The organism is Citrobacter sp. CK202 (assembly GCF_030333225.1).
Classification (GTDB): domain Bacteria; phylum Pseudomonadota; class Gammaproteobacteria; order Enterobacterales; family Enterobacteriaceae; genus Citrobacter_B; species Citrobacter_B koseri.
Genome location: NZ_JAOWGI010000027.1, coordinates 1,718 through 50,944, shown reverse-complemented (window position 1 = coordinate 50,944; position 49,227 = coordinate 1,718). Strand labels below are relative to the sequence as shown.

The 49,227-nt window shown below is 55.3% G+C and carries 40 protein-coding genes and 1 riboswitch; of the genes, 20 read left to right on the top strand and 20 right to left on the bottom strand.

The window, feature by feature from the left end; all coding sequences use genetic code 11:
• Positions 1-54 precede the first annotated feature (54 nt).
• Positions 55-1,563 (bottom strand): glycerol kinase GlpK, encoded by a 1,509-nt coding sequence (gene glpK, locus OGX84_RS15705; protein ID WP_012133870.1) that lies wholly within the window; start codon positions 1,561-1,563, stop codon positions 55-57.
• 23 nt (positions 1,564-1,586) lie between these two features.
• Complete coding sequence (locus OGX84_RS15700) at positions 1,587-2,432, bottom strand: MIP/aquaporin family protein (protein WP_012133869.1); 846 nt, start codon at positions 2,430-2,432, stop codon at positions 1,587-1,589.
• Between the two features lie 390 nt (positions 2,433-2,822).
• Between OGX84_RS15700 and zapB the strand changes: the two genes are divergently transcribed.
• Positions 2,823-3,068 (top strand): septal ring assembly protein ZapB, encoded by a 246-nt coding sequence (gene zapB, locus OGX84_RS15695; RefSeq protein WP_012133867.1) that lies wholly within the window; start codon positions 2,823-2,825, stop codon positions 3,066-3,068.
• Positions 3,069-3,233: 165 nt separating this feature from the next.
• On the opposite strand, the gene rraA is transcribed toward zapB, so the two are convergent.
• The 7 genes from rraA to priA all read right to left on the bottom strand — a co-directional run bounded on the left by rraA (position 3,234) and on the right by priA (position 11,241).
• Complete coding sequence (rraA, locus tag OGX84_RS15690; protein ID WP_012133864.1) at positions 3,234-3,719, bottom strand: ribonuclease E activity regulator RraA; 486 nt, start codon at positions 3,717-3,719, stop codon at positions 3,234-3,236.
• Between the two features lie 92 nt (positions 3,720-3,811).
• A complete protein-coding gene (gene menA / locus OGX84_RS15685; protein ID WP_047459819.1) occupies positions 3,812-4,741 on the bottom strand; it encodes a 1,4-dihydroxy-2-naphthoate polyprenyltransferase in 930 nt (309 codons plus the stop codon).
• Positions 4,742-4,807: 66 nt separating this feature from the next.
• Positions 4,808-6,139, bottom strand: a complete 1,332-nt coding sequence (hslU, locus tag OGX84_RS15680; RefSeq protein ID WP_012133861.1) for an ATP-dependent protease ATPase subunit HslU — start codon at positions 6,137-6,139, stop codon at positions 4,808-4,810.
• Positions 6,140-6,148: 9 nt separating this feature from the next.
• Complete coding sequence (gene hslV, locus OGX84_RS15675; RefSeq protein ID WP_012133860.1) at positions 6,149-6,679, bottom strand: ATP-dependent protease subunit HslV; 531 nt, start codon at positions 6,677-6,679, stop codon at positions 6,149-6,151.
• Positions 6,680-6,770: 91 nt separating this feature from the next.
• Complete coding sequence (gene ftsN, locus OGX84_RS15670) at positions 6,771-7,775, bottom strand: cell division protein FtsN (protein WP_024130660.1); 1,005 nt, start codon at positions 7,773-7,775, stop codon at positions 6,771-6,773.
• A gap of 86 nt (positions 7,776-7,861) precedes the next feature.
• Positions 7,862-8,887: a DNA-binding transcriptional regulator CytR gene (gene cytR / locus OGX84_RS15665; RefSeq protein WP_012133858.1), complete on the bottom strand. Its 1,026-nt coding sequence runs from the start codon at positions 8,885-8,887 to the stop codon at positions 7,862-7,864.
• A 155-nt stretch (positions 8,888-9,042) separates the two neighbouring features.
• Positions 9,043-11,241, bottom strand: coding sequence for a primosomal protein N' (gene priA, locus OGX84_RS15660; protein WP_047459815.1), 2,199 nt, complete (start codon positions 11,239-11,241; stop codon positions 9,043-9,045).
• Between the two features lie 206 nt (positions 11,242-11,447).
• On the opposite strand from priA, the gene rpmE reads away from it, so the two are divergent.
• Positions 11,448-11,660 carry a 50S ribosomal protein L31 gene (gene rpmE, locus OGX84_RS15655; protein ID WP_024130659.1) on the top strand — a complete coding sequence of 71 codons (213 nt, stop codon included), beginning with the start codon at positions 11,448-11,450 and terminating at the stop codon, positions 11,658-11,660.
• A 117-nt stretch (positions 11,661-11,777) separates the two neighbouring features.
• On the opposite strand, the gene metJ is transcribed toward rpmE, so the two are convergent.
• Positions 11,778-12,095: a met regulon transcriptional regulator MetJ gene (metJ, locus tag OGX84_RS15650; RefSeq protein ID WP_012133855.1), complete on the bottom strand. Its 318-nt coding sequence runs from the start codon at positions 12,093-12,095 to the stop codon at positions 11,778-11,780.
• 267 nt (positions 12,096-12,362) lie between these two features.
• On the opposite strand from metJ, the gene metB reads away from it, so the two are divergent.
• Both metB and metL read left to right on the top strand, forming a co-directional pair.
• The gene (gene metB, locus OGX84_RS15645) at positions 12,363-13,523 is read left to right on the top strand and encodes a cystathionine gamma-synthase (RefSeq protein WP_047459810.1); all 1,161 of its coding nucleotides are present in this window, start codon (positions 12,363-12,365) and stop codon (positions 13,521-13,523) included.
• 2 nt (positions 13,524-13,525) lie between these two features.
• Complete coding sequence (gene metL / locus OGX84_RS15640; protein ID WP_047459806.1) at positions 13,526-15,958, top strand: bifunctional aspartate kinase/homoserine dehydrogenase II; 2,433 nt, start codon at positions 13,526-13,528, stop codon at positions 15,956-15,958.
• Between the two features lie 80 nt (positions 15,959-16,038).
• Here the strand turns inward: metL and OGX84_RS15635 are convergent, their stop codons facing one another.
• Positions 16,039-16,410 carry a carboxymuconolactone decarboxylase family protein gene (locus OGX84_RS15635; protein ID WP_012133851.1) on the bottom strand — a complete coding sequence of 124 codons (372 nt, stop codon included), beginning with the start codon at positions 16,408-16,410 and terminating at the stop codon, positions 16,039-16,041.
• 91 nt (positions 16,411-16,501) lie between these two features.
• Here OGX84_RS15635 and OGX84_RS15630 point away from each other — a divergent pair, with 91 nt between their 5' ends.
• The 3 genes from OGX84_RS15630 to katG all read left to right on the top strand — a co-directional run bounded on the left by OGX84_RS15630 (position 16,502) and on the right by katG (position 20,801).
• Positions 16,502-17,410 carry a LysR family transcriptional regulator gene (locus OGX84_RS15630; RefSeq protein ID WP_112001493.1) on the top strand — a complete coding sequence of 303 codons (909 nt, stop codon included), beginning with the start codon at positions 16,502-16,504 and terminating at the stop codon, positions 17,408-17,410.
• 157 nt (positions 17,411-17,567) lie between these two features.
• Positions 17,568-18,458, top strand: coding sequence for a methylenetetrahydrofolate reductase (gene metF / locus OGX84_RS15625; RefSeq protein ID WP_012133849.1), 891 nt, complete (start codon positions 17,568-17,570; stop codon positions 18,456-18,458).
• A gap of 162 nt (positions 18,459-18,620) precedes the next feature.
• Positions 18,621-20,801 (top strand): catalase/peroxidase HPI, encoded by a 2,181-nt coding sequence (gene katG / locus OGX84_RS15620; RefSeq protein WP_112001494.1) that lies wholly within the window; start codon positions 18,621-18,623, stop codon positions 20,799-20,801.
• A gap of 98 nt (positions 20,802-20,899) precedes the next feature.
• Here the strand turns inward: katG and gldA are convergent, their stop codons facing one another.
• Genes gldA through ptsP form a run of 3 tightly spaced genes read right to left on the bottom strand, consistent with a single transcriptional unit; the run spans position 20,900 to position 25,191 of the window.
• Positions 20,900-22,003, bottom strand: a complete 1,104-nt coding sequence (gene gldA, locus OGX84_RS15615; protein WP_012133847.1) for a bifunctional L-1,2-propanediol dehydrogenase/glycerol dehydrogenase — start codon at positions 22,001-22,003, stop codon at positions 20,900-20,902.
• Positions 22,004-22,015: 12 nt separating this feature from the next.
• A complete protein-coding gene (gene fsa / locus OGX84_RS15610) occupies positions 22,016-22,678 on the bottom strand; it encodes a fructose-6-phosphate aldolase (protein WP_049008133.1) in 663 nt (220 codons plus the stop codon).
• An 11-nt stretch (positions 22,679-22,689) separates the two neighbouring features.
• Complete coding sequence (gene ptsP, locus OGX84_RS15605; RefSeq protein WP_200097330.1) at positions 22,690-25,191, bottom strand: phosphoenolpyruvate--protein phosphotransferase; 2,502 nt, start codon at positions 25,189-25,191, stop codon at positions 22,690-22,692.
• 308 nt (positions 25,192-25,499) lie between these two features.
• On the opposite strand from ptsP, the gene OGX84_RS15600 reads away from it, so the two are divergent.
• The 5 genes from OGX84_RS15600 (at position 25,500) to OGX84_RS15580 (ending at position 30,526) form a co-directional block, all read left to right on the top strand.
• Positions 25,500-26,579 carry a PTS fructose transporter subunit EIIC gene (locus tag OGX84_RS15600; RefSeq protein ID WP_012133843.1) on the top strand — a complete coding sequence of 360 codons (1,080 nt, stop codon included), beginning with the start codon at positions 25,500-25,502 and terminating at the stop codon, positions 26,577-26,579.
• A gap of 14 nt (positions 26,580-26,593) precedes the next feature.
• Positions 26,594-26,914 (top strand): PTS fructose-like transporter subunit IIB, encoded by a 321-nt coding sequence (locus OGX84_RS15595; RefSeq protein ID WP_024130658.1) that lies wholly within the window; start codon positions 26,594-26,596, stop codon positions 26,912-26,914.
• A gap of 112 nt (positions 26,915-27,026) precedes the next feature.
• Entirely contained in the window at positions 27,027-29,324 is a 2,298-nt protein-coding gene (locus tag OGX84_RS15590) for a formate C-acetyltransferase (protein ID WP_112001497.1), read from the top strand.
• A complete protein-coding gene (locus OGX84_RS15585; protein ID WP_112001498.1) occupies positions 29,290-30,168 on the top strand; it encodes a [formate-C-acetyltransferase]-activating enzyme in 879 nt (292 codons plus the stop codon). Before OGX84_RS15590 ends, OGX84_RS15585 begins: the two co-directional genes overlap by 35 nt.
• A gap of 1 nt (position 30,169) precedes the next feature.
• The gene (locus OGX84_RS15580; RefSeq protein ID WP_112001499.1) at positions 30,170-30,526 is read left to right on the top strand and encodes a PTS fructose-like transporter subunit IIB; all 357 of its coding nucleotides are present in this window, start codon (positions 30,170-30,172) and stop codon (positions 30,524-30,526) included.
• Here OGX84_RS15580 and OGX84_RS15575 read toward each other — a convergent pair.
• The 4 genes from OGX84_RS15575 to argE all read right to left on the bottom strand — a co-directional run bounded on the left by OGX84_RS15575 (position 30,513) and on the right by argE (position 37,554).
• Positions 30,513-31,373, bottom strand: coding sequence for an AraC family transcriptional regulator (locus tag OGX84_RS15575; RefSeq protein WP_049008124.1), 861 nt, complete (start codon positions 31,371-31,373; stop codon positions 30,513-30,515). The two genes, OGX84_RS15580 and OGX84_RS15575, sit on opposite strands and share 14 nt — an antisense overlap.
• A gap of 138 nt (positions 31,374-31,511) precedes the next feature.
• Complete coding sequence (locus tag OGX84_RS15570) at positions 31,512-33,245, bottom strand: phosphoethanolamine transferase CptA (RefSeq protein ID WP_112001500.1); 1,734 nt, start codon at positions 33,243-33,245, stop codon at positions 31,512-31,514.
• 218 nt (positions 33,246-33,463) lie between these two features.
• Complete coding sequence (ppc, locus tag OGX84_RS15565; RefSeq protein ID WP_012133836.1) at positions 33,464-36,115, bottom strand: phosphoenolpyruvate carboxylase; 2,652 nt, start codon at positions 36,113-36,115, stop codon at positions 33,464-33,466.
• 287 nt (positions 36,116-36,402) lie between these two features.
• Positions 36,403-37,554 (bottom strand): acetylornithine deacetylase, encoded by a 1,152-nt coding sequence (gene argE / locus OGX84_RS15560; protein WP_024130656.1) that lies wholly within the window; start codon positions 37,552-37,554, stop codon positions 36,403-36,405.
• Between the two features lie 154 nt (positions 37,555-37,708).
• Between argE and argC the strand changes: the two genes are divergently transcribed.
• The 4 genes from argC (at position 37,709) to oxyR (ending at position 42,224) form a co-directional block, all read left to right on the top strand.
• Positions 37,709-38,713: an N-acetyl-gamma-glutamyl-phosphate reductase gene (argC, locus tag OGX84_RS15555; protein WP_112001501.1), complete on the top strand. Its 1,005-nt coding sequence runs from the start codon at positions 37,709-37,711 to the stop codon at positions 38,711-38,713.
• 7 nt (positions 38,714-38,720) lie between these two features.
• Entirely contained in the window at positions 38,721-39,497 is a 777-nt protein-coding gene (argB, locus tag OGX84_RS15550) for an acetylglutamate kinase (RefSeq protein WP_012133833.1), read from the top strand.
• A 116-nt stretch (positions 39,498-39,613) separates the two neighbouring features.
• Positions 39,614-40,987, top strand: a complete 1,374-nt coding sequence (gene argH / locus OGX84_RS15545; RefSeq protein ID WP_112001502.1) for an argininosuccinate lyase — start codon at positions 39,614-39,616, stop codon at positions 40,985-40,987.
• A 319-nt stretch (positions 40,988-41,306) separates the two neighbouring features.
• Positions 41,307-42,224: a DNA-binding transcriptional regulator OxyR gene (gene oxyR, locus OGX84_RS15540; RefSeq protein WP_012133831.1), complete on the top strand. Its 918-nt coding sequence runs from the start codon at positions 41,307-41,309 to the stop codon at positions 42,222-42,224.
• Here oxyR and sthA read toward each other — a convergent pair.
• Entirely contained in the window at positions 42,207-43,607 is a 1,401-nt protein-coding gene (gene sthA, locus OGX84_RS15535; protein ID WP_012133830.1) for a Si-specific NAD(P)(+) transhydrogenase, read from the bottom strand. The genes oxyR and sthA overlap by 18 nt on opposite strands.
• Positions 43,608-43,805: 198 nt before the next feature.
• On the opposite strand from sthA, the gene fabR reads away from it, so the two are divergent.
• Together fabR and OGX84_RS15525 are read left to right on the top strand one after the other, a co-directional pair.
• A complete protein-coding gene (fabR, locus tag OGX84_RS15530) occupies positions 43,806-44,441 on the top strand; it encodes an HTH-type transcriptional repressor FabR (protein WP_047459767.1) in 636 nt (211 codons plus the stop codon).
• A gap of 15 nt (positions 44,442-44,456) precedes the next feature.
• On the top strand, positions 44,457-44,816 hold the full coding sequence (locus tag OGX84_RS15525) for a YijD family membrane protein (protein ID WP_012133827.1): 360 nt from the start codon (positions 44,457-44,459) through the stop codon (positions 44,814-44,816).
• A 195-nt stretch (positions 44,817-45,011) separates the two neighbouring features.
• Here OGX84_RS15525 and trmA read toward each other — a convergent pair whose 3' ends face one another.
• A complete protein-coding gene (gene trmA, locus OGX84_RS15520; protein ID WP_047459762.1) occupies positions 45,012-46,112 on the bottom strand; it encodes a tRNA (uridine(54)-C5)-methyltransferase TrmA in 1,101 nt (366 codons plus the stop codon).
• A gap of 114 nt (positions 46,113-46,226) precedes the next feature.
• Positions 46,227-46,416, top strand: a riboswitch (cobalamin riboswitch).
• 65 nt (positions 46,417-46,481) lie between these two features.
• On the opposite strand from trmA, the gene btuB reads away from it, so the two are divergent.
• Positions 46,482-48,350: a TonB-dependent vitamin B12 receptor BtuB gene (gene btuB, locus OGX84_RS15515; protein WP_104867922.1), complete on the top strand. Its 1,869-nt coding sequence runs from the start codon at positions 46,482-46,484 to the stop codon at positions 48,348-48,350.
• Positions 48,295-49,146, top strand: coding sequence for a glutamate racemase (gene murI, locus OGX84_RS15510; RefSeq protein WP_024130654.1), 852 nt, complete (start codon positions 48,295-48,297; stop codon positions 49,144-49,146). The genes btuB and murI overlap by 56 nt, the downstream gene beginning before the upstream one ends.
• The last annotated feature ends 81 nt before the right edge of the window (positions 49,147-49,227 follow it).

The following is a 49,227-nucleotide window of genomic DNA, read 5'->3' as shown; positions in this document are numbered from 1 at the left end:
CAAGCATGTAGCATGTAGGCCGGATAAGCGAAGCCGCCATCCGGCAGATCAGTATTACTCTTCGTGGTCTTCCCACGCCAGGGCGCGTTTGACCGCTTTTTTCCAGCCGCTGTAACGGAAGTTACGCTCGGTGGTTTCGATGCCAGGACGGAATTCACGCTCGATGACCGCTTTTTCCTGCAACTCATCCAGGTTCTGCCAGTAACCCACCGCCAGACCTGCCAGATACGCCGCACCCAGTGCCGTCACTTCGCGCACTTCCGGGCGCTCAACGCGCGTACCAAGAATGTCTGACTGGAACTGCATCAGGAAGTTGTTGGCAACCGCGCCGCCGTCAACGCGCAGGGCGTGCAGGCGAATACCGGAGTCTGCCTGCATCGCTTCCAGCACGTCGCGCGTCTGGTAAGCGATCGATTCCAGCGTTGCACGGATGATGTGGTTGGAGTTTACGCCACGGGTCAGACCGAAGATGGCGCCGCGCGCATACGGGTCCCAGTACGGCGCGCCCAGACCGGTAAAGGCCGGAACAACGTATACGCCGTTGGTGTCTTTCACTTTGGTGGCGAAATATTCAGAGTCGAATGCGTCGCTGATTAGTTTCATCTCATCACGCAGCCACTGAATGGATGCGCCAGCCATAAACACCGCCCCTTCCAGCGCATAGTTCACTTCGCCGGTCGGGCCACAGGCGATGGTGGTCAAAAGTCCGTTTTCGGACTTAACCGCTTTCTCGCCGGTGTTCATCAGCATAAAGCAGCCGGTGCCGTAAGTGTTTTTCGCCATCCCCTCTTTGACGCACAGCTGGCCGAACAGCGCCGCCTGCTGGTCACCGGCGATCCCGGCGATTGGAATACGCGTGCCGCCTTTACCCCCGATGTTCGTCTGGCCGTACACTTCAGAAGAACGACGCACTTCCGGCAGCATGGCGCGCGGGATATCCAGCGCATCCAGCATTTTGTCATCCCAGTCCAGGGTATGGATGTTGAACAGCATGGTACGTGAAGCGTTGGTGTAATCCGTGACGTGTACGCGTCCCTGCGTCATTTTCCAGATAAGCCAGGTATCCACCGTACCGAACAGCAGTTCACCGCGACGTGCGCGCTCACGGGAGCCTTCTACGTGATCGAGAATCCACTTCACTTTGGTGCCGGAGAAGTACGGGTCAATCACCAGACCGGTGTTGTTGCGGATGTAATCTTCCATGCCGTCACGCTTCAGGCGTTCGCAGATTTCGGCGGTACGGCGGCACTGCCAGACAATCGCGTTATAAATCGGTTTGCCGGTTTCACGTTCCCAGACGATGGTGGTTTCACGCTGGTTAGTAATACCGATTGCTGCGATCTGATCGGAACTGATGTCTGCTTTCGCCAGCACTTCAACCAGCGTTGAGCTTTGGGTGGCCCAGATTTCCATTGGGTCGTGTTCTACCCAGCCTGCTTTCGGGTAGATTTGCTCAAATTCACGTTGCGACACGCTAACGATATTCGCATCGTGATCCATCACGACGGCGCGGGAGCTGGTGGTGCCCTGGTCGAGCGCAACGATATATTTTTTCTCAGTCATAATTTTTTTGTCCCGTAGTCACATTACAGCGAAGCTTTTTGTTGTGCGGTAGTGGTGGTGTCCTTCTCTTCAACCACGCAAGTATCACACGGCAAATGGCGGCCAATCAGTTTACGATAGGCGAATGCGCCCAGAATGGCGCCCGCAATCGGGCCGAACATCGGCACCAGGAAGTAAGGAATATCCTTACCGCCAGTCAAGGCAACGTTCCCCCAGCCAGCGAGCCAGGCGAACAGTTTCGGGCCGAAGTCACGCGCCGGGTTCATCGCAAACCCGGTCAGTGGCCCCATAGAGGCGCCAATTACTGCGATCAGTAAACCAATGAGCAGAGGAGCCAGTGGGCCGCGCGGCACGCCGTTACCATCATCGGTCAGCGCCAGAATAAGCCCCATCAGAATAGCGGTAATTACCATCTCAACCGCGAAGGCTTGCACAAAATTGATATGTGGATTTGGATATGTTGAGAAAGTGCCAGCCAGATCAACACTTTCGATACTGCCACGGACGATGTGGTGCGTTTGTTCAAAATCAGCGAAAAGATTGTAGTAAAGCCCGTAAACTAATGCCGCTGCGCAAAACGCGCCGGCAACTTGAGAAATGATAAAAGGAACAACTTTGCGTTTGTCGAAACAGGCAAACAGCCACAGTGCGATTGTTACGGCTGGATTTAAATGTGCGCCGGAGACACCTGCTGTCAGGTAGATAGCCATCGCCACCCCCAGACCCCAGATGATACTGATTTCCCACTGACCGAAAGTAGCACCTGCTACTTTAAGAGCAGCGACACAACCCACACCGAAGAAAATCAACAACCCAGTACCGAGAAATTCAGCAATGCACTGGCCTTTTAAGGTTGATGTTTGACTCATAATCGGATCCTGAAGAGAGTTTAATGTTTATTGTTTGCGAAGAGGTCACTGACGCCTTCGATGCCTGTAGGCATACTGTTAATTTATCGTTAACGAGCAAAAACGAGAAATATCGAAATCAAAATGTGTGTACTGCGTCAATAAAATGAGCGTTATCGCGCCATGAAGCGCGTTTTACGACAAACCAGGAGTGTGAGCTGAATCATTTCATTAACCAATATGTTAACACTTTAGAGTTATGTGAGTTATGTCACCAGGACAAGGATGAAAAGTGTTGCAAACCGCAATCTACGCGGTATGTCGCTGGACAGGGATGGCGCGGCTTCATACAATCGGCACTATATATTGTGCGCGTTTACGTGAAGCGTCGCCTTGCAATTCAGGAGAGGTATGGCCATGTCATTAGAAGTGTTTGAGAAACTGGAAGCAAAAGTACAGCAGGCGATTGATACCATTACGCTTTTGCAGATGGAAATCGAAGAGCTGAAAGAAAAGAACAACAGCCTGGCGCAGGATGTACAGTCTGCTCAGCATCAGCGTGAAGAGCTGGAGCGTGAGAACAACCATCTGAAAGAACAGCAGAGCGGGTGGCAGGATCGTTTGCAGGCGCTGCTGGGTCGTATGGAAGAAGTCTGAGCCGTAGCGGTGTTGGCTGCGCTCAGCGTTGTAGGCCGGATAAGGCGTAAGCCGCCATCCGGCACTGCAATATCGCCTGATGGCGCTACGCTTATCAGGCCTACAGTCGGCATCGTTTATGAGCGGCAACGCAATAAAAAAGGCACCTTACGGTGCCTTTTTTGATCACTCGATATCAAGTGGGTCTTCGGAGAGGATTATCCCTGTATTGTCGGCGTAGAGATGATCGCCGGAGAAGAAGGTCACGCCGCCAAAATTGACGCGGACGTCGCTTTCCCCGATTCCTTCACCTGCGGCGCCTACCGGAATCGCGGCAAGCGCCTGGATGCCGATATCCAGCTCTTCCAGGTCGTCTACCTGACGCACCGCGCCGTAGATGACCAGCCCTTCCCATTCATTTTGCGTAGCCAGACGCGCCAGTTCGGCGTCGACCAGCGCGCGACGGACAGAACCACCGCCATCGACCAGCAGAATGCGACCACGGCCATTCTGTTCGAGCAGATCGTAGAGCAACCCGTTGTCCTCGAAACATTTTACCGTGATGATTTGTCCGCCAAACGACGACCGTCCTCCAAAGTTAGAGAACAGTGGTTCCACGACGTTGACATCTTCCTGGTAGATGTCACAAAGCTCGGAAGTATCGTATTTCATAGGCTTAACGTTCAGTTGCTGCGAGAATTTTTAGTATATCGCGCTATGCGTACTGTTTGCAAAATCATCAATTGTTCATTGATATTTGTCAGTTAAACCGCCCACTGGCTTAAGAAAATCCCGACGACAAACAGCAGGTTAGTCAACAGCGCGGCTTTAACGGTACGTTCCAGCATCGGGCGCATCGCAGCGGGTTCCATTTCGCGCATCACATAACGCGCCTGTTTAATCAGTAACGGTGCGGCCAGGATGAACAGCCATCCCCACAGGCTTTGCAGTGAAATCAGGTTAAACAGCGCCAGGCAGACCAGTGAACCCATCAACAGGCAGGCGTGATAACGACGTGCGTTAACCGCGCCTAAACGTACCACCAGCGTGTTTTTACCGTTTTCTTTATCGCTGTTGATATCGCGCAGATTGTTGATGTTGAGCACGGCGGTCGCCAGCAGTCCGCAGGCGGTAGCAGGTAAGATAAGCGCAGGAATGAGCGTATGCGCCTGTAGATACCAGCTGCCCATTACGCTGAGCCAGCCAAAGAACACCAGCACGGAAATGTCGCCCAGACCAATATAGCCGTAAGGACGGTTCCCGACGGTGTAGGTAATCGCGGCGATAATCGACAGGCCGCCCAGCACCAGGAATCCGACAAAATCCGCCAGCGTATGACATGCGACAGCCACCAGCGCCAGACCGGAGAGGCAAATCAGCGCCACGGTAATGATCAGCGCCCGCTTCATCTCCTGCCGGGTGATCACCCCTTTTTGCATCCCGCGCAGCGGCCCGATGCGGTCAGGCTTATCACTGCCTTTGACGGCGTCGCCATAATCGTTGGCAAGGTTCGATAAGATTTGCAGCAGCCCGGCGGTGATCAACGCCAGCAGCGCAACCAGGGGATCGAAGTACCCTTGCCACCATGCCAGCGCTGTACCGACGATGATTGCCGCAAACGCGAGCGGCAGCGTTTTCGGTCGTAAACTTTCCAGCCAGGCCTGGGAGCGGCTAATTTGTTGTTGTTCAGTCATATTTAGCGCCAATAAAAATGGGGCTTTTCAGCCCCATCAACAGTGATGAAAATGCATTGAACGCGATTATAGGATAAAACGACTCAGATCTTCATCTGCGACCAGCGCATCCAGATGTTTGCTCACATATTCCGCATCAATTGTTATGCTCTGACCATTCAGATCGCTGGCGTCATAGGAGATATCTTCCATCAGACGTTCCAGAACGGTATGCAGACGACGCGCACCGATGTTTTCGGTGGTTTCGTTTACCTGCCATGCCGCTTCGGCAATGCGTTTGATGCCGGATTCGGTAAACTCGATGTCCACGCCTTCAGTCGCCATCAGCGCTTTGTACTGAACGGTAACGGACGCGTTCGGCTCGGTGAGAATGCGTTCGAAATCTTCAGTTGTCAGCGCTTTCAGCTCAACGCGAATCGGCAGACGCCCCTGCAACTCAGGGATCAGATCAGACGGTTTCGCCACCTGGAACGCGCCGGAGGCGATAAACAGGATGTGGTCGGTTTTCACCATACCGTGCTTGGTAGAGACGGTGCAGCCTTCTACCAGCGGCAGCAGATCGCGCTGTACGCCTTCGCGGGAAACGTCCGGGCCAGAGGATTCGCCGCGTTTACAGATTTTGTCGATTTCGTCGATAAACACGATTCCGTGCTGTTCAACGGCGTCGATGGCTTCCTGTTTCAGCTCTTCCGGGTTCACCAGTTTGGCCGCTTCTTCTTCAATCAGCAGCTTCATCGCGTCTTTGATTTTCAGCTTACGCGGTTTTTGTTTCTGGCCGCCTAGGTTCTGGAACATGGACTGCAACTGGCTGGTCATCTCTTCCATTCCCGGAGGCGCCATAATTTCAACGCCCATCGGTGCGGCTGCGAGATTGATCTCAATTTCTTTATCGTCGAGCTGGCCTTCACGCAGTTTTTTGCGGAATGCCTGGCGCGCAGCGGACGGCTCTTGCTGTTGCTCAGCCTGACCCCAGTTATTTTTCGCCGGAGGGATCAGCGCGTCGAGAATACGCTCTTCCGCCATTTCTTCTGCGCGGTAGCGGTTTTTCTCAATAGACTGAACGCGCACCATTTTGATCGCGGAGTCGGTCAGGTCGCGGATAATGGAATCCACTTCTTTACCCACATAACCGACTTCGGTGAATTTTGTCGCTTCAACTTTGATGAACGGCGCGTTGGCCAGTTTTGCCAGGCGACGCGCGATTTCGGTTTTACCTACACCGGTCGGGCCGATCATCAGAATATTTTTTGGCGTCACTTCATGGCGCAGCTCTTCGTTGAGCTGCATGCGGCGCCAGCGGTTACGCAGTGCAATCGCCACGGAACGCTTGGCGTTGTCCTGGCCAATGATGTGCTTGTTCAGTTCGCTGACGATTTCGCGTGGGGTCATTTCAGACATGGGAGATCCTTACGCTTTAGACGGTAATTCTTCAATGGTGTGGAAGTGGTTGGTGTAAATGCAGATATCGCCTGCAATATCCAACGCCTTTTCAGCAATTTCGCGGGCGCCCAGTTCGGTATTTTCTAGCAGTGCGCGTGCCGCAGCCTGGGCGTAGGGACCACCGGAGCCGATAGCAATCAGATCATTTTCCGGCTGTATGACATCGCCATTACCCGTGATGATCAGTGAAGCGGTTTCATCTGCGACGGCCAGCAGCGCTTCGAGCTTGCGTAGCATACGGTCAGTACGCCAGTCTTTCGCCAGTTCAACGGCGGCTTTGACCAGGTGGCCCTGATGCATTTCCAGTTTACGCTCAAACAGTTCGAACAGCGTGAATGCGTCTGCCGTTCCCCCTGCAAAGCCCGCAATGACTTTATCGTTGTACAGACGGCGAACTTTCTTCACGTTGCCTTTCATTACGGTATTGCCCAGTGTGGCCTGACCATCACCGGCGATTACCACATGGCCGTTACGGCGTACGCTTACTATTGTTGTCACGAGCAGACCCCTTGGTTACAAATGCAGAATACAGGCCCCGCACGCGGTACGGGGCATAATGCAAATATAAATGGGGGGGATTTTGGGGGTTTCAACCCCCGGAGGCGAGTCGAATGCAGTTTGTGTGACCCGCCATCTTCAGGCGGTTAAGGGTGCTGTCTGCATTCTCTTTGCCTTTGACTGGGCCGATGACCACACGATTCCACCCGTTGTTGGTGGTGATTTTGGAGTCAAAGCCTTCAAAAGCCAACTGGGCGCGCACGGTTTCCGCTTGCTCGGCGCCTTTGAAGGAGCCGCATTGCACCATCCAGCGACGTTCATCTTTCTTCTCTGCCGTCTGTTTTGGCGCTTCAGGTTCACGCGCGATCGGCGCGGCCTGCTGCGTTTTAGGCTGAGAAGTCGTGGTGTGCGCAGGCGTCTGCAACAGGTCCTGATAAGGCTGCTGGGATGTCGTCTGTTTCGGCTGCTGCGTCTGGCGTGGCTGCTGTGCAGGTGCAGTCTGCGCCGTACGCGGTTGCTGCTGTGGCTGTTGGTACGGTTGCTCCGTCACGCGTGGCTGCGTACGCGGCTGTTGAACCGGCTGGGTGTTAGCCCACTGCTGCTGTTGTACCTGCTGCTGTGCCTGACGCTGGCGCTGCAATGTCTGCTGACGCTGTTCAGGCGTCTGTTCGTTCCACGGCACTTCGTTAAGTTGGGTCGGCTGCTGGCGCATATCCGCCTGCATTTGCGCCAGTAGCTGACGCTGCTCGCTGGTGAGCTGCTCCGGGTTCATCACTTCGCCGCCCGCAGAAGGCTCGGTTGGCGCACGCACGCCCGGCTGGCGGCTTTCCAGTTCTTTAATGTAGCGCCAGCGCTCTTCCGGCTTCGGCGGCAGCCCGTTGCCGGTCACTTTCTGGCTTTGCAGCGTTTCGGACTCTTCTTTTTTGTGATGAGTAATGAAGTACAGACCCCCGATAAAGGCCACAAGGACAGCCGCCGCAATAGCGACCATTGCGGGTGAAACCGCAGGCGTGTTGCGTTGCTTTTTCCGTGAGGTGCTCTTTTTGCGCCGCGAAGGTGCCGGTTGACCGCGACGTACATAATCTCGTTGTGCCACTATCGTTTCGCTGTATTTATTCGTTCGTCAGCCCGCCATGTTACTTAAGCGGCGGGCTTTTGACCAGATACGTGAGTCTTAAAGGTTTAAGTTAAGGCTCGCGTCGAACCACGAATAATTAACTCGCAGTCCAGCAAGCGCGAGCCGCTGCTGACATTTTGCCCCTGTAACTGGTCGAGCAAGAGCAGCATTGCTTCGCGCCCGATATCGAAGCGCGGCTGTGAAACCGTCGTCAGAGGCGGGTCGCAAAATTCCGCCAGCGCAATGTTATCAAAGCCAATGATGGACAGATCGTCAGGGACTTTCAGACCATGACGCTTGGCCCAGGAGAGCGCGCCGAGCGCCATAACGTCGCTGTGACAGAACACGGCGGTCGGAGGCTGCGGAAGCGCAAGCAGCTGTTGCAGCGCGTGGCCGCCCGCCTCGTAGGTGAAATCGCCCCGGGCGATATAATGCGGGTCGACGGTAATGCCGCAGCGACGCAGCGCCTGCACATAGCCTTGCAGACGGTAGTGGCACAGCGGCATCTCCTCCGGCCCGGCAATGCATCCGATACGCTGGTGCCCCTGTTCATGCAGATAATTTACGGCGTTAAAGGCCGCAGTCAGGTTATCAATATGAACGGTAGGCAGCTCCAGCTCCGGCGCGAATTCGTTGGCCATCACCATCGGCGGCAGATTTCGTTGCTCTTCAATGCTGGCGTCGAACGGCAGGCGTGAACCGAGCAATAACATGCCATCAATTTGTTTGGTGATGATCAAATTGATAAAGGTCTTCTCTTGCTGATTCTGGTGCGCGCAGTCACCAATCAACACCAGATATCCGTGGCTTGCGGCGGTAACCTCAATGCCCCGGATGATTTCACTGAAAAAGGGATCACAAATATCCGGGACGATCACCAGGATGGTGCGTGATTCATTCCGTTTGCTATTTCGCCCCATTGATTGCGGTAAATATCCCACCTCCATCGCCGCCTGTTCAACCCGGTTACGGGTCGACTGGGAGACTTTATCCGGGTTCATTAACGCACGGGACACGGTTGCTGTTGAGACTTTCGCCTTCATAGCAACATCTTTCATTGTAGCGGCAGCAACCTGTTTCTTCGGTTTCACACTCTCTCCTCGCCTGGGAAATCAGGCGCAGAACTATCCTTGTTTAACTCACATCGAAAACATTTTTATCAGATAGTTAATGGAAGCGGTTACAGAATTTTCATAAAAAGTGTGATGGATATTTAATTTTACGATCCGCCTCGCATCGTGACCCGTTATCCCTCAATGGGATCGACATCCAGCACCCATTTAACCTTGCGGGATTCGGGTAGCGTATTGATGAGCGCCAGCGTGCCGCTGACGATGTGTTGCAGACGAATTCGCGACGGATGCTGCAACAAAATTTGCCAACGGTAGCGGCCGCCGCGTTTTGGCGCGAGCGCAGGCACCGGGCCTAATACCCAGAGCTTGTCATCCGCAAGCGGGCTGGCCTGAATCAGATTACGCAGCTGTTGCAGGAACACCGGCGCCTGCTGGTTGTTATGATCTTCCGCCCGCACAATCACATGGCTGGTCCACGGCGGAAGTTGCAGCGTTTGCCGCTCGGCCAGCGCCTGTTCAGCAAAAGCGTCATAGCCTTTGTGCAGCAAGGTTTGCAGCAAAGGGTGCTCTGGATGGTGGGTTTGCAATACCACCTCGCCCTGTTTTCCGGCGCGTCCGGCGCGGCCGGAAACCTGAGTGTAAAGCTGGGCAAAACGTTCCGCCGAACGGAAATCCGCTGAGAACAGCGCGCCGTCAACGTCCAGCAGCGCTACCAGGGTGACGTCCGGGAAATGGTGCCCTTTCGCCAGCATTTGCGTGCCGATCAAAATGCGCGCGCCGCCGCGATGGACTTCCGCCAGATGCTGCTCCAGCGCGCCTTTACGGCTGGTGGTGTCGCGGTCGATGCGCGAGACCGGCACGCCGGGAAAGAAGGGCGCCAACGCCTGCTCAAGCTGTTCTGTCCCTAACCCGACCGGCACCATATGCGTGGAGCCGCAGGAAGGGCACTGACGCGGTATCGGGCGCTGGCTGTCGCAATGGTGACAGCGCAGGTGGTGTTGCGCCTGGTGCAACGTGTAATAGTGATCGCAGCGCGGACATTCGGCAATCCAGCCGCAGTCGTGGCATAACAGCGCAGGAGCAAATCCCCGACGGTTAAGGAAGAGAATGACCTGGTTATCTGCCTGCAGGTGCTGATGCATACGGGCGATAAGCGCGGGAGCCAGCCCGGCCTGGATCTTCTGGCCTTTTAAATCCAGCACATGCTGGAGGGCAGGGCGTGCGTTGCCTGCCCGGCGCGTCAGGCGCAGCATGCGGTACTTTTTTTGTCGCACGTTGCATAACGTCTCCAGCGCCGGTGTTGCCGAGCCGAGAATAATCGGGATTTGTTCGCTGTGAGCGCGGTACACCGCCAGGTCGCGGGCGTGGTAACGCCAGCCTTCCTGCTGTTTATAGGAGCTGTCATGCTCTTCGTCGATCACAATGACGCCGAGGTTTTTAAACGGCGTAAACAACGATGAGCGGGTGCCGATGACAATCGCCGCCTCGCCGTTTTTGGCTTTCAGCCAGGCTGAGAGACGTTCGCTGTCATTTAACCCGGAGTGCAGAACTTCGACGGGGGCGTTGAAGCGCTCGCGAAAGCGGGCGATGGTTTGCGGCGTCAGGCCAATTTCCGGCACCATCACCAGCGCCTGTTTGCCCTGAGCGAGGACGTTTTCCAGTACGCTGAGATAGACCTCTGTTTTACCGGAACCCGTAACGCCCGCCAGCAGCCAGGCAGAAAAGCTGTCCGACGCGCTGTGGATGGCGCCAACGGCGGTGGCCTGTTCGGTATTGAGACGCAGCCGATCGCCACAGACGGCGTAATGAGTGCGCCAGTCGCTAAAGCCGGGCGTTTCGCTCGCCAGCTCGCACAGTCCTTTTTTACGCAGCGCCTGGAGCGCCGCGTCATTAAATTCAAGATCCGCCACCTGGTCGCGCCAGATCTTCCCCTGCCGCAGCGCGGCCAGCGCCTGTTGCTGTTTAGGCGAGCGCTTCAGGCTATTGAGATCGATAGCGTGGCCGTCTTCGGTGGCGAACCAGTACCACATCGGCGCGTTGCTGGCGGGTTTCCCCTGGCGCAGCAAAATCGGCAGAGCGTGAAACAGAACGTCACCCATTGGATGGTGGTAGTAATCCGCCGCCCAAAGCAGCAAACGCCAGACGGAGGGGGAAAAGACCGGCTCGCTGTCCAGTACCTCAACGACCGCTTTCAGTTCGTTAAGCGGCAGTTCGCTTTGCTCGCTGACCGACACCACAATCCCGACGCGTTCCTGCTGTTTGCCAAACGGCACGCGCACCCGACACCCGGCTTTGACGGTCATGCCTTCTGGCAAGAGATAGTCAAAGGTGCGGGGTAGCGGAACGGGCAAGGCAACGTGCGCGACGGGCATGTAATCATCCTGGCTGACTTGAATTCTGGCGGGTTAGTATACACATTGTGATGAGGGAGCGCGGATCAGTTTGCATACGCTGGTCAAATTCTGTATGATTCGCCGCCTTTGATACACATTTGTATCATCGACCTATACTATCAACATCGCGTGGTGTCTGGCGTTAGGGCTGGAAGAGCGACGCGGCCTTAAACCGAGGTTTCCCCATGAAAAAAGATATTCACCCGAAATACGAAGAAATTACTGCAAACTGCTCTTGCGGTAATGTCATCAAAATCCGCTCTACTGCAGGTCACGACCTGAACCTGGACGTGTGCGGTAAATGCCACCCGTTCTACACTGGCAAACAGCGTGATGTTGCTACCGGTGGCCGTGTTGACCGCTTCAACAAGCGTTTCAGCATCCCGGGCAGCAAATAAGTTATTGCTGTCAAAGAAAAAAGCGCCGAAAGGCGCTTTTTTTGTCTTTGCCTGATGGCGTTGACGCTTATCAGTACCTGCGGTACTGAATCCTTCCGCTGCTATCCGGCAAAAAAATCAATACTCCCACGTATCCGGGTCGATCCCCAGTTCACGCATGATGATTTTGGCCTCTTCCGGTATTTCATCACTGCGCTCTTTACGCAAGTCTTCATCGTTCGGCAATGGTTGCCCGGTAAAGGCATGCAGAAACGCTTCACACAGCAGTTCGCTGTTGGTGGCGTGACGCAGGTTGTTCACCTGACGACGCGTGCGTTCATCGGTGAGGATTTTTAACACCTTCAGAGGAATGGAAACCGTAATCTTTTTGACTTGCTCACTCTTCTTACCGTGCTCAGCGTATGGGCTGATATATTCGCCGCTCCATTCAGCCATGAGATACCTTTAATCTTCTCGTCATTAGTTAAGGGCCAGAATCGTCGTGCCTGGCCGTAATCCCGCATAGTTTACCGTACAGGCGATATCGTGACACGGGTTAAGCGTCTGTAGATGTGCGCTAATGCATATAATTTTAACGGCTATTTCCAGTTTGCTCAATCTATACGCAAAGAAGTTTAGATGTCCAGATGTATTGACGTCTATTGTAACAATGTTTACTCTGGTGCCTGACTTTTCACCGATTCAGCCCAGGAACTTCTCAACATGACGCGTAAACAGGCCACCATCGCAGTGCGTAGCGGGTTAAATGACGACGAGCAGTACGGTTGCGTTGTCCCGCCGATTCACCTTTCCAGCACCTATAACTTCACTGGTTTTAATGAACCTCGCGCCCATGACTATTCGCGACGTGGAAATCCGACGCGTGATGTAGTTCAGCGCGCGCTGGCGGAGCTGGAGGGCGGTACGGGCGCGGTGCTGACCAATACCGGGATGTCGGCCATTCTGCTGGTGACGACCGTGTTCCTGAAACCGGGCGATCTGCTGGTGGCGCCGCACGACTGCTACGGCGGCAGCTATCGCCTGTTTGACAGCCTGGCGAAGCGGGGCTGTTATCGCGTGCTGTTTGTCGATCAAGGCGATGAGCAGGCGCTGAAAGCGGCGCTGGCGGAAAAACCGAAGCTGGTGCTGGTGGAAAGCCCCAGTAATCCGTTGTTACGCGTGGTGGATATTGCGAAAATCTGCCAGCTGTCGCGAGAAGCGGGCGCGGTGAGCGTTGTGGACAACACGTTTTTAAGCCCTGCGCTGCAAAATCCGCTGGCGTTGGGCGCCGATCTGGTGTTGCATTCATGCACGAAATATTTAAACGGCCATTCGGATGTGGTGGCTGGCGTGGTGATTGCGAAAGATCCAGAGATTGTCACCGAACTGGCATGGTGGGCCAATAATATTGGCGTCACCGGCGGCGCGTTTGATAGCTATCTGCTGCTACGTGGGCTGCGTACTCTGGCGCCGCGAATGGACGTGGCCCAGCGTAATGCCCAGGCCATTGTGGACTATCTGCAAACCCAGCCGCTGGTGAAAAAACTGTATCATCCGTCGCTGCCGGATAATCAAGGGCACGAGATTGCCGCGCGCCAGCAAAAAGGCTTTGGCGCAATGTTGAGTTTTGAACTGGATGGCGATGAGCAGACGCTGCGTCGTTTCCTGGGCGGGCTGTCGTTGTTTACGCTGGCGGAATCCTTAGGGGGTGTTGAAAGCCTGATCTCCCACGCCGCAACGATGACACATGCAGGCATGGCGCCAGAAGCGCGTGCTGCCGCCGGAATTTCAGAGACGCTGCTGCGTATCTCCACCGGTATTGAAGATGGCGAAGATTTAATTGCCGACCTGGAAAATGGCTTCCGGGCTGCAAACAAGGGGTAAACATGAGTGTGATTGCGCAGGCAGGGGCGAAGGGTCGTCAACTGCATAAATTTGGTGGCAGTAGTCTGGCAGACGTGAAATGTTATCTGCGTGTCGCAGGCATTATGGCGGAGTACTCGCAGCCTGACGATATGATGGTTGTTTCCGCCGCCGGTAGTACCACCAACCAGTTGATTAGCTGGCTGAAGTTAAGCCAGACCGACCGCCTCTCCGCGCATCAGGTGCAACAGACGTTACGCCGCTATCAGAGCGATCTGATCAGCGGGCTGCTTCCCGCCGACGTTGCGGATGGTCTGATCAGCGCTTTCATTAGCGATCTGGAGCGTCTTGCCGCGCTGCTCGACAGCGGCGTGACCGATGCCGTTTATGCCGAAGTCGTCGGGCATGGTGAAATCTGGTCTGCGCGTCTGATGTCCGCAGTGCTGAATGAGCAAGGACTGGCGTCGGCATGGCTGGACGCGCGTGAGTTTTTACGCGCTGAACGCGCCGCGCAGCCGCAGGTAGATGAAGGTCTCTCTTACCCGTTACTGCAACAGCTGCTGGTGCAGCATCCGGGCAAGCGCCTGGTCGTTACCGGTTTTATCAGTCGCAGCAATGCGGGCGAGACGGTGCTGCTGGGCCGTAACGGTTCTGACTATTCCGCCACGCAAATTGGCGCGCTGGCGGGGGTTTCCCGTGTCACCATCTGGAGCGATGTGGCCGGGGTTTACAGCGCCGACCCGCGTAAAGTGAAAGATGCCTGCCTGCTGCCGCTGCTGCGTCTGGATGAAGCCAGCGAGCTGGCGCGTCTGGCCGCGCCGGTTCTGCACGCCCGTACCCTACAGCCGGTTTCCGGCAGCGATATCGATTTGCAGTTGCGCTGTAGCTACACGCCGGATCAGGGGTCCACGCGCATTGAACGCGTGCTGGCGTCCGGCACCGGGGCGCGTATCGTCACCAGTCATGATGACGTTTGCCTGATTGAATTTCAGGTGCCCGCCAGCCAGGACTTTAAACTGGCCTGGAGAGACGTCGACCAGATTCTGAAACGGGCGCAGGTGCGTCCGCTGGCGGTTGGCGTGCATAACGATCGCCATCTGCTGCAATTCTGCTACACCTCTGAAGTCGCTGATAGCGCATTAAAAATTCTTGATGAAGCGGGCCTGCCGGGCGAATTGCGCCTGCGTCAGGGGCTGGCGCTGGTCGCGATGGTTGGCGCTGGCGTCACCCGTAACCCGCTGCACTGCCACCGCTTCTGGCAACAGCTGAAAGGCCAGCCGGTTGAATTTACCTGGCAGTCGGAAGAGGGGATCAGCCTGGTGGCCGTACTGCGCACCGGCCCGACCGAAAGCCTGATTCAGGGGCTGCACCAGTCTATTTTCCGCGCGGAAAAACGCATCGGCCTGGTGCTGTTCGGCAAAGGCAACATCGGTTCCCGCTGGCTGGAACTGTTTGCCCGCGAGCAGAGCACGCTCTCCGCGCGTACCGGGTTTGAATTTGTCCTGGCGGGCGTGGTGGATAGCCGTCGCAGCCTGCTGAACTACGAAGGGCTGGATGCCAGCCGTGCGCTGGCGTTCTTCAATGACGAAGCGATTGAGCAGGATGAAGAGTCGCTGTTCCTGTGGATGCGCGCTCACCCGTATGACGATCTGGTGGTGCTGGATGTCACCGCCAGCGAGCAACTGGCCGATCAGTATCTTGATTTCGCCAGCCACGGCTTCCACGTCATCAGCGCCAATAAACTGGCGGGGGCGAGCACCAGCGATAAATATCGCCAGATCCACGACGCGTTCGAAAAAACCGGGCGTCACTGGCTGTATAACGCGACCGTCGGCGCGGGCCTGCCGATCAACTATACGGTGCGCGATCTGATTGACAGCGGCGATGCCATTCTGTCGATCAGCGGGATCTTCTCCGGCACGCTGTCGTGGCTGTTCCTGCAATTTGACGGTTCCATACCGTTTACCGATCTGGTGGATCAGGCCTGGCAGCAGGGGCTGACCGAGCCGGACCCGCGTGTTGACCTTTCTGGTAAAGATGTGATGCGCAAGCTGGTGATTCTGGCGCGTGAAGCGGGTTACGACATCGAACCGGACCAGGTGCGCGTTGAATCGCTGGTGCCCACACACTGCGAAGAGGGATCTGTCGATCACTTCTTTGAAAATGGCGATGAGCTGAATGAGCAGATGGTACAGCGTCTGGAAGCCGCTCGTGAAATGGGGCTGGTGCTGCGCTACGTGGCGCGTTTCGACGCCAACGGTAAAGCGCGCGTTGGCGTTGAAGCGGTGCGCCCGGAACATCCGCTGGCGGCGCTGCTGCCGTGCGATAACGTCTTTGCCATCGAAAGCCGCTGGTATCGCGACAATCCGCTGGTGATCCGTGGGCCGGGGGCCGGTCGTGACGTCACTGCCGGGGCGATTCAGTCGGATATCAACCGCCTGGCGCAGCTGCTGTAGTATTTGTTGCCGGATGGCGCTGCGCTTATCTGGTCTACGGAATATGTAGGCCGGATAAGGCAACGCCGCCACCCGGCGATTCACCGAGTTGCAAACACCTCTTTTGCGGCGAACAGACCGTTCAGCGCAGCCGGAAAACCGGCATAAACCGCCATCTGCATTATCACTTCGATAATTTCCTCCTGCGTTAACCCCACATGTCGCGCGGCGGCAATATGTACCTTCAACTGCGGCGTAGCATTGCCCAGCGCGGTTAACGCGGCGACGGTTGCGATTTCCCGACTGCGTAAATCCAGCCCTGGCCGGGAATAGATATCGCCAAACGGAAATTCGATCAGATAGCGGGCAAAATCTGGCGCAATGTCTTGCAAACTTTCGATCACCGCATCGCCACCCTTGCCATCCACCTGTTGCAGCATTTTCTGACCGGTAATAAAGCGTTCTGAATGCATAGTGTATTCCTCGTTTGTCTGGAGTCTGTGGCGTGAGGATAGGGGGCGCGGAATGATTTGGATAATACCGTTTCCGTGATACCTTTTCGGTATGACAACATCCCCTCTGCACTCTCTGGATATCCGCCTGCTACGCTACTTTGCCGTGGTGGCGGAAGAGAACAATATGAGCCGCGCGGCACAGCGACTGTTTATGTCGCAACCGCCGCTGAGCCGCCATATTCGCCAGCTTGAAGAACGTCTGGGGGTGACGCTTTTTGTCCGTCATACTCGTGGACTTACGCTGACGGATGAGGGTCTGCGCGCGCTGGAAATCGTCCGCCCGCTGCTGGCGCAGCAGGACAAAACGTATGCTGCGCTGAATCAACTGGCGCAAACCGGCGCGCAATCGCTGCGTTTAGGGCTGAGCACCGCGTTTGAGCAGGGGATTTTTGCCCCCCTGGAGGCGCAGCTGAACACGCGTGTGGAGAGGCTGCATATTGTGCGTCATGGTTCGCCTGAACTGGTACGCCAGGTGCGTCGGGGGAAACTGGATGCGGCGCTGGTGGCGCTGCCGCTTGAGGCCACAGGGTTAAGCGTCACGCCGCTCGACTGGCAAGAACCGTTGATTGCCGCATTACCCTCCGTCTGGCCGGAAGCTAGCCTGACGTCGCTCTCCTTAACTGCGCTTAACCACCGCCCGCTGTTCTGGTTCAAACGGGAACGTAATCCGGCCTTTTTTGACTACACCCGACACATTTTCCGTCGCGCTGGTTACGCCCCCTCCTGCCTTGAAGAACCGCTGGAACATGATGTGCTGCTCGCGCGAATCGCCCACGGCGATGGCCTGAGTTTGCTCCCGGGCTCGTTTGCCGCTATTCAGCGCCAGGGCGTGATATTCCGCGCACTTAGCGACACTGAATTACGTATTCGTGCCGGGCTGGTGATGCTGCCTGAGAACGCTGTACGGTTGCGGTGGTTAAATACGCTTGCGATGCAATCCTTCATCATTTCGGACTGATTTGAATTTTTTTCACGTTGTCTGAGTATTCCTCACCTTTAACAGTGATTTTTCTGTTGACGGCATCCCACTTTTCGGTCATTTTTACATCCAGACGTCTAAACGGATAGATGTTCACAACACAACATATAATGACATGCGATTGATGAGGTAAGGTATGAGCTTTTTTCACGCCAACCAGCGGGAAGCCCTGAATCAGAGCCTGGCGGAAGTTCAGGGTCAGATTAATGTTTCGTTCGAGTTTTTCCCGCCGCGCACCAGTGAAATGGAGCAAACCCTGTGGAACTCTATCGATCGACTGAGCAGCCTGAAACCGAAGTTTGTCTCCGTGACCTACGGCGCCAACTCCGGTGAGCGCGACCGTACGCACAGCATCATCAAAGGCATTAAAGAGCGTACGGGCCTGGAAGCCGCGCCGCACCTGACCTGCATCGACGCCACCCGCGATGAACTGCGTACCATTGCCCAGGATTACTGGAATAACGGTATCCGCCATATTGTTGCCCTGCGCGGCGACCTACCGCCGGGGAGCGGCAAGCCGGATATGTATGCCGCTGACCTGGTCAGCTTACTGAAAGAGGTTGCCGATTTTGATATCTCCGTCGCCGCTTACCCGGAAGTCCACCCGGAAGCGAAAAGCGCGCAGGCGGATCTGCTCAACCTGAAACGCAAAGTCGATGCTGGCGCTAACCGCGCAATTACCCAGTTTTTCTTCGATGTGGAAAGCTACCTGCGTTTTCGCGATCGCTGCGTCTCTGCGGGCATTGATGTCGAAATTATTCCGGGCATTCTGCCGGTCTCCAACTTTAAGCAGGCGAAGAAATTCGCTGATATGACTAACGTGCGCATTCCGGCGTGGATGTCACAGATGTTTGACGGCCTGGATGACGATGCGGAAACCCGTAAGCTGGTTGGGGCGAATATCGCGATGGACATGGTGAAGATCTTAAGCCGTGAAGGCGTGAAAGATTTCCACTTCTACACCCTGAACCGCGCTGAAATGAGTTACGCCATTTGCCACACGTTGGGTGTGCGGCCCGGCCTGTAACATGATTAGCCCTCTTCGGAGGGCTTTTTTATGCACATTTTGATCTGACGCCTGATACATAAATTTAAAAGATATTAGCTATCGAATCTGTGGGTTATTTCAACTATATCTTATCGTTGGTGATGTATATCGTAACGATAACACTGTAGAGGGAGCATATAGATGAGCATGTCTGACGATACCCATAATTCATTGTCTACCGGGAAGTGCCCTTTCCATCAGGGCAGCCACGACCGTAGCGCGGGTGCTGGCACCAGCAGCCACGACTGGTGGCCTAACCAACTCCGTGTAGATCTTCTGAATCAACACTCCAACCGTTCGAACCCGCTGGGTGAGGACTTCGACTACCGCAAAGAATTTAGCAAACTCGACTATTCCGCCCTGAAAGGGGATCTTAAAGCTCTCCTGTCCGATTCTCAGCCGTGGTGGCCTGCGGACTGGGGTAGCTATGCCGGTCTGTTTATTCGTATGGCATGGCATGGCGCGGGCACTTATCGTTCCGTCGACGGGCGCGGCGGCGCCGGACGCGGGCAGCAGCGTTTTGCACCGCTGAACTCCTGGCCGGACAACGTCAGCCTGGATAAGGCGCGTCGTCTGCTGTGGCCTATCAAGCAGAAATATGGCCAGAAAATCTCCTGGGCCGACCTGTTTATTCTGGCGGGTAACGTGGCGCTGGAGAACTCCGGTTTCCGTACGTTCGGTTTTGGCGCCGGGCGTGAAGATGTGTGGGAACCGGATCTTGATGTGAACTGGGGGGATGAGAAAGCCTGGCTGACGCACCGTCATCCCGAAGCGCTGGCGAAAGCGCCGTTGGGCGCCACCGAAATGGGGCTTATCTACGTTAACCCGGAAGGGCCGGATCACAGCGGTGAACCACTTTCCGCCGCTGCGGCTATCCGCGCGACGTTCGGCAATATGGGCATGAACGACGAAGAAACCGTGGCGCTGATTGGCGGCGGTCACACATTGGGTAAAACCCACGGTGCGGCGGCGGCGTCCCATGTTGGCGTTGATCCAGAAGCCGCGCCGATTGAATTGCAGGGGCTGGGCTGGAGCAGTGACTACGGCAGCGGCGTAGGCGGCGATGCGATTACCTCGGGTCTGGAAGTGGTCTGGTCGCAGACGCCGACCCAGTGGAGTAATTACTTCTTCGAAAACCTGTTCAAATACGAGTGGGTGCAGACGCGCAGCCCGGCGGGCGCGATCCAGTTCGAAGCGGTTGATGCGCCAGAAATCATTCCCGATCCGTTCGATCCGTCGAAGAAACGTAAACCCACCATGCTGGTGACTGACCTGACGCTGCGTTTCGATCCAGAATTCGAGAAAATTTCCCGTCGTTTCCTCAACGATCCGCAGGCGTTTAACGAAGCATTCGCCCGCGCATGGTTCAAACTGACGCACAGGGATATGGGGCCAAAAGCGCGCTATATCGGGCCGGAAGTACCGAAAGAAGATCTGATTTGGCAGGACCCGCTGCCGCAGCCGGTATTTAATCCGAGCCAGGAAGACATCGTCAACCTGAAGGCCGCGATTGCCGCGTCCGGGCTTTCCGTCAGCGAACTGGTGTCGGTTGCATGGGCATCTGCGTCAACCTTCCGTGGCGGCGATAAACGAGGCGGCGCCAACGGCGCTCGCCTGGCTTTAGCGCCGCAGCGAGACTGGGATGTGAACGCCGCTGCGGCGCGCGTTCTGCCGGTTCTGGAAGAGATTCAGAAATCGTCCGGGAAGGCGTCTCTGGCCGATATCATCGTCCTTGCGGGCGTTGTCGGTGTGGAGCAGGCAGCAAGTGCGGCGGGTGTCAGCATCAGCGTGCCGTTCGCGCCAGGCCGTGTGGATGCTCGTCAGGATCAGACGGATATCGAGATGTTTGAGCTTCTCGAACCGATCGCAGACGGCTTCCGTAACTATCGCGCACGGCTTGATGTGTCGACCACCGAGTCACTGCTGATTGATAAAGCGCAGCAGCTGACGCTGACCGCGCCGGAGATGACGGCGCTGGTGGGTGGGATGCGCGTTCTGGGCGCTAACTTTGATGGCAGCCAGAATGGCGTGTTTACCGACCGCCCGGGCGTACTCAGCAATGATTTCTTTGTGAATCTGCTGGATATGCGTAACGAGTGGAAAGCGGCGGACGAATCGAAAGAGCTGTTCGAAGGCCGCGATCGCCTGAGCGGTGAGGTGAAATTCACGGCGACCCGCGCAGACCTGGTATTCGGTTCTAACTCGGTACTGCGTGCCCTGGCGGAAGTTTACGCCAGCAGCGATGCGCGCGAGAAATTCGTGAAGGATTTCGTCGCGGCATGGGTGAAAGTGATGAACCTGGATCGTTTCGATCTGCTGTAAGCCATCTCAGTAAAATGTGTAGGCCGGATGAGCGCCAGCGCCATCCGGCAAATAAAAAAAGCCCGCACTATCTGCGGGCTTTTTGTCTCTCCTGATCGTTATTCCCACTCTTGCAGGAAACGTTGACCATACTGGTCGGCAACCAGCAGGGCGGCGTAAACCTGATCCGGCGTGGCGCCGCCAGGCATGTTGTGAATGGTTTCGCCTTCCGCGCAGGAGGCTTCCGCCACCGTGCGCATCTTCGCCGGAATGTCCTGCTTAATATCCAGTTGCGCCAGCGTGATCGGCAGGCCAACGGAATGGCACAACGCCGCAGCGGTTTCGATCTCTTCAACCGGCGCGTTTTCCAGTACCAGTTGCGTCAGCGTGCCGAACGCCACTTTCTCACCGTGATAGTAGTGATGCGCGTCTGGAATCGCCGTCAGTCCGTTATGTATGGCATGCGCCGCCGCCAGACCGCCGCTTTCAAAACCGACGCCGCTCAGGTAAGTGTTGGCTTCAATCACGCGTTCCAGCGCCGGCGTGACGACATGCTGCTCAGCCGCCAGCATGGCCTTTTCGCCCTCTTCGATCAGCGTGTTATAGCACAACTCCGCCAGCGCGAGCGCCGCCTGTGTACACTTGCCGCCCGCCATCGTGGTCGCGCCGCTGCGTGAACAGGCGCGCGCTTCAAACCAGGTCGCCAGCGCATCGCCGATACCGGCAGCCAGCAGACGCGCGGGCGCGCCCGCGACAATTTTGGTATCAACAATCACCATATTCGGGTTACGCGGCAGCATCAGATAGCGTTCAAACTCGCCTGCATCGGTGTAGATCACGGAAAGCGCGCTACAGGGGGCATCGGTAGAGGCGATGGTCGGCGCGATAGCGACCGGGACATCCATAAAGTGGGCCAGCGCTTTCGCGGTATCCAGCGTTTTGCCGCCGCCGATGCCGAGAACGGCGCCGCACTGCGCTTTATCTGCGACGATACGCAGACGATCGATTTCATTTTGCGAACATTCGCCGCCAAATGGCGCGATTTCCAGAGCCAGTCCGGCATCCTGGAAGCTTTTCTCCAGCGCGGATTGGGCAAAATTTAAGACAAATTTGTCTCCGACCACCAGCCAGCGTTCGGCCAGGGGTTTGAGATATTCTCCAAGACGTGTGATGACATCTGCACCCTGGATGTATTTACCAGGAGATTGAATAATGTGGTCCATACTTTATTTCCCTCACAGGTTGATGTGGCCAAATGCGTTATTCCAGTCTTGCTCAAACTTCCCTATAGCTGACTCTACCGCAGGGGTATTGAGCATTTGTTGAGCTACATCTAAAGGAAGGGTGATTGCTTCGCATCCTGCGAGTAAGCAATCCAGCGCCTGACGCGGCGTTTTAAAGCTGGCGGCCAGTACCATGCTGCCCGGCGCATGCATCTCCAGCAAGGTTTGCAGTTCCTGCACCATACGGATGCCGTCGCCGCCTTGGGCATCAACCCGATTGACATACGGGGCGACGTATTTTGCGCCTGCCAGCGCCGCCAGCAGGCCCTGCGCTGCGCTGTAGACAGCCGTTCCCAGCGTCGTAATACCTTCTTTTTTGAGCTGTTTGATCGCCGCCAGACCTTCGGCAGTGACCGGAATCTTCACCACAATACCAGGAATGGCATTGCTCAGGCGTTTGGCTTCTTCCACCATTCCTTGCGCATCGCGGCTCATCGTCTGGGCAAATAGCGTTCCCTCTTTGCCGATGGCTTTTTGCAGGCGAGGCAGTACATCCCAGATGGATTCTTTACTCGCCGCCACAATGCTTGGGTTGGTGGTGACGCCAGCAACAGGGAAGATGCGCGCCAGACGTTCGACTTCCGCGACGTTCGCGGTATCCAGATAGAGTTCCATTTTGCTCCCTCTTAGAGTTCAAGTTCATGTTGCAACAGGCTGGCAATTGCCTCGGCAGATGCGGCGTTGACCAGCGCGTTGCGGAATTCTTCGTGCATAATGCGGCGGGCCAGGCGTGAGAAAATGCGCATATGCTGGTCGCCTGCGGCGTGTTTGTTGAGTGTCAGCATGATGATGAACTGCGCATCGTCATCGCCCCAGCGTACCGGCGCTTTCAGACGCGCTACGCTGATGGTGGACTGCTCAATGTGTTCAGATTTGCTGTGTGGAATGGCGAAGCTAAACCCTAACCCGGTGGAGAACACGGCTTCACGCGCCCACAGGTCGGCCTCCAGCTTGCGCGGGTAGCGACAGCGGCTTGCCAGCAGCAGGTTGTCGGTCATCCCCTTGATCACCTCTTCTTTGCTGCGCCAGTCGCTATCAAGCGTGATGCACTGGGCGGTGACCAGCGGCGCGTCCTGCTGGGCCATGCGGAATTGCGCCAGCAGATGCTCCACTTCCAGCGAGGTGCGACAAGCCATCGCCTGATTCAGCAACTGGCGGCAGGCACGACTGTCGAGCTGCGCCATCCGCGCTTTGGCGGCAGGAATTGACGGCGCGCTCATGCTGATCTCGTCCAGCCCCAGACCGACCAGCAGCGGCAACACTGACCCTTTCGCGCCGAGTTCGCCGCACAGGCCAATCCATTTCCCCTGACGATGTACCGCCTGTACGGCGAAATCCAGCGCGCGCAGGAAGGCCGGATTCAGGCTGTTGTAGTGACGAGTGACTTTGGCGTTGTCGCGATCGACCGCCAGCAGATATTGCGTCAGGTCATTGCTGCCAATACTGAAGAAATCAATCTCTTCACAGCACTGGTCGATGATGAACATCACCGATGGCACTTCCAGCATGATGCCGAGGGGGATCTTCTCATCAAACGGGACGTGCTCGTTGCGTAACTGCTGTTTAGCCTCCGCCAGCTTCTCTTTGACCCACAGGATCTCTTCCATTGAGGAGATCATCGGGATCATGATTTTCAGGCTGCCGTGTGCGGAAGCGCGGAGGATCGATCGCAACTGCGTGGTAAACAGCGTGGCGTACTCTTCATAAATGCGTACGGCGCGATAGCCGAGGAACGGGTTGGCTTCCGCAGGAATGTTCAGATAATCAACGGGCTTGTCACCGCCGATATCCATCGTGCGCACAATAATGCTACGGCCCTGTGCGGACTCCAGCGCCTGGCAAAAAATGTTGTACAGCTCGTTCTCGCAAGGTGCGCTGGTTCTGTCCATATACAGCATTTCTGTACGGAACAGACCAACCGCTTCCGCGCCGTTGCCGAATGCCGCTTGCGCTTCGACGGAGTGCGCAATGTTGGCGGCCACTTCCATACGGATACCGTCGGCAGTGCGCGCTTGTTGGGTCAGCCAGATACGCTGTTGCTCGCGTAAAGCGTCCTGCACGCGGGCTTCCTGTTGGTAGTAACGGGTGACGGGTTCATCTGGCGCAACGACAATCGCACCGTCGTTGCCGTCGATATAGACCGTCTGGTGCAGCCACGGCGTTAGTGCCTCAATATCCACGCCAACCAGCGTGGGAATGTTGAATGAGCGGGCAAGAATAACCGTGTGCGAAGTCGTACCGCCGCTTTTTAACAACAAGCCTTTGAGGAACGTTTTGTCCAGTTCGAGGAACTGGCTTGGGGTGAGTTCATCGGCCATACAGACGGTGGGTTGGGTCAGTTTGCCTGGCGCCGGGAAGCGTTGTTCGCCATAAATTTGTTGCAGGAGCTGGAAGCAGACGTCGCGTACGTCCAGCGCGCGTTCCTGTAAATAGCGGCTGCTGGAACGGGCAAACTCATCACAAAAGTGCCCGGCGCTTTCGACTATCGCCTGCGCGCAGCTTAAACCGCGCGCAACGCCTGCCAGCAAATGTTGGCGCAGGGAGGTGTCGCCTGCCAGCGAACGGTGGGCTTCCAGAATAGCGCTGGTGGTGCCGTCGCTGTCGAGCTGGCGGAACGCAATATTCTTTATCAGCAGCGTTAAGCCGTTATCCAGCGCAGATTGCTCGGTCTCTATATTACTGGCAGCAGGAAGTTCGCCGAGCGTATTGAGATCCAGCGAGGAGAGCTGCGTCAGAACGCCGCCCGCGCTGCCGGTGCAGACGGCGCGGGCGCGAAAAAACAGCGGGTTCAGCTTTGTCAGCGACGCCGGAAGCGGCTCCAGCTCACTGTTTTTGATCTCCGCCAGAGGCGCATCGCAAAGGGGGAATTCATCGCGCAGCCATTGGCTCAGGCGCTGGTGGGCATCCTGTTCGTCCGTACCCGAAATCAATAACTGACAGGCGTCGCCTGCCAGCGTGTCGGTGCCAATCAGCGCCAGCGCGCTTTTGGCGTTGCCTTTACGGTCGGTGCGCAGGTTATGCCACTCAATGTGTGAGGTAAAGGTGTTGCACAGCGTCTCAACGTGGCTTGCCGGGCGGGCGTGTACGCCATTGGGCAGCTCACAGGTAAATTCCACAATCAGGGCCATTGCCTTTCTCCCATAACGATTTTCTGGCTACAGGATAAAAGGGCGTTGCCGCATAGTGCCATGTGACAAAACTGCCAAATGCTGGACAAATGTAACATACACGTCAAATTGCGAGACACTTCACAAGTCGGAATGCGGCATCTTATTTCTGAGGTTTGATAAGTTATGAGGCGGATCGCATTTTTGTACTGATATTACAAAAATCCAGTAAATGGCCTTTTTATCCACTGTCTGCGCCGCGTTGGATTGCCTATTGTTTGCCACAACAACGTTATGGATAGGGGCCTGAAGCGGCCCGGGAGCGACTTATGAAAGAGTTGGTGCAGATCCTGAAAAACACCCGTCAACATCTGATGACCGGTGTTTCGCATATGATCCCCTTCGTCGTAGCGGGTGGGATCTTGCTGGCGGTTTCCGTCATGCTGTATGGCAAAGGCGCTGTTCCCGATGCCGCGACCGATCCTAATCTCAAGAAGCTTTTTGATATTGGCGTCGCAGGGCTGACGCTGATGGTGCCTTTTCTCGCCGCCTATATCGGTTACTCCATTGCTGAACGTTCCGCGCTGGCGCCTTGCGCGATCGGCGCCTGGGTGGGCAACAGCTTTGGCGCCGGGTTCTTTGGCGCGCTCATTGCCGGGATTATCGGCGGTATCGTCGTGCATTATCTGAAGAAAATCCCGGTGCATAAGGTATTGCGCTCGGTGATGCCTATCTTCGTTATCCCTATCGTCGGCACCTTCATTACCGCAGGCATCATGATGTGGGGGCTGGGCGAACCGGTTGGCGCGTTAACCACCAGCCTGACCCAATGGCTGCAAGGAATGCAGCAGGGCAGCATCGTGCTGCTGGCGGTCATCATGGGGCTGATGCTGGCCTTCGATATGGGCGGCCCGATTAATAAAGTGGCCTACGCCTTCATGCTGATTTGCGTGGCGCAGGGCGTATACAGCGTGGTGGCGATTGCTGCGGTGGGTATCTGTGTTCCGCCGCTGGGTCTGGGCCTGGCAACGCTGGTTGGCCGTAAAAACTTCTCTTCTGAAGAACGTGAAGCCGGTAAAGCCGCGCTGGTAATGGGCTGCGTTGGGGTCACGGAAGGCGCGATTCCCTTCGCCGCCGCCGATCCGCTGCGCGTGATCCCGTCCATTATGGTTGGCTCTGCCTGTGGTGCGGTAACGGCTGCGCTGTTTGGCGCGCAGTGTTATGCCGGCTGGGGCGGGCTGATTGTTCTGCCGGTTGTGGAAGGCAAGCTGGGTTATATCGCGGCAGTCGCTGTCGGGGCGGTAGTGACGGCAATCTGCGTTAACGTGCTGAAAAGTCTGGCGCGTAAGAAAGTGTCTCAGGTTGATGAGAAAGAAGACGACCTGGATTTAGAGTTTGAGATGAATTAAGTGAGGAATGAGCCATGACGAAGATTATCGCAGTAACAGCATGTCCTTCTGGTGTCGCACACACCTATATGGCGGCCGAAGCGCTGGAAAGCGCGGCCAAAGCGAAAGGCTGGGAAGTCAAAGTCGAGACTCAGGGCTCGATTGGTCTGGAAAACGAACTGACTGCGGCGGATGTGGCGGATGCGGATATGGTGATTCTGACCAAAGATATCGGCATCAAGTTTGAGGAACGCTTTGCGGGTAAAACCATTGTCCGCGTCAACATCAGCGATGCGGTAAAACGCGCCGATGCCATTATGAACAAAATTGACGCGCATCTTTCGCAAATTGCTTAACGTTAGAATGCCCGATGGCGCAAGCTTATCCGGCCTACGATGTTAATCCCCGTAGGCCGGATAAGGCGTTCACGCCGCCATCCGGCAACAAGCTTGCCTACAGGAGTTCCTCATGACGAATCGTACCCAGCGCCTTAAAGCCGCACTTTTCCAGAATAACCGTGAAATTTCGCTTGAGCGCGCGCAGCTGTATACCGCCAGCTATCAGCAGACAGAGGGGGAGCCGGTCATATTGCGTCGCGCTAAAGCGACGGCGTATATCCTTGAGCATGTTGAAATTTCGATTCGTGATGAGGAGCTGATTGCCGGGAACCGTACGGTGAAACCGCGGGCGGGGATTATGTCGCCGGAAATGGACCCGTACTGGTTACTTAACGAGTTAGATCAGTTCCCGACGCGTCCGCAGGACCGTTTTGACATCAGCGAGGACGATAAGCGCCTCTACCGCGAGGTGCTGTTCCCGTACTGGGAAAAACGGTCGATGAAGGATTTCATCAACGGCCAGATGACCGATGACGTGAAAGCCGCCGTCAGCACGCAGATTTTTAGCGTTAACCAGACGGATAAAGGGCAGGGGCACATTATTATTGATTACCCGCGGCTGTTGAATCATGGTCTGGGTGAACTGGTGGCGCAAGTGCGGCAACACTGCCAGCAGCAGCCGGACAATCACTTTTACCAGGCGGCGTTGCTGCTGCTGGAGGCTTCGCAAGGCCACATTCTGCGTTACGCGATGCTGGCGGAGAAAATGGCGGAAAGCTGCCTGGATGCGCGTCGGCGTCAGGAGTTGCTCACCATTGCCGCGAACTCCCGACATAACATGCAGTACAAGCCGCAAACCTTCTGGCAAGCGTGCCAGCTGTTCTGGTACATGAACATCATTCTGCAATATGAGTCTAACGCCAGCTCGCTCTCGCTGGGGCGTTTTGACCAGTATATGCTGCCGTTTTATCAGGCATCGCTGAGCCAGGGCGAAGACCCGGCATTTTTAAAAGAACTCCTCGAATCGCTGTGGGTAAAATGTAACGACATCGTGCTGTTACGTTCGACCAGCAGCGCACGCTATTTTGCCGGATTCCCGACCGGTTACACCGCATTGCTTGGGGGATTGACGGAGAACGGACGCAGTGCGGTGAACGTGCTCTCTTTTCTCTGTCTTGATGCGTACCAGAATGTGCAACTGCCGCAGCCGAACCTTGGCGTGCGTACCAATGCGCTGATTGACACGCCCTTCCTGATGAAAACAGCGGAGACGATTCGCCTCGGCACCGGTATTCCGCAGATCTTTAATGATGAAGTGGTTGTGCCCGCGTTCCTGAACCGGGGTGTTTCGCTGGAGGACGCCCGTGATTACGCGGTAGTGGGGTGTGTGGAGCTGTCGATTCCGGGCAGAACCTACGGCCTGCACGACATCGCCATGTTCAACCTGCTGAAAGTGATGGAAATCAGCCTGTATGAGAATGAAGGAAACCGCACGCTGACGTACGAAGATCTGTTGGCGTATATTCGCGCCAAAATCAGCCATTACATTACGCTGATGGTGGAAGGCAGTAATATTTGCGATATCGGCCACCGTGACTGGGCGCCGGTACCGCTGCTTTCCTCGTTTATCAGCGACTGCCTGGATAAAGGCCGTGATATTACCGATGGCGGCGCGCGTTATAACTTCTCTGGCGTACAGGGGATTGGCATTGCTAATCTGAGCGACTCCCTGCACGCGTTAAAAGGGCTGGTATTTGATCAGCAACGTTTACGTTTCGATGAACTGCTGGCGGTGTTAAAGGCGAACTTTGCGACGCCGGAAGGTGAGCGAATTCGTGCCCGGCTGATTAACCGCTTCGAGAAATACGGTAATGATATTGATGATGTGGATAACATCAGCGCTGAACTGCTGCGCCATTACTGTAAAGAGGTGGAGAAATATCAGAACCCGCGCGGTGGGCAATTTACACCGGGTTCATACACTGTCTCCGCGCATGTGCCGCTGGGTTCGGTGGTGGGGGCGACGCCGGATGGCCGTTTTGCCGGGGAACAGCTGGCAGACGGCGGGTTGTCGCCAATGCTCGGCCAGGATATGCAGGGGCCGACGGCGGTGCTGAAATCAGTAAGTAAACTGGATAACACGCTGCTTTCTAACGGTACGCTGCTCAACGTGAAGTTTACGCCCGCGACGCTGGAAGGTGAGGCCGGCTTGCGCAAACTGGCGGATTTTCTGCGCGCCTTTACCCAGCTTAAGCTACAGCATATTCAGTTTAACGTGTTGAATGCGGATACATTGCGTGAAGCGCAATTGCGCCCGCAGGATTTCGCCGGGCTGGTGGTGCGCGTGGCGGGTTACAGTGCCTTCTTTGTCGAGCTGTCGAAGGAGATCCAGGATGACATCATTCGCCGCACCGCGCATCAGCTGTAAGAATCTGGAAACGAGCGCTGATGATGTCGCACGTATTTTCAACATTCAGCGTTATTCGTTGAATGACGGGCAGGGAATTCGTACGGTGGTCTTTTTTAAAGGCTGCCCGCATACCTGTCCGTGGTGCGCCAATCCAGAGTCTATTTCGCCACGCATCGAAACGGTGCGGCGGGAGAGTAAATGTCTGCATTGCTCGCCCTGCTTGCGTGATGCGGATGAATGCCCTTCCGGGGCGTTTGAACGTATCGGGCGCGATATTACGCTGGATGAACTGGAACGCGAGGTGATGAAAGACGAACTCTTTTTTCGCACCTCCGGCGGCGGCGTCACGCTTTCTGGCGGTGAAGTATTAATGCAGGCGGCGTTTGCCACACGGTTTTTGCAACGTCTGCGACGTTTCGGCATTTCCTGCGCGATTGAAACCGCAGGCGATGCGCCTGCCAGTCGGTTGCTACCGCTGGCTAAAGCGTGTGATGAAGTGCTGTTTGATTTAAAGATTATGGAGCCGCGCCGGGCGCATGAGGTGGTCAAAATGAATTTACCACGCGTGCTGGATAACCTGCGTTTACTGGTAAACGAGGGGATTACGGTCATCCCCCGTTTGCCGTTGATTCCGGGCTACACGCTCAACGTTGAGAATATGCAGCGTGCGTTGGCAGTGTTGCTATCGTCAGGGATTAATCAGGTGCACCTGCTACCGTTTCATCAGTATGGTGAAGCGAAATACCGTCTGCTTGGGCAGGCGTGGGCAATGAAAGATGTGCCTGTACCCTCGCCGCAAGAGGTGGCGGAAATGCAGGCGTTGGCAGAGCGAGCCGGGTTTCTGGTCACTGTGGGAGGTTAATATGACAGTCTCAACTGTACGCTATCTGGTTGCCGTTACCGCCTGCGTCAGCGGCGTGGCGCATACCTATATGGCTGCCGAACGCCTGGAGAAGCTCTGCCAGCAGGAAAAATGGAACATTAAAATTGAAACCCAGGGGGCGCTGGGCACGGAAAATCGCTTAACGGAGGAGGATATCAACCGGGCAGATGTTGTGTTGCTGATTACGGATATTGAACTGGCGGGCGCGGAGCGTTTTGTTCAGAGTCGGTATGTTCAGTCAGGAATTAACGCCTTTCTTCGCGAACCTCAGCGGGTGATGAGCGCCGTGCGTAAACTGCTCACTGCGCCGCAGCATACGCATCTTATTCTGGAGTAGCCTTCTTTTCCGTCAACTGGCTGTGGTACTGCCGACGATATTCTGACGGCGAACGCTCCGTATTTTTACGAAACAGGCGGCAGAAATAGTTGCTGTCGACAAATCCACAGGTGTGAGCCACTTCTTTGACTTTCAGATCGTAACCCTTCAGCAGCGTTTTCGCGTGTTCCAGCCGAGTGTGATTCAGATATTCGTTAAAGCCGATAGCGCCTGTTTTTTGAAACAGATGAGAAAGGTAGTTTGGCGAAATATAAAACGCCTGCGCCACCGATTCGCGGGTGAGCGGGGAAGCGTAACGCTCATCGATATAGCTGCGAATCGCTTCAAAAAGCGCCTGACTCCGTGACGCCGTCTGGATTTGGCTACCCAGCAGGTCGCGGCAGTGGCTCAACAGGCTGGCGACAATTAATCGGGCCGTCTGCTGTTCCTGCGGCTGCATCTGCATTTCATTGAGCGTTTGCAGCAGGAAGGAGCCAATACGTGGACCTCGACGTGCGACATGCTGCTTTGCAAGATTCTGATATTGTTTGCCGTCCCAGTGAACAACGCTGAAACCTAATTGCTGCTTGCCGAACAGGATGCTGAGCGTGGTGACGGGCGTTTGCCACTGCGGGAAGTTCCAGCTGCCTGCCGGAACATACAGAACGTCGCCAGCGATGAGTGTCACGGGCGCGGCCGGGATGCCTGTATCGGTGAACTCTCCCTCCAGCACCATCTCCAGGCGTGGAAAATCAACCTGATACGCCAGTTCGGGCGCCGTACCGCTGGTATTGGCGAAAAAAACCTGCCGCAGCGCCATAGGGCCGTTAATCAGACGGGAGAGAAGGTGGCTGACGTCGTGATACATGTTGATACCTTGCAGAGCGCAGACAGAGGAAACAGTAACGTTGAACGTAAACCGCCTCAAGCGATAATTGCCGGATGGCGGTACACGGGTTATGCATTTTGTAGGCCGGATAAGCGTCAGCGTTATCCGGCGATGCCGTTACTGATTCCCGACACGATCCCCGTAAGGCAAGGTATCGTAATCAATCAACGCGTTTTTCTTATACGGGTTGCCAATCCAGCGCGTGATCGCCTTAAACTGCGGGCTGGTGATGGAGCGCGTCGGGTCGAACCCGTCGTAGGTCAGCCCCGCTAAGTCGGACCAGGTATGGATAAGTTCAGAGCTGCTGTACTTGCGGTCAACATACGCCGAGAGATCGCGCGGGTGTGCGGCCTGCCACTTTTCTGACGTCCATAACAGGAACGGCACCGTATACATATGACGCGTAGGGTTGTCTTCGTTACGTCCCTGCGTTTTGTGCGGCGGCGTGTCATACACTTCTTCACCGTGATCGGAGAAGTAGAGCAGAAAACCGTTCGGGTCAGTCGCTTTATAGTCCTTAATCAGGCTGGCGACGACATGGTCGTTATACAGATTCGCGTTATCGTAATCGTTATAAATATCCTGTTCGTCTTCGCTCACGCCCGCAGGGATATGATCGGTTTGACCGTCAAATTTTCCCTGATTCTCCGGGTAGCGGAATTTGTATTTGATATGTGTTCCCAGCAGGTGAACGATAATAAATTTCTTCGGTGCCGGGTCGGCCATTACGTCTTTAAAGGGCGCCAGAACGTTGGTGTCATATTCCCGCGCGCTTTGAGTACGTTGTTGATTCATATAAAACTGCTTGTCGGTCTGTTTCGAGAATACGGTCAGCATCGTATTACGCGCGGTCATCGTCTGCTGATTGGTGATCCAGAACGTCTTATAACCTGCCTGTTTCATCATGTTCATCAGCGACGGTTTCGTCAGATACAGATCCGGGTTCTTTTCATTGGCGAAGGTCAGCGCCTGTTGCAGAATTTCAATCGTGTATGGCCGGGAGGTGACGACGTTATTGAATACGGTCAGACCCGGATCGCTTTTATGCAACACGTCCAGCTCTGGCGTGGTTTCACGCGGATAACCGTACAGACTCATGCGACCACGCTGGGTTGACTCGCCGATAACCAGCACTAACGTACGCGGCGCATCACCGGAGTTATCTTTAAAATTCGTTAACGGAGGCAGCGCGTTGTTCTCGTTAAGCAGGCTATTCAGCGACGTGAGTTGCTGATTATATTGATAATAGCCATTGATAAACTGCCACGGCGCAGCGGGTTCCATACGCGAGGCGAGGCCGCCTAATGTCTGCTCAAACGGCTTATGCTTGATAAACGTCCCGACGGCGATCGGATGCAGAATAAGGCCGTATAACAATGCAAAGGAGACTAACCAGCGCCACGGCGCGGGAATATATATTGGCTTTAAACGCGTCCACAGCAGGATTGCCACGGCGGTATAGGCCAGGGCGATAAGGATAATCTTCAGACTGAAATACTGGCTCAAGTACTCGCTGGCTTCGTTCGCGTTTGTTTCAAACATGACATACAGAACGCTTTGCGAGAATTCCTGCCCGTAAATGACATAATAACTGAGCGCCGCCAGCGAAGAGGCCCAGAGTACAACGCCAATAGCGGCGGCAATCGCGCGGGTATGACGGGGAAATAAAAATACCGGGATCAGCCAGAGCGAACTGAAAAGCAGTGAATCACGCAGCCCGTTGGTGCCGCTATAGCCGCTGATGCAAATAACGGCCTGAAGTAATGTAGAGAAGAACCAAAAATAGAGTAGCGCCCAGCCAAGGGCTTTCCAGCTAAACGAAGGTTTAGCAGATGTGTGTGTGAAGAACATATATGAAGCCTGTTTTTATTCGAGTCGCCAACGTAGCGACAAATCATTAAGAGAACCTTAAGTATGGCGATGCCAGTGACCTATTCTTGTTGATGGCGTATTCAGCAGAGTGAACAAAACGCAGGCAGGAATATATTGAAAAACAGGCGATTATTACAGAAATATTTCAAAGCCCTCTCGCCCGGGCGGGCGAGAGGGGATATGACGATGCGTGTGGGTTAGCCGGTATTACGCATCCCCGCAGCCACGCCCGCAATCGTGACCATCAGCGCCTGTTCGACGCGCGGGTCTGGATCTTTGCCTTGCTCTTCTGCAAGACGAGAGCGGTGTAAAAGCTCCGCCTGCAATACGTTCAGCGGGTCGGTATACACATTCCTTAACTGGATAGACTCGGCAATCCACGGCAGGTCGGCCATCAGATGGGAATCGTTGGCAATCGCCAGCACCACTTTGATGTCCTCTGCCAGCAGGTTGCGTAACTCTTCACCCAGTGGCCACAGCGCTTTTTTGACCAGGCGTTGATCGTAGTATTCCGCCAGCCACAGGTCGGCTTTAGAGAACACCATCTCCAGCATGCCGAGGCGCGTGGAGAAGAACGGCCAGTCGCGGCACATGGCTTCCAGTTCGCTTTGCTTGCCATCTTCAACGACTTTTTGCAGCGCAGTACCCGCACCCAGCCAGGCCGGGAGCATCAGGCGGTTTTGCGTCCAGGCGAAGATCCAGGGAATGGCGCGCAGGGATTCAACCCCGCCTGTCGGGCGACGTTTTGCCGGGCGCGAACCGAGCGGCAATTTGCCCAGTTCCTGTTCTGGCGTTGCGGAACGGAAGTACGGGACGAAGTCTTTATTCTCGCGGACATAGCCGCGATACAGGTCGCAGGAGATCACGGACAGCTCGTCCATGATATGACGCCACGAATTTTTCGGCTCCGGCGGCGGCAGCAGGTTGGCTTCCAGAATCGCGCCGGTGTACAGAGACAGGCTGCTGATGGTGACTTCAGGCAGGCCGTACTTAAAGCGGATCATCTCACCCTGTTCGGTCACGCGCAGGCCGCCTTTCAGGCTGCCCGGCGGTTGGGAAAGCAGTGCCGCATGAGCAGGCGCGCCGCCACGGCCAATGGAACCGCCGCGACCGTGGAACAGCGTCAGTTCAATTCCGGCTTTTTCACAGGTTTTGATCAGCGCGTCCTGAGCCTGATACTGCGCCCAGGAGGCGGCCATTACGCCTGCGTCTTTCGCTGAGTCAGAGTAGCCAATCATGACCATCTGTTTGCCCTGAATAAAGCCGCGATACCAGTCGATATTCAGCAACTGGGTCATTACCGCGTCGGCGTTGTTCAGGTCGTCCAGCGTTTCGAACAGCGGCGCAACCGGCATGGCAAAGCTAATTCCGGCTTCTTTCAACAACAGATGCACGGCCAGCACGTCGGACGGCGTTTTCGCCATAGAGATAACGTAAGCGGCGATGGAACCCAGCGGCGCTTCGGCAATCACTTGACAGGTCTCAAGCACTTCGCGGGTGTCGTCGCTCGGTTCCCACTGACGAGGCAGTAGCGGACGCTTGGAGTTGAGTTCGCGGATCAGGAAAGCCTGTTTATCGGCTTCGGACCAGCTTTCATAATCGCCGATGCCCAGATAACGCGTCAGCTCGCCCAGCGCTTCGGTATGGCGGGTGCTCTCCTGGCGAATATCGATGCGCACCAGCGGCACGCCAAAGCATTTCACCCGGCGCAGGGTATCAAGCAGTTCGCCATTGGCGATGATGCCCATGCCGCACGCTTGCAGAGACTGATAACAGGCGTACAGCGGCTCCCACAGCTGCTCGTTTTGCGTCAGCAGGCCAGCGGGTTTCGGCAGTTTCTCGCCTTTCAGACGCGCTTCCAGCCAGGCTTGCGTTGCCATCAGGCGGGAACGCAGGCTTTTCATCAGGTAGCGGTAAGGTTCTGATGCGCCTTCTTCGCCGACCAGCGCCAGCAGTTCCGGCGTGGCGTCGACCATCGACAGCTCAGAAATCAGAACCTGAATATCTTTCAGGAACAGATCGGTGGCTTTCCAGCGGCTCAACAGGAGAACGTGGCGGGTGACATCAGCCGTTACGTTCGGGTTGCCGTCACGGTCGCCGCCCATCCAGGAGGTGAAACGCACCGGAACAAAATCCACCGGCAGTTTGTAGCCCAGATGCTCTTCCAGTTGTTCGTTCAACTCACGTAGATAATTTGGCACCCCTTCCCACAGGCTGTTTTCAACCACCGCAAAGCCCCATTTGGCTTCGTCGACCGGACTTGGGCGGTTTTTACGGATTTCATCCGTATGCCAGGACTGGGCGATCAGCTGGCGCAGACGGCGCATGAGCTGATTACGTTCGTAATCCGCGATCTCTTTGTTATCGAGCTGCTTCAGACAGGCGTTGACTTCGCCCATTTTGTGAATCAGCGTGCGGCGAGTGATCTCGGTAGGGTGTGCGGTCAGTACCAGTTCCAGAGATAACGACTCCACCGCGTTTTTGATGGTGGCTTCGTCGAGATTGGGTTGATCTTTCAGTTTACGCAGGGTGCGGGCAATCACTTCCGGGTTGCTGGCAGCTTCGCCCTGCGGCGAAATGCTGTGGTACTGCTCGGCGGTATTGGCCAGGTTCAGGAACTGACTAAACGCGCGGGCAACAGGTAGCAGCTCGTCGTTGGACAGATTCTGTAGCGTGGTGAGCAACTCCTGGCGATTCGCTTCATTGCCAGCGCGAGATGATTTAGACAGCTTACGGATTGTTTCTACGCGATCAAGAATGTTCTCTCCCAGCGCATCCTTGATGGTTTCTCCCAGCACTTTGCCGAGCATACTGACATTACTACGCAACGCGGAATATTGTTCGTTCATATGATCCCAGACACCCCATCTGTTTTGAATATGTCCTGTATCTTTCGCGTCACAGCGGCGTTGGCTGCAACGTGAAATCTTTCGGACTTTAATTTTTTACATCACTTCTTATCTTTATAAAGCCACGTAAAACACCTGACGTCAATTGCTGCGAAATCGGTTCAGCAAACGAATAAATGACGGGAATTTACGTAATTTAATTCACATCGAATCAAATAAGCGTTGCTTATGGAAATGTTAATAAATCACCTCGTTTACCACTAAAGGGTTAGCGAGGTGATAAGCAGTTAATGCCAGCAGAAATGATGGACAACCTGCGTAATCAGCTCGCGGGTTGGCTTGATAAAACGCGTTTCCAGATATTCATCCGGCTGGTGCGCCTGATTAATCGAACCCGGGCCAAGCACCAGCGTTGGGCACAAGGTCTGGATAAACGGCGCTTCGGTGCAGTAGTTCACCACTTCGGTTTGCGCGCCCAGCAGTTTCTCGACCACTTCCACCAGTTGATGGTCAGGCGGGCATTCGTAGCCGGGAATCGGCGGATGCAGTTCGGACACCGTCAGACGGCCCGGCCAGCGCTCGCTCACGGGCGCCAGCGCATCGTTGAGCAATCCGTTGAGATCGTTCAGCGTCATGCCCGGCAGCGGGCGAATATCCATATGCAACTCGCAACAGGCGCAGATACGGTTCGCGGCGTCGCCGCCGTGAATGTGGCCCAGGTTTAATGTCGGATAAGGAACGGTAAACGCCGCGTAGTGATAACGTTCTTTCAGGTCATCGCGCAGCTGCATGATGCGGCCAATGGCGTCGTGCATCAGCTCAATGGCGTTAACCCCGCGCGCCGGATCGCTGGAGTGGCCCGATTGCCCCAGAATGCGGATGGCGTTTGAAATGTGGCCTTTGTGCGCACGCACCGGTTGCAGGGACGTTGGTTCACCGATGATCGCGCAGTCCGGGCGCAGGGCGGTGGTTTCAGCGAAATAGCGCGCGCCCGCCATGCTGGTCTCTTCATCAGCGGTAGCCAGAATATACAGCGGTTTTTTCAGCGTCGTCACATCCACGTCACGCAGGGCATCGAGGATAAAAGCAAAGAAGCCTTTCATGTCCGCCGTACCCAGCCCGTAGAGCTTGTTATCGTGCTCGGTCAGCGTGAACGGATCGCGCGTCCAGCGTCCGTCGTCAAAGGGAACGGTATCGGTATGGCCCGCCAGCAACAAACCGCCAGCACCCTGTCCGGTGCTTGCCAGCATATTGAATTTATTGCGCGTACCGGGGACTGCCTGAACCTCAACCTTGAAGCCCAGATCTTTAAACCAGTCTGCCAGCAGAGTGATTAAAGACGCATTACTTTGATCGAGCGCTTCTTCGGTAGCGCTAATCGACGGTGTGGCAATCAGAGCGCGGTAAATCTCGATAAATGGCGGTAAAGTGTTTTTCATTGTTGACACACCTCGGGTCATGATAGTATCAATATTCATGCATTATTTGTGAATAAAAATACATTAACGTTGAGCGTAAGAAAACCCACCAACTGTAAGGTGAAGTTGTTACGGCTTAACCAGGCAACCAGACATAAGAAGGTGAACAGCCCCGATGTTGAATACGCTGATTGTGGGTGCCAGCGGTTACGCTGGCGCAGAGCTTGTGACCTATGTAAATCGTCATCCTGATATGACCATAACCGCTTTAACCGTCTCAGCGCAAAGCAATGATGCAGGAAAGCTAATCTCTGATTTACATCCGCAGTTAAAAGGCATTGTCGATCTGCCATTGCAGCCAATGTCTGATATTAGCGAGTTCAGCGGCGGGGTGGATGTGGTGTTTCTCGCCACCGCGCATGAAGTGAGCCACGACCTGGCCCCGCAGTTCCTGAATGCGGGCTGCGTTGTGTTTGATCTCTCCGGTGCGTTTCGGGTTAATGATAGCGCCTTCTACGAAAAATATTATGGCTTTACCCATCAGCACCCTGAGCTGCTGGAACAGGCGGTGTATGGCCTGGCGGAGTGGAGCGCGGGCAAGCTAAAAGAAGCGAATCTGATTGCGGTGCCGGGATGCTATCCGACGGCGGCGCAATTGTCGTTAAAACCGCTGATTGACGCAGGCCTGCTGGATCTCAACCAGTGGCCGGTCATTAACGCAACCAGCGGCGTGAGCGGCGCCGGGCGTAAGGCGGCGCTTTCGAACAGTTTCTGTGAAGTCAGCCTGCAACCGTATGGCGTCTTTACCCATCGTCATCAGCCGGAAATCGCCACCCATCTGGGGGCAGAGGTTATTTTCACGCCGCATCTGGGGAACTTCCCGCGCGGAATTCTGGAAACGATCACCTGCCGCCTGAAAGCTGGCGTTACCCATACTCAGGTGGCGCAAGCGTTGCAGCAGGCGTATGGCGACAAGCCGCTGGTGCGGCTATATGACAAGGGCGTTCCGGCGCTGAAGAATGTGGTCGGGCTGCCGTTCTGCGATATTGGTTTTGCCGTTCAGGGCGAGCACCTGATCGTGGTGGCGACCGAAGATAACCTGTTGAAAGGCGCAGCGGCGCAGGCAGTGCAGTGCGCAAATATCCGTTTCGGCTTTGCTGAAACGCAGTCTCTTATTTAAGGGTGCAATGATGAATCCATTAATTATCAAGCTGGGCGGCGTATTACTGGATAGCGAAGAGGCGCTGGAGCGTCTGTTTACTGCGCTGGTCAATTACCGCGAGTCGCATCAGCGTCCGCTGATTATCGTGCACGGCGGCGGCTGCGTTGTGGATGAGCTGATGAAACAGTTAAATTTGCCGGTGAAAAAGAAAAATGGCCTGCGCGTGACGCCCGCCGATCAGATCGACATCATCACCGGCGCGCTGGCGGGAACCGCCAATAAAACCTTGCTGGCGTGGGCGAAAAAACACCATATCGCGTCCGTTGGCCTGTATCTCGGCGACGGCGATAGCGTAAAAGTGACTCAACTCGATGAAGAGCTGGGCCACGTTGGACTGGCGCAGCCGGGTTCGCCTAAGCTGATTAACACGCTGCTGGAAGGCGGCTTCTTGCCGGTGGTCAGTTCCATTGGCGTGACCGAAGAAGGGCAACTGATGAACGTCAATGCCGATCAGGCGGCGACGGCGCTGGCGGCAACGCTGGGGGCGGATCTGATCCTGCTTTCTGATGTAAGCGGTATTCTGGATGGCAAAGGTCAGCGCATTGCCGAGATGACGGCGGCCAAAGCGGAACAGCTGATCGATCAAGGTATCATTACCGACGGCATGATTGTGAAGGTGAACGCGGCGCTGGACGCCGCCCGCACGCTGGGGCGCCCGGTGGATATCGCCTCCTGGCGTCATGCCGAGCAGCTTCCGGCGTTGTTTAACGGTACGCCGATCGGTACGCGTATTCTGGCTTAAACTATTTTGTGCCCGATGGCGGCCACGCCTTATCGGGCCTGGGTGAACCGAACCTGTAGGCCGGATAAGCTAAGCGCCATCCGGCATTGAAATTCAAGATATTAAGGAAGCATGTTATGGCACTTTGGGGTGGGCGTTTTACACAGGCAGCGGATCAACGGTTCAAACAGTTTAATGACTCATTGCGCTTTGATTACCGCCTGGCCGAGCAGGATATCGTCGGCTCTGTGGCCTGGTCCAAAGCTCTGGTCACGGTTGGGGTGTTGACTGCGGATGAGCAACTGCAACTGGAAGAGGCGCTGAGCGCGCTGCTGGAAGAGGTTCGGGTGAATCCGCAGCAGATTCTGGAAAGCGACGCGGAAGATATTCACAGCTGGGTGGAAGGCAAACTGATCGATAAAGTCGGCCAGTTGGGTAAAAAGCTGCACACCGGGCGCAGTCGTAACGACCAGGTTGCGACCGACCTGAAGCTATGGTGCAAAGATACGGTCACCGAGCTGCTGTCTGCTAACCGTCAGTTACAAAGCGCGCTGGTAGAGACGGCGCAGAATAATCAGGATGCCGTCATGCCAGGGTACACCCATCTGCAACGCGCGCAGCCGGTGACGTTTGCCCACTGGTGCCTGGCGTATGTGGAAATGCTGGCGCGTGATGAGAGCCGCTTGCAGGATGCGCTCAAGCGTCTGGACGTCAGCCCGTTAGGCTGCGGCGCGCTGGCGGGTACGGCGTATGAAATCGACCGTGAACAGCTGGCAGGCTGGCTGGGCTTTGCCTCGGCGACGCGTAACAGTCTGGACAGCGTGTCCGATCGTGACCATGTGCTGGAACTGCTGTCCGACGCGTCTATCGGCATGGTTCACCTGTCGCGCTTTGCGGAAGATCTGATTTTCTTTAATACCGGTGAAGCGGGCTTCGTGGAACTCTCCGATCGCGTGACGTCAGGTTCATCGCTGATGCCGCAGAAGAAAAACCCGGATGCGCTGGAACTGATCCGTGGCAAGTGCGGCCGTGTGCAGGGGGCGTTAACGGCGATGATGATGACGCTGAAAGGCCTGCCGCTGGCGTACAACAAAGACATGCAGGAAGACAAAGAAGGGCTGTTTGATGCGCTCGATACCTGGCTGGACTGCCTGCACATGGCGGCGCTGGTGCTGGATGGCATTCAGGTAAAACGTCCGCGCTGCCAGGAAGCGGCGCAGCAGGGCTATGCGAATGCGACTGAGCTGGCGGATTATCTGGTTGCCAAAGGCGTGCCGTTCCGTGAAGCGCACCATATTGTGGGCGAAACGGTGGTGGAAGCGATTCGACAGGGAAAACCGTTGGAAGATCTGTCGCTGGCTGACCTGCAAAAATTTAGCGTTGTGATTGGCGATGATGTGTATCCGATTCTGTCGCTGCAATCATGCCTGGATAAACGTGCGGCGAAAGGCGGTGTTTCACCGCAGCAGGTTGCGCAGGCGATCGACTACGCGAAGGCGCGTCTGGCGTAACTGGCGTTGTGCCGGATGACGCCTTATCCGGCCTACAAAAAATTGTGAACCGTCGCCATCCGGCAACAGTCATCAGAGCCTGGCATTACGTCGGGCTTATTTATGCAAAAAAAAGCGGACCATAGGGTCCGCAAAAGTTCACGTTGGCTTTAGTTATTTCGAGTTGAGAAAAACTCTTTGAACGGGCGGTGACTTCAAGGGTTAAAGAGGTACCGCTCCGTTTCTGTGATGTATTATTAGACAGAAAGCTTGATAGGGATAATCGTTCGTTGCTATGCTACCTATCGCCATGAACTATCGTGGCGACGGAGGATGAATAATGAATATTCGTGATCTTGAATACCTGGTGGCATTAGCCGAACACCGCCATTTCCGGCGTGCGGCGGACTCCTGTCACGTCAGCCAGCCGACGCTCAGCGGGCAAATCCGTAAGCTGGAAGATGAACTGGGCGTAATGCTGCTGGAGCGTACGAGTCGTAAAGTTCTGTTCACCCAGGCGGGTTTACTGCTGGTGGATCAGGCGCGCACCGTGCTGCGTGAGGTCAAAGTGCTCAAGGAGATGGCAAGCCAGCAAGGTGAGACGATGTCTGGCCCATTGCATATCGGCCTGATCCCAACGGTTGGCCCTTACCTGCTGCCGCATATTATTCCGATGCTGCATCAGACCTTCCCGAAGCTGGAAATGTATCTGCATGAAGCGCAGACGCACCAGCTGCTGGCGCAACTGGACAGCGGCAAGCTTGACTGCGTGATCCTGGCGCTGGTGAAAGAGAGCGAGGCGTTTATCGAAGTGCCGCTGTTTGATGAACCCATGATGCTGGCGATCTATGAGGATCACCCGTGGGCGAATCGCGATCGTGTGCCGATGTCCGATCTGGCGGGTGAAAAACTGCTGATGCTGGAAGACGGGCACTGCCTGCGCGATCAGGCGATGGGCTTCTGCTTCGAGGCGGGCGCGGATGAAGACACCCATTTCCGGGCGACCAGTCTGGAAACGCTGCGCAACATGGTTGCGGCGGGGAGCGGTATTACCTTACTGCCCGCGCTGGCGGTTCCGCAGGAGCGTAAGCGTGATGGCGTAGTCTACCTGCCGTGCATTAAGCCGGAGCCTAAGCGTACGGTTGGGTTGGTTTATCGTCCGGGATCGCCGCTGCGCAGTCGCTATGAGCAACTGGCGGAGGCCATCCGTGCGGAGATGGATGGCCATTTCGACAAAGCGTTAAAACAGGCGGTTTAAGCCGTTTAGCGCCGCTACCCGATAGGCTTCCGCCATTGTCGGGTAGTTAAAGGTGGTGTTAACGAAGTACTCAATGGTGTTACCGCCGCCTTTCTGTTCCATAATCGCCTGGCCGATGTGAATAATTTCGGCCGCGCGTTCGCCAAAGCAGTGAATCCCCAGAATCTCTTTTGTTTCCCGATGGAACAGGATCTTCAGCGTTCCCACGTTCATCCCGACGATTTGCGCGCGCGCCAGGTGCTTAAACTGCGCACGTCCGACTTCGTAAGGCACTTTCATCGCCGTCAATTGCTGCTCGGTTTTGCCGACGGAGCTGATTTCCGGGATGGTGTAAATCCCGGTAGGGATATCTTCAATAAGATGGGCGGTCGCTTCGCCTTTCACCAGCGCCTGCGCGGCAATTCGACCCTGGTCGTAAGCGGCGGAAGCCAGACTCGGATAGCCAATCACATCGCCCACCGCGTAAATGTGCGGCAGTGCGGTCTGGTACATGCTGTTGACTTTGAGTTGCCCACGGCTGTCGGTTTCCAGACCGATATTTCCCAGCGCCAGTGAATCGGTGTTACCGGTGCGTCCGTTGGCGTACAGCAGACAGTCGGCCTTCAGCTTTTTACCGGATTTCAGGTGCATAATGACGCCGTCGTCGCAGCCTTCAATCTTCTCGTACTCTTCGTTATGACGAATAACCACGCCGCTGTTCCAGAAGTGGTAAGAGAGAGAGTCGGACATCTCCTGATCAAGAAACGCCAGCAGACGGTCGCGGGTGTTAATCAAATCAACTTTGACGTCCATTCCCCGGAAGATTGACGCATATTCGCAGCCGATCACCCCGGCGCCATAGATGATGACGTGACGAGGTTCGTGATGCAGGCTAAGGATTGAGTCGCTGTCGTAAATACGTGGATGCGCGAAATCAACGTCGGCCGGGTGATAAGGACGCGACCCGCAGGCAATCACGAATTTCTCCGCCGTCAGGGTTTCGACCGTGCCGTCGTGGCACTCCAGCGCGAGGGTGTTTTCGTCAACAAAATGCGCATTACCCTGCAATATTTCACAGTGGTTGCGCTCATAAAAGCCCTGCCGCATGCGCGTTTGTTGATTAATGACGTTATCGGCATGGTTGAGAATATCGGCAAAGGAAGAACGAAGTAGTCGGGAGTGGTCGCTGTAGAGGGGGTTCTGGTTGAATTCGATGATACGGCTGACGGCATGGCGGAGCGCTTTCGACGGGATGGTGCCCCAGTGGGTACAACCGCCGCCAACGTTGTGATAACGCTCAATAACGGCGACGCGCGCTCCTTGCTTAACCAGACCCATTGCAGCGCCTTCGCCGCCGGGGCCTGAACCTATGACGATTGCATCATAATCCCAGGAATGTGGCATGGTATTACTCACCTGTTTTTATACATAAAATAAACACGATGATAACATTCGCGCGCCTTTAACCCAATTATCGTTGTGCTTTTTTGTGGAGCTGGAGCACAAACAGCCTGTAAACAATCATTCACAAAGCTGAACAAACAGATTAAGTTTGTTCTCTGGTATAGTGCCAGATAAGGCATATGGAAGGATTCAGACATCGTGATGGGCGTTAGAGCGCAACAAAAAGAAAAAACCCGGCGTTCGCTGGTAGAAGCCGCATTCAGTCAACTGAGCGCCGAACGGAGTTTCGCCAGTCTCAGTTTACGCGAAGTAGCGCGTGAAGCGGGCATTGCGCCAACCTCATTTTATCGCCATTTCCGCGATGTGGATGAGCTTGGCCTGACGATGGTGGATGAGAGCGGTTTAATGCTGCGCCAGCTGATGCGCCAGGCGCGTCAGCGTATTGCCAAAGGCGGCAGTGTGATCCGTACCTCGGTCTCCACATTTATGGAGTTCATCGGCAACAATCCTAACGCCTTCCGTTTATTATTGCGTGAACGTTCCGGCACCTCGGCCGCGTTTCGCGCCGCAGTCGCGCGTGAGATTCAGCATTTCATCGCGGAACTTGCGGACTATCTGGAACTCGAAAACCATATGCCGCGCGCGTTCACTGAAGCGCAAGCCGAAGCGATGGTGACGATTGTGTTTAGTGCAGGTGCCGAGGCGCTGGATGTTGGTGCGGAACAACGCCGACAGCTGGAAGAGCGGCTGGTACTGCAACTGCGCATGATTGCGAAAGGGGCATATTACTGGTACCGCCGTGAACAAGAGAAGATGGCACATCACTCCGAGTAACGTGAAGGACGAGCAATGAAACAGTCAGGTCAAGATAAAGGTACGCTGTTGCTGGCGCTGGTCGCTGGCTTATCGATCAATGGCACATTCGCGGCGCTGTTTAGCTCCATCGTGCCGTTTTCTGTATTCCCGATTATCGCGCTGGTGCTGGCGGTTTATTGCCTGCATCAACGTTATCAAAACCGCACTATGCCTGTCGGCTTGCCGGGGCTGGCTGCCGCCTGTTTTATCCTCGGCGTGTTGTTGTACAGCACCGTGGTACGTGCGGAATACCCGGATATCGGTTCTAACTTCTTCCCGGCGGTGCTGTCGGTGATTCTTGTGTTCTGGATTGGCTTTAAGATGCGTAACCGCAAGCAGGAAGTCGCGGAATAATGCCGGATGGCGGCGTAAACGCCTTATCCGGCCTACGATGATTTGTAGGCCCGGTAAGCGCAGCGCCACCGGGCATATCGCCGGATGGCGGCGTAAACGCCTTATCCTGCCTACGATGATTTGTAGGCCCGGCAAGCGCAGCGCCACCGGGCATATCGCCGGATGGCGGCGTAACCACTTTATCCGGCCTACGTTTTACCTGGCAGTGAGTAACACGCCGCATTCCATATGGTGCGTATACGGGAACTGATCGAACAGAGCCAGACGTGACACATTGTGCGTCTGGCTTAATGTTTCCAGGTTCTTACACAGCGTCTCCGGGTTGCAGGAAATGTACAAAATACGCGGATATGCCTGCACCATTTTCTCGGTTTCACTGTCCAGCCCGCTACGCGGCGGATCGACAAAAATCGTTTCACACTGATAGCTCTTCAGGTCGATGCCCTGCAAACGGTTAAACTCGCGTACTCCGTTCATCGCCTGCGTAAACTCTTCGGCGGCCATACGGATAATCTGCACGTTATCAATATGGTTAGCGGCAATGTTGTACTGCGCTGCGGCGACTGACGGTTTGGCGATTTCCGTTGCCAGCACCCGGTCGAAGTTACGCGCCAGAGCCAATGAGAAGTTGCCGTTGCCGCAGTACAGTTCAAGCAGGTCGCCTTTCGACGCTTTGGTTGCATCCAGCGCCCACTCCAGCATCTGAATATTCATTGCGGCATTGGGCTGCGTGAAGCTGTTCTCTACCTGACGGTAGATCATCTCTTTTCCCGCCACGGGCAGACGTTCGTCAATGTAATCCTGATCCAGCTCGATTTTGGTTTTGGTCGCCCGGCCAATCAGATGCACATTCAGGTTTTGCGCTCGCAGCGCATCCCGCAGCGTTTCCGCTTCCTGGCGCCACTCATCATCCAGCTTTTTATGGTACAGCAGCGAAACCACCGCCTGATTGCTCATCGTGGTGAGGTAATCAATCTGGAACAGCTTATGGCGCAGGACGCGATTATGGCGCACGCCTTCAATCATCGCCGTCATCAGCTGGTTAATCAGCTCGCTGGCCGCCGGGAAGCTGTCGACGCGGATACGGCTTTTCGTCTGCTGATCAAAAATGATGTGATACAGGTCGTCGCCGTCATGCCACAGGCGAAATTCGGCGCGCATCCGATAATGGCTGACTGGCGAGCGAAACACTTCCGGGACCAGGTCAGAAAACGGCGCCATCATACTCTGCAAGCGCACCACTTTTTCGGCTAGCTGCGCGTCATACTGTTCTGTCGGAAGGTGTTCGGGGGTCATGATGCCTCCTGAAAAATAAAAGTACGCGGGGATTGTAGGGATTGCTCATCAGATGTCCAGTCATTGATGATTTCCGATATTGTGATATGCGGTCTGGACGTAGATTGTTACAGAATGTAGCATCCGTGAGCCGGTCCTGTGAGTTAATAGGGAATCCAGTGCGAATCTGGAGCTGACGCGCAGCGGTAAGGAAAGGTGAGATGAGAGCATAAGCAGACACTGCCACCCGGCGGGAAGTCATCATCTCTTGTATCCTGAGGATAACCTTCCAAGCCCGAAGACCTGCCGGCTAACGTCGCATCTGGTGTTCATCATCGCGTACTATCGATGAAGCCTGCGGCATCCTTCTTATATTGTGGATGCTTTACAATGATTAAAAAATCTTCGCTGCTGACGGCGCTCTCCGTCACGGCATTTTCTGGCTGGGCGCAGGATACTAACCCAGACACCCTGATCGTCACCGCAAATCGTTTTCAACAACCTGTTAATACCGTACTGGCGCCTGCTGATGTTGTGACGCGTGAGGATATCGACCGCTGGCAAGCGAAGAATTTGAATGATGTGATGCGCCGCCTGCCGGGCGTTGATATCAATCAAAACGGCGGCATGGGGCAGTCTTCTTCTTTGTTTATTCGTGGTACGGAAGCCAAACAGGTATTGGTTCTGGTCGATGGTGTTCCCATGACCCGCCCTGGCATTACGAATAACCCCGATCTGAATCAGATTCCAATATCGCTGGTGCAACGCGTGGAATACATTCGTGGACCACGTTCCGCGATTTATGGTTCCGGCGCAATGGGTGGGGTCATTAACGTTATTACGCACTCCGATCAAGAACAGTCAAAAATTACTGCGGGTGTTGGTTCAAAAGGTTATCAGCAATATGACGGTACGTTGCGCCATCGCTTTGGCGACACTGTCGCCACGGTAGCGGGTTCTTATGAGGGCAATAAAGGCTTTAACGTACAGCCCGGCTCAACCTGGGATCACGATCGCGACCGCGATGGTTTTCGCAGCAAGGCATTCTGGGGCAGCCTCGAACATAAATTTAATGATAATTTCGATGGTTTTTTCCGTGGTCACAGTTATACCAACAACTCTGATTACGATCTGGGAAACCCGCCGTCTATTCCGGCCTACAGTGCTGATGAATCGCAACTCTACAATCAGAGCTGGGACGCAGGTCTGAAATTCAACTCCGGGATTTACTCTTCACAACTTCTCGCCAGCTACCAGAAGGTGAAGGACTATAACTACAGCAGTATTTATGGTCGCTATCATGACGGTACGACGCTCGATCGCATGACCCAGCGTAACCTGCAATGGGGTAATAACCTTATCGTGGGGCACGGTTCCGTTAGCGCTGGCGTAGACTGGCAGCAGCAGCGTTTGACCTCATCCGATACCGCGCTTTCGGACACATATAAACGCGATAACACCGGTTTATACCTGACCGGTCAGCAACAATTCGGTGATGTAACGCTGGAGGCTTCAGGGCGTGAAGATCATGATGAACAGTTTGGCTGGCATGGCACCTGGCAGACGACGGCTGGATGGGAGTTTATCGACAACTATCGAGTAACTATCGGCTATGGTACCGGGTTCCTGTCTCCATCTCTGGGGCAGCAGTTTGGTTCTACCCGTTTTGGCATCAACGCGAATCCTAACCTGAAACCGGAAGAGTCTAAACAGTGGGAGGCCGGGCTGGAAGGGCTCACTGGTCCGCTGGACTGGCGCCTGTCTGCCTACCATTACAAGATTACTAACCTGATCACTTACTACTTTGATCCAGACACCTACCAGGGTGAGTATGACAATATTGATGCGGCAACCATTAAAGGCGTGGAGTGGACGGGCAGCTTTGATACCGGCATCTTTAGCCATCGTGTTACGTTGCAATATGTCGATCCGCGTAATGACGACAACGGTGAAGTGTTAGCCCGACGCTCGAAGCGCCAGGCGAAGTATCAACTGGACTGGACGATGTTTAACGTCGATATGGATGTATCGTGGCAGTATTACGGCAAGCGCTACGATAACAACACCTCCCAGTACAATAACACCCAGCAAATCTTGCCGAGCTATAGCACTGTTGATGTTTCTGCATCGTATCCGATCACCGATCGCCTGACAGTTCGTGGTAAAATCGCCAACCTGTTCGATAAAGATTACGAGACAGCTTATGGCTACCAAACTGCAGGACGAGAGTACTACTTGTCTGGCAGCTACACCTTCTGATCCACGTCCCACCGTGCTGGTGTTTGATTCCGGCGTTGGTGGGTTGTCGGTCTACGATGAGATTCGGCATCTCCTGCCGAATCTCCACTATATATATGCTTTCGATAACGTCGCGTTTCCTTACGGGGAAAAGAGCGAAGCGTTTATTGTCGAGCGCGTCGTCGAGATCGTTACCGCAGTGCAGCAGCGTTATCCTCTCTCACTTGCGGTAATCGCCTGTAATACGGCCAGTACGGTTTCTCTTCCTGCATTGCGTGAAAAATTCGCGTTCCCGGTTGTGGGCGTCGTTCCTGCGATTAAACCCGCTGCGAGGCTGACCGCCAACGGCATCGTCGGGTTGCTGGCAACGCGTGGCACGGTAAAACGCCCTTATACCCATGAGTTGATAGCGCGATTTGCGAATGAATGTCAGATAGCGATGTTGGGATCGGCAGAACTGGTGGAACTGGCGGAAGCCAAACTGCACGGTGAACCCGTATCGCTGGAAGAACTACGCCGTATCCTGAGACCCTGGCTGCGGATGCCGGAACCGCCCGACACGGTTGTTCTGGGATGTACCCATTTCCCTCTATTACAGGAAGAACTGTTGCAGGTCCTTCCTGAAGGGACAAGGCTGGTGGATTCCGGGGCGGCGATTGCGCGTCGCACGGCCTGGTTGTTAGAGCATGAAGCGCCGGATGCCAAATCAGCGGAGGCTAATATTGCTTTCTGCATGGCAATGACGCCAGAGACCGAGCAATTAATACCCGTTTTACAGCGTTACGGTTTCGAAACGCTCGAAAAACTGGCGGTTTGAGGTGGTTTTGCTTAAAAAGAAAGCAGTCGGAAAATAATTTTAAATTTCCCCTTGTCAGGCCGGAATAACTCCCTATAATGC

Excerpts from the sequence above, each read along its gene's own strand:
- glpK (WP_012133870.1), bottom strand. The coding sequence starts at position 1,563 with ATGACTGAGAAAAAATATATCGTTGCGCTCGACCAGGGCACCACCAGC.
- OGX84_RS15700 (WP_012133869.1), bottom strand. The coding sequence starts at position 2,432 with ATGAGTCAAACATCAACCTTAAAAGGCCAGTGCATTGCTGAATTTCTC.
- zapB (WP_012133867.1), top strand. The coding sequence starts at position 2,823 with ATGGCCATGTCATTAGAAGTGTTTGAGAAACTGGAAGCAAAAGTACAG.
- rraA (WP_012133864.1), bottom strand. The coding sequence starts at position 3,719 with ATGAAATACGATACTTCCGAGCTTTGTGACATCTACCAGGAAGATGTC.
- menA (WP_047459819.1), bottom strand. The coding sequence starts at position 4,741 with ATGACTGAACAACAACAAATTAGCCGCTCCCAGGCCTGGCTGGAAAGT.
- hslU (WP_012133861.1), bottom strand. The coding sequence starts at position 6,139 with ATGTCTGAAATGACCCCACGCGAAATCGTCAGCGAACTGAACAAGCAC.
- priA (WP_047459815.1), bottom strand. The coding sequence starts at position 11,241 with ATGCCCGTCGCGCACGTTGCCTTGCCCGTTCCGCTACCCCGCACCTTT.
- rpmE (WP_024130659.1), top strand. The coding sequence starts at position 11,448 with ATGAAAAAAGATATTCACCCGAAATACGAAGAAATTACTGCAAACTGC.
- metJ (WP_012133855.1), bottom strand. The coding sequence starts at position 12,095 with ATGGCTGAATGGAGCGGCGAATATATCAGCCCATACGCTGAGCACGGT.
- metB (WP_047459810.1), top strand. The coding sequence starts at position 12,363 with ATGACGCGTAAACAGGCCACCATCGCAGTGCGTAGCGGGTTAAATGAC.
- metL (WP_047459806.1), top strand. The coding sequence starts at position 13,526 with ATGAGTGTGATTGCGCAGGCAGGGGCGAAGGGTCGTCAACTGCATAAA.
- OGX84_RS15635 (WP_012133851.1), bottom strand. The coding sequence starts at position 16,410 with ATGCATTCAGAACGCTTTATTACCGGTCAGAAAATGCTGCAACAGGTG.
- OGX84_RS15630 (WP_112001493.1), top strand. The coding sequence starts at position 16,502 with ATGACAACATCCCCTCTGCACTCTCTGGATATCCGCCTGCTACGCTAC.
- metF (WP_012133849.1), top strand. The coding sequence starts at position 17,568 with ATGAGCTTTTTTCACGCCAACCAGCGGGAAGCCCTGAATCAGAGCCTG.
- katG (WP_112001494.1), top strand. The coding sequence starts at position 18,621 with ATGAGCATGTCTGACGATACCCATAATTCATTGTCTACCGGGAAGTGC.
- gldA (WP_012133847.1), bottom strand. The coding sequence starts at position 22,003 with ATGGACCACATTATTCAATCTCCTGGTAAATACATCCAGGGTGCAGAT.
- fsa (WP_049008133.1), bottom strand. The coding sequence starts at position 22,678 with ATGGAACTCTATCTGGATACCGCGAACGTCGCGGAAGTCGAACGTCTG.
- ptsP (WP_200097330.1), bottom strand. The coding sequence starts at position 25,191 with ATGGCCCTGATTGTGGAATTTACCTGTGAGCTGCCCAATGGCGTACAC.
- OGX84_RS15600 (WP_012133843.1), top strand. The coding sequence starts at position 25,500 with ATGAAAGAGTTGGTGCAGATCCTGAAAAACACCCGTCAACATCTGATG.
- OGX84_RS15595 (WP_024130658.1), top strand. The coding sequence starts at position 26,594 with ATGACGAAGATTATCGCAGTAACAGCATGTCCTTCTGGTGTCGCACAC.
- OGX84_RS15590 (WP_112001497.1), top strand. The coding sequence starts at position 27,027 with ATGACGAATCGTACCCAGCGCCTTAAAGCCGCACTTTTCCAGAATAAC.
- OGX84_RS15585 (WP_112001498.1), top strand. The coding sequence starts at position 29,290 with ATGACATCATTCGCCGCACCGCGCATCAGCTGTAAGAATCTGGAAACG.
- OGX84_RS15580 (WP_112001499.1), top strand. The coding sequence starts at position 30,170 with ATGACAGTCTCAACTGTACGCTATCTGGTTGCCGTTACCGCCTGCGTC.
- OGX84_RS15575 (WP_049008124.1), bottom strand. The coding sequence starts at position 31,373 with ATGTATCACGACGTCAGCCACCTTCTCTCCCGTCTGATTAACGGCCCT.
- OGX84_RS15570 (WP_112001500.1), bottom strand. The coding sequence starts at position 33,245 with ATGTTCTTCACACACACATCTGCTAAACCTTCGTTTAGCTGGAAAGCC.
- ppc (WP_012133836.1), bottom strand. The coding sequence starts at position 36,115 with ATGAACGAACAATATTCCGCGTTGCGTAGTAATGTCAGTATGCTCGGC.
- argE (WP_024130656.1), bottom strand. The coding sequence starts at position 37,554 with ATGAAAAACACTTTACCGCCATTTATCGAGATTTACCGCGCTCTGATT.
- argC (WP_112001501.1), top strand. The coding sequence starts at position 37,709 with ATGTTGAATACGCTGATTGTGGGTGCCAGCGGTTACGCTGGCGCAGAG.
- argB (WP_012133833.1), top strand. The coding sequence starts at position 38,721 with ATGATGAATCCATTAATTATCAAGCTGGGCGGCGTATTACTGGATAGC.
- argH (WP_112001502.1), top strand. The coding sequence starts at position 39,614 with ATGGCACTTTGGGGTGGGCGTTTTACACAGGCAGCGGATCAACGGTTC.
- oxyR (WP_012133831.1), top strand. The coding sequence starts at position 41,307 with ATGAATATTCGTGATCTTGAATACCTGGTGGCATTAGCCGAACACCGC.
- sthA (WP_012133830.1), bottom strand. The coding sequence starts at position 43,607 with ATGCCACATTCCTGGGATTATGATGCAATCGTCATAGGTTCAGGCCCC.
- OGX84_RS15525 (WP_012133827.1), top strand. The coding sequence starts at position 44,457 with ATGAAACAGTCAGGTCAAGATAAAGGTACGCTGTTGCTGGCGCTGGTC.
- trmA (WP_047459762.1), bottom strand. The coding sequence starts at position 46,112 with ATGACCCCCGAACACCTTCCGACAGAACAGTATGACGCGCAGCTAGCC.
- btuB (WP_104867922.1), top strand. The coding sequence starts at position 46,482 with ATGATTAAAAAATCTTCGCTGCTGACGGCGCTCTCCGTCACGGCATTT.
- murI (WP_024130654.1), top strand. The coding sequence starts at position 48,295 with ATGGCTACCAAACTGCAGGACGAGAGTACTACTTGTCTGGCAGCTACA.